The sequence below is a fragment of the Acinetobacter sp. ANC 3882 genome (assembly GCF_022549545.1).
Classification (GTDB): domain Bacteria; phylum Pseudomonadota; class Gammaproteobacteria; order Pseudomonadales; family Moraxellaceae; genus Acinetobacter.
In genome coordinates this window covers 461,372-510,093 of the sequence record NZ_JAKZGB010000002.1, presented here as the reverse complement: position 1 = coordinate 510,093, position 48,722 = coordinate 461,372, and the positions used below count along the sequence as shown (strand labels likewise).

The 48,722-nt window shown below is 40.7% G+C and carries 42 protein-coding genes (1 of these 42 cut by a window edge); 32 read left to right on the top strand and 10 right to left on the bottom strand.

Annotated elements, in window-relative coordinates:
- Positions 1-490 precede the first annotated feature (490 nt).
- From MMO42_RS07540 to MMO42_RS07530, 3 genes are read left to right on the top strand one after another with little or no spacing between them, the layout of a single operon-like run.
- Positions 491-964 (top strand): YfiR family protein, encoded by a 474-nt coding sequence (locus MMO42_RS07540; RefSeq protein ID WP_032863186.1) that lies wholly within the window; start codon positions 491-493, stop codon positions 962-964.
- Between the two features lie 5 nt (positions 965-969).
- Positions 970-2,193, top strand: coding sequence for a diguanylate cyclase (locus MMO42_RS07535; protein WP_005296947.1), 1,224 nt, complete (start codon positions 970-972; stop codon positions 2,191-2,193).
- A gap of 8 nt (positions 2,194-2,201) precedes the next feature.
- Positions 2,202-2,681, top strand: coding sequence for an OmpA family protein (locus MMO42_RS07530; RefSeq protein ID WP_241319912.1), 480 nt, complete (start codon positions 2,202-2,204; stop codon positions 2,679-2,681).
- A 51-nt stretch (positions 2,682-2,732) separates the two neighbouring features.
- Here the strand turns inward: MMO42_RS07530 and MMO42_RS07525 are convergent, their stop codons facing one another.
- Positions 2,733-3,743, bottom strand: a complete 1,011-nt coding sequence (locus MMO42_RS07525) for a metallophosphoesterase (protein WP_241319911.1) — start codon at positions 3,741-3,743, stop codon at positions 2,733-2,735.
- 169 nt (positions 3,744-3,912) lie between these two features.
- On the opposite strand from MMO42_RS07525, the gene MMO42_RS07520 reads away from it, so the two are divergent.
- Complete coding sequence (locus MMO42_RS07520; RefSeq protein WP_241319925.1) at positions 3,913-5,475, top strand: phospholipase D family protein; 1,563 nt, start codon at positions 3,913-3,915, stop codon at positions 5,473-5,475.
- Here MMO42_RS07520 and MMO42_RS07515 read toward each other — a convergent pair.
- Positions 5,468-6,298: a lysophospholipid acyltransferase family protein gene (locus MMO42_RS07515; RefSeq protein WP_241319910.1), complete on the bottom strand. Its 831-nt coding sequence runs from the start codon at positions 6,296-6,298 to the stop codon at positions 5,468-5,470. The two genes, MMO42_RS07520 and MMO42_RS07515, sit on opposite strands and share 8 nt — an antisense overlap.
- A 190-nt stretch (positions 6,299-6,488) precedes the next feature.
- Here MMO42_RS07515 and MMO42_RS07510 point away from each other — a divergent pair, with 190 nt between their 5' ends.
- The 7 genes from MMO42_RS07510 (at position 6,489) to MMO42_RS07480 (ending at position 10,985) form a co-directional block, all read left to right on the top strand.
- A complete protein-coding gene (locus MMO42_RS07510; protein WP_005146968.1) occupies positions 6,489-6,629 on the top strand; it encodes a hypothetical protein in 141 nt (46 codons plus the stop codon).
- A 74-nt stretch (positions 6,630-6,703) separates the two neighbouring features.
- Positions 6,704-8,047 (top strand): ribosome rescue GTPase HflX, encoded by a 1,344-nt coding sequence (hflX, locus tag MMO42_RS07505; protein WP_241319909.1) that lies wholly within the window; start codon positions 6,704-6,706, stop codon positions 8,045-8,047.
- A gap of 42 nt (positions 8,048-8,089) precedes the next feature.
- Positions 8,090-8,452 (top strand): hypothetical protein, encoded by a 363-nt coding sequence (locus tag MMO42_RS07500; protein ID WP_005296966.1) that lies wholly within the window; start codon positions 8,090-8,092, stop codon positions 8,450-8,452.
- Positions 8,453-8,463: 11 nt separating this feature from the next.
- Complete coding sequence (locus MMO42_RS07495; protein ID WP_241319908.1) at positions 8,464-9,132, top strand: LrgB family protein; 669 nt, start codon at positions 8,464-8,466, stop codon at positions 9,130-9,132.
- An 87-nt stretch (positions 9,133-9,219) separates the two neighbouring features.
- Entirely contained in the window at positions 9,220-9,663 is a 444-nt protein-coding gene (locus tag MMO42_RS07490) for a DUF2147 domain-containing protein (RefSeq protein ID WP_241319924.1), read from the top strand.
- 209 nt (positions 9,664-9,872) lie between these two features.
- Positions 9,873-10,319 carry a DUF2147 domain-containing protein gene (locus tag MMO42_RS07485; protein WP_241319907.1) on the top strand — a complete coding sequence of 149 codons (447 nt, stop codon included), beginning with the start codon at positions 9,873-9,875 and terminating at the stop codon, positions 10,317-10,319.
- A gap of 222 nt (positions 10,320-10,541) precedes the next feature.
- Positions 10,542-10,985, top strand: a complete 444-nt coding sequence (locus MMO42_RS07480) for a DUF2147 domain-containing protein (protein WP_241319906.1) — start codon at positions 10,542-10,544, stop codon at positions 10,983-10,985.
- A gap of 64 nt (positions 10,986-11,049) precedes the next feature.
- Here MMO42_RS07480 and MMO42_RS07475 read toward each other — a convergent pair whose 3' ends face one another.
- A complete protein-coding gene (locus tag MMO42_RS07475; protein ID WP_005146980.1) occupies positions 11,050-13,233 on the bottom strand; it encodes a carboxy terminal-processing peptidase in 2,184 nt (727 codons plus the stop codon).
- 249 nt (positions 13,234-13,482) lie between these two features.
- Here MMO42_RS07475 and nagZ point away from each other — a divergent pair, with 249 nt between their 5' ends.
- A complete protein-coding gene (gene nagZ, locus MMO42_RS07470) occupies positions 13,483-14,505 on the top strand; it encodes a beta-N-acetylhexosaminidase (RefSeq protein ID WP_241319905.1) in 1,023 nt (340 codons plus the stop codon).
- A gap of 285 nt (positions 14,506-14,790) precedes the next feature.
- Positions 14,791-15,633 (top strand): class I SAM-dependent methyltransferase, encoded by an 843-nt coding sequence (locus tag MMO42_RS07465; RefSeq protein ID WP_241319904.1) that lies wholly within the window; start codon positions 14,791-14,793, stop codon positions 15,631-15,633.
- A 59-nt stretch (positions 15,634-15,692) separates the two neighbouring features.
- Here the strand turns inward: MMO42_RS07465 and MMO42_RS07460 are convergent, their stop codons facing one another.
- A complete protein-coding gene (locus tag MMO42_RS07460) occupies positions 15,693-17,003 on the bottom strand; it encodes an alpha/beta hydrolase (protein ID WP_241319903.1) in 1,311 nt (436 codons plus the stop codon).
- A gap of 354 nt (positions 17,004-17,357) precedes the next feature.
- Here MMO42_RS07460 and MMO42_RS07455 point away from each other — a divergent pair, with 354 nt between their 5' ends.
- The 3 genes from MMO42_RS07455 (at position 17,358) to pta (ending at position 22,260) form a co-directional block, all read left to right on the top strand.
- Positions 17,358-18,623, top strand: a complete 1,266-nt coding sequence (locus MMO42_RS07455; RefSeq protein ID WP_241319902.1) for a glutamate-5-semialdehyde dehydrogenase — start codon at positions 17,358-17,360, stop codon at positions 18,621-18,623.
- Positions 18,624-18,919: 296 nt separating this feature from the next.
- Positions 18,920-20,095, top strand: a complete 1,176-nt coding sequence (locus tag MMO42_RS07450; RefSeq protein WP_241319901.1) for an acetate kinase — start codon at positions 18,920-18,922, stop codon at positions 20,093-20,095.
- 29 nt (positions 20,096-20,124) lie between these two features.
- Positions 20,125-22,260, top strand: a complete 2,136-nt coding sequence (gene pta / locus MMO42_RS07445; protein ID WP_241319900.1) for a phosphate acetyltransferase — start codon at positions 20,125-20,127, stop codon at positions 22,258-22,260.
- A gap of 54 nt (positions 22,261-22,314) precedes the next feature.
- Here pta and MMO42_RS07440 read toward each other — a convergent pair whose 3' ends face one another.
- A complete protein-coding gene (locus tag MMO42_RS07440) occupies positions 22,315-22,923 on the bottom strand; it encodes a class I SAM-dependent methyltransferase (RefSeq protein ID WP_241319899.1) in 609 nt (202 codons plus the stop codon).
- 56 nt (positions 22,924-22,979) lie between these two features.
- A complete protein-coding gene (locus MMO42_RS07435; RefSeq protein WP_241319923.1) occupies positions 22,980-23,894 on the bottom strand; it encodes an EamA family transporter in 915 nt (304 codons plus the stop codon).
- A 183-nt stretch (positions 23,895-24,077) separates the two neighbouring features.
- Here MMO42_RS07435 and MMO42_RS07430 point away from each other — a divergent pair, with 183 nt between their 5' ends.
- The 3 genes from MMO42_RS07430 to MMO42_RS07420 all read left to right on the top strand — a co-directional run bounded on the left by MMO42_RS07430 (position 24,078) and on the right by MMO42_RS07420 (position 27,263).
- Positions 24,078-24,938 carry an AraC family transcriptional regulator gene (locus MMO42_RS07430; RefSeq protein ID WP_241319898.1) on the top strand — a complete coding sequence of 287 codons (861 nt, stop codon included), beginning with the start codon at positions 24,078-24,080 and terminating at the stop codon, positions 24,936-24,938.
- A 148-nt stretch (positions 24,939-25,086) separates the two neighbouring features.
- On the top strand, positions 25,087-26,613 hold the full coding sequence (locus MMO42_RS07425) for a fumarate hydratase (RefSeq protein ID WP_241319897.1): 1,527 nt from the start codon (positions 25,087-25,089) through the stop codon (positions 26,611-26,613).
- 107 nt (positions 26,614-26,720) lie between these two features.
- A complete protein-coding gene (locus MMO42_RS07420; protein WP_241319896.1) occupies positions 26,721-27,263 on the top strand; it encodes a DUF2059 domain-containing protein in 543 nt (180 codons plus the stop codon).
- A gap of 14 nt (positions 27,264-27,277) precedes the next feature.
- Here the strand turns inward: MMO42_RS07420 and MMO42_RS07415 are convergent, their stop codons facing one another.
- From MMO42_RS07415 to tig, 4 genes are all read right to left on the bottom strand, one after another.
- Positions 27,278-27,994, bottom strand: coding sequence for a DUF2846 domain-containing protein (locus MMO42_RS07415; RefSeq protein WP_241319895.1), 717 nt, complete (start codon positions 27,992-27,994; stop codon positions 27,278-27,280).
- 153 nt (positions 27,995-28,147) lie between these two features.
- On the bottom strand, positions 28,148-29,458 hold the full coding sequence (clpX, locus tag MMO42_RS07410; RefSeq protein ID WP_241319894.1) for an ATP-dependent Clp protease ATP-binding subunit ClpX: 1,311 nt from the start codon (positions 29,456-29,458) through the stop codon (positions 28,148-28,150).
- Between the two features lie 41 nt (positions 29,459-29,499).
- Positions 29,500-30,105 (bottom strand): ATP-dependent Clp endopeptidase proteolytic subunit ClpP, encoded by a 606-nt coding sequence (gene clpP, locus MMO42_RS07405; protein WP_004775790.1) that lies wholly within the window; start codon positions 30,103-30,105, stop codon positions 29,500-29,502.
- A gap of 353 nt (positions 30,106-30,458) precedes the next feature.
- Positions 30,459-31,790 carry a trigger factor gene (gene tig, locus MMO42_RS07400; RefSeq protein ID WP_241319893.1) on the bottom strand — a complete coding sequence of 444 codons (1,332 nt, stop codon included), beginning with the start codon at positions 31,788-31,790 and terminating at the stop codon, positions 30,459-30,461.
- A 248-nt stretch (positions 31,791-32,038) separates the two neighbouring features.
- On the opposite strand from tig, the gene MMO42_RS07395 reads away from it, so the two are divergent.
- The 13 genes from MMO42_RS07395 to rdgB form a co-directional block, all read left to right on the top strand.
- On the top strand, positions 32,039-34,216 hold the full coding sequence (locus MMO42_RS07395) for a TonB-dependent receptor (RefSeq protein ID WP_241319892.1): 2,178 nt from the start codon (positions 32,039-32,041) through the stop codon (positions 34,214-34,216).
- A 423-nt stretch (positions 34,217-34,639) separates the two neighbouring features.
- Complete coding sequence (locus MMO42_RS07390; protein WP_241319891.1) at positions 34,640-36,904, top strand: catecholate siderophore receptor Fiu; 2,265 nt, start codon at positions 34,640-34,642, stop codon at positions 36,902-36,904.
- 97 nt (positions 36,905-37,001) lie between these two features.
- Positions 37,002-37,685 (top strand): Fe2+-dependent dioxygenase, encoded by a 684-nt coding sequence (locus tag MMO42_RS07385; RefSeq protein ID WP_241319890.1) that lies wholly within the window; start codon positions 37,002-37,004, stop codon positions 37,683-37,685.
- Positions 37,685-38,785 (top strand): alpha-hydroxy acid oxidase, encoded by a 1,101-nt coding sequence (locus MMO42_RS07380; protein WP_241319889.1) that lies wholly within the window; start codon positions 37,685-37,687, stop codon positions 38,783-38,785. Before MMO42_RS07385 ends, MMO42_RS07380 begins: the two co-directional genes overlap by 1 nt.
- 330 nt (positions 38,786-39,115) lie before the next feature.
- Complete coding sequence (locus MMO42_RS07375) at positions 39,116-41,356, top strand: TonB-dependent receptor (RefSeq protein WP_241319888.1); 2,241 nt, start codon at positions 39,116-39,118, stop codon at positions 41,354-41,356.
- A gap of 104 nt (positions 41,357-41,460) precedes the next feature.
- Positions 41,461-42,144, top strand: coding sequence for a Fe2+-dependent dioxygenase (locus MMO42_RS07370; protein WP_241319887.1), 684 nt, complete (start codon positions 41,461-41,463; stop codon positions 42,142-42,144).
- 458 nt (positions 42,145-42,602) lie between these two features.
- A complete protein-coding gene (gene leuA, locus MMO42_RS07365) occupies positions 42,603-44,300 on the top strand; it encodes a 2-isopropylmalate synthase (protein WP_241319886.1) in 1,698 nt (565 codons plus the stop codon).
- Between the two features lie 424 nt (positions 44,301-44,724).
- Positions 44,725-45,885 carry a homoserine O-acetyltransferase gene (locus MMO42_RS07360; RefSeq protein ID WP_241319885.1) on the top strand — a complete coding sequence of 387 codons (1,161 nt, stop codon included), beginning with the start codon at positions 44,725-44,727 and terminating at the stop codon, positions 45,883-45,885.
- Positions 45,885-46,478 (top strand): methionine biosynthesis protein MetW, encoded by a 594-nt coding sequence (metW, locus tag MMO42_RS07355; RefSeq protein WP_004804210.1) that lies wholly within the window; start codon positions 45,885-45,887, stop codon positions 46,476-46,478. The genes MMO42_RS07360 and metW overlap by 1 nt, the downstream gene beginning before the upstream one ends.
- On the top strand, positions 46,475-47,062 hold the full coding sequence (locus tag MMO42_RS07350; protein ID WP_005147015.1) for a tetratricopeptide repeat protein: 588 nt from the start codon (positions 46,475-46,477) through the stop codon (positions 47,060-47,062). The genes metW and MMO42_RS07350 overlap by 4 nt, the downstream gene beginning before the upstream one ends.
- A 156-nt stretch (positions 47,063-47,218) precedes the next feature.
- A complete protein-coding gene (locus tag MMO42_RS07345; RefSeq protein WP_241319884.1) occupies positions 47,219-47,800 on the top strand; it encodes a class I SAM-dependent methyltransferase in 582 nt (193 codons plus the stop codon).
- Between the two features lies 1 nt (position 47,801).
- Entirely contained in the window at positions 47,802-48,242 is a 441-nt protein-coding gene (locus tag MMO42_RS07340) for a hypothetical protein (protein WP_241319883.1), read from the top strand.
- A gap of 77 nt (positions 48,243-48,319) precedes the next feature.
- A protein-coding gene (rdgB, locus tag MMO42_RS07335; protein ID WP_241319882.1) for an RdgB/HAM1 family non-canonical purine NTP pyrophosphatase crosses the window boundary here: on the top strand, positions 48,320-48,722 show its 5' portion. 221 nt of this gene lie beyond the right edge of the window; 403 of the gene's 624 nt are visible here — the first part of the coding sequence; it begins with the start codon at positions 48,320-48,322; its stop codon lies off the right edge, out of view.

Here is a 48,722-nt window from a genome sequence, read left to right as displayed (position 1 = left end):
GAGAAATTTCTACCATTCAATCAATGAAATATTTTCGATTGATCAACCAGTAAAAATCCACACAAGTTGTTCTTCTATTCTCTTAATGATCTTCTCGATGATTCGTCATCATCAAGCTAGGTCGGCTATATTACTCTAAATTTCTTTAAAGTCAACAGGTAATTTAGATATTTTCAAAACTTATTCTCAAACCCAAAAATTTAACCCTTAAGCCAAATCCTTGTTTCTCAACAAGTTTTTATCTGCATCACCGCCGATGGATGTGCATTCTACAGCATTTCAGACCAGGCGCAACCCCATTTTTCAAATAATCTTAAATTATTAATCCAAGCGACTACTTTTTGAACTGATCAGTTACTTTTAATGCCTTTTCTTTGTGTCTGAGAACTTTTTTTAAACAATTAAGTCCAGTAGAATATGTCTCTTGCTTCACATTTTTTGGCACTTTTGATTGAAAATACGGTTTGGTGGTAAAAAAGCTCAACATTTGTTGCTTATCGCATTGTTTGCCGTAAGCCCGCTTTGTTATGCCATTTCAACGCATAACTTCTATGAGTTAGCTTTATCTATATTAAGTTATAGTAAATGGTCGAACACCAGTCGCCCAACAATTTGCGTGATTGATAATCAAGATGCAGCAAGTCAGTTTCAAGCCAATATTCGTCAGCTTGCTTATGAGTATCAAGTTCAAGCTGTGACTGCTAAAGACTTTCCGAAAACAGATTGTCATGTTGCCTATTTCACAGTAACGTCGCCACAACAACAACAAAATTTAATTCAGGCGTACCCATCTCGCTCATTGCTTTCACTAAGTACCAATAACCCAGCCTGTGAAGTTGGTAGTATTTTCTGTTTATACAATAAGAAGACCTTTTCTACTTTTAAAGTGAATTTGGATGCGTTGAGCTATTCCAAAGTACATATTGATCCTCGTGTTTTACTCTTAGCGAAGAATGCGGGGTAAGCATCGTGATTTCAAACTTATATCAGTCTACCTCCTTACACGCATTATTCCGTAAATCACAATTTGCGATCTTTGCGATTACCTTTGTCATTTGCTCTTTTACTTTTGCCACCATTTCTATGTTCACCATGGAAACCTATGCAAAACAGAATTTGCAGCTCTTGAGCCAAACTGTCTTGGAACGGGTACAACCTGCTGTCGTGTTTAAAGATAAAGGGGCAATTGATCAAATCCTAGATGATTACACGAGTGAACATGCGATCCGTAGCATCCATGTGTATGACCCTCAGCAAAAATTATTGGCTGAAAGTACCAAAAAAGTCGCGCATACCTCAGTGATGCAGGATTTAATGGATCGATGGTTTTTACATGATCCAATTAAATTAATGGTTGTTCACCACAAAAAGAAAGTTGGAGAATTGGTGCTCTATGGTAGTTCAGAGAATATTTTACATTTTCTAAAAACCATTATTATTGGTCTTGCGATTTCAATGTTTTTTATTGTCATTGCCTTACTTTGGTCAGTAAACATTACTTATCGCCAAATTATGCAAGCGATTAAACCCTTGACCCATATCGCGCAATTGGTCAGTGATCAAAAAGCCTATAATTTACGCTTCCCCAGTAATCACATCCATGAATTTCAAAACTTAAACACGGTATTCAACGAACTTTTAGAAGAAATTCAAATTTGGCATACGCATCTGCAAAAAGAAAATCGACAGCTTTCTTTCCAAGCGCATCATGATCAGCTCACCAGCTTGCCGAATCGTCATTATTTTTACCAAGAATTATTTAATATTTTTGAAAACCCACAATACCGTCACAGCTCAGCCTTATTATTTATCGACAATAATAAGTTTAAAGTGATTAATGATGAATATGGACATTTAGCAGGAGATGCCGTTTTAAAAGAAATGGCATCTCGTTTAAGGCTTTCTGTCCGCTATGAAGATTTTATTGCCCGTTTAGGCGGTGATGAATTTGCGATCATTTTGCATTCAATTCACCATACAGATCATTTAAGGACAATTGCTGAAGGCGTGCTCGCAAGTTGCGAACAACCTTTAGAGTTTAACGGACAAACAATTCATTTCGGCTTTAGCTTAGGGGTTGCTTTTTCCCAGTTTGCAGAGAATCCAGAGGATTTGATTATGCAAGCCGATCAAGCCATGTATAAAGCTAAGAGTTTAAATCCACATTGGTTTCTTTATAAACCAGAAATTTAGGACATGTTATGCGCGCTCACACCATTAAAATTTCATTTATTGCGTTACTCTGCCTAACATTGGCTGGCTGCTTGAGTTTTGGCCCGTTGAAATATCGTCAGGTCAAAATGCTGAAGAAGGAAGGCTTCGTTCTAACGGATGAAGGCTGGACGCTTGGTCTACCTGAACGCTTGTTATTTGATTTTAATAATGCAGAGATCAAACCTGAACATCAAAAAGAAATTGTTCGTTTGGCAACTCAATTGAACAAATATGACCTACAAAAATTAAAAATCGTAGGTCATACCGACGATATTGGTAATCCTGAATACAACCAAAAACTCTCTGAAGAACGTGCTCAAAGTGTTTCAACCATCTTTGTTGCTCAAGGTTTCAAGCAAAGTAATTTAACGGTGGTTGGGCGTGGTTCACATCAACCATTTGTTCCCAACACCTCTGATGAAAATCGTGCCAGCAACCGCCGCGTGAATGTCATCATCATTCCTTAATTTTTGTAAGCTCATAAAAAAAGCCGACTTCATTTAGTCGGCTTTTTTTATTTAAATCAATTCAATAATATCGATTGTCGGTGGAACACGAAAACGGAATGGCACACCAACCATCCCAGTCCCGACCGTGACAAAAACATCCGCATGTTCGTGTGTATAGAAACCTTTCTTGTGTCCCAAAATAGACACCCGTTTCATAATATAACTGGTAATCCATGGCAGCTCGATTTGCCCGCCATGGGTATGCCCCGAAAGCATCAAGGGACGCGTTGGTAATTCAGGTACCATATCTACTGTATCTGGGTTATGCGACAAAATCAGCCAAGGCTTGTCTTGAGGTAAATCTGGCATAAAGCGCATATTCGCCTTCCCTGCCCATAAATCTCCAATCCCAATCAAACGGAACTCATCAAAATCAACAATTTTCCCTTCAATATCTATCACGTTATTTTGTTCGAGTGCCTTACTCAACAAGGCCTGAATGGGAGGACCTGGATATTGTTCATCGTGATTGCCAGGTACCGAATAAACAGGTGCCTGAATTTGCTTTAAAATCTCAAGCTCCTGCACCAAACGGTTTTCAGGTTCATAGGTCCAATCACCAGCCACCACAACCAAATCTGGTTGTTCTTGATTGAGTTTCTTCACAATGCTTTTTAATTGGCGTTCATGTCCTGAAAACAATCCAACATGCATATCTGCAACCAAAGCGACTTTAACTGGCTGGGTAAATTCACGCTTAGGATCTAAACGATATTGATGATATTTAACATGAACTTGATGAGGTTCCACAAAACGAGCATAGATCAGTACACTACTGAGCAACCCAATAAATGCAGCTTGATGTAAGCTGTAATATCCAACCCAACCTGCAAAAATGCTAAAAAACCAAAGTGGCACTAATAAATAAGACAGATAAAACGCTAGCAAATGCACAAAGGCTTTAAAAGGATGAATGGTTTCGGTTCGTGCTTGATGAACCCAAGCTTGAATAAATGCCCAAAATGCCAGAACAGCAAAAATAAGGTAAAAACCAATAATGATATTATCTGAATTCGACATTACAGCCCTCTTTAACTTCACTTTAGGGACATACATCTCATCTTATATTTATCTTTTTCGATGAAATGGTATACTCGAGCCCAACTTTTAATCAGTAACGATTATGACGCAATTTTCTCATTTAAATAGCAAACATACAAAGATAAGTACAACCGCTTACAATAAAAATATGCTTGCGATTTATATCACGATTGCGCTCACGGCGACTGGTTGCAGTACCTTGCCTAAACATAGAATTGAACCTGTCATACAAACCACCACACAAATTGACACTTCACAAACCTCCTTAGCGCAAGTAATCAAACCTTTACAGGAACAACATCCTGACCTGACAGGCTATCATGTTTTATATGAGCCCTTAGAGGCGCTGGCAGCCCGCCTGCGCTTAATCGACAAAGCCGAAAAAACCTTAGATTTACAATACTATATTTGGGACAATGACAAAGTCGGTGCATTGGCATTGCATGCGTTAATTCGTGCAGCGGATCGTGGTGTTCGGGTTCGATTGCTGATTGATGATAACAATGCAAAACATACTGAAGGCATTTTCTTCGCTTTAGCTCAGCACCCAAATATCGAAGTGAAACTCTTTAATCCTTATCGCTTTCGTAAGTATCGTGCCATTGATATGATATTGGACTTAAAGCGAATCAACCGTCGTATGCACAATAAGAGTTTTATTGCCGATCATCAGGTCGCTTTGATCGGTGGTCGCAATATGACCAACCAATATTACAATGTCAGTGATACTTATCAATTTTCTGATGTCGATGTCATGCTGTTTGGCACCGCAGTCAATGATATCTCTCAATCATTTGATGATTACTGGAATCATGAATATGCCTATGACGTTAAAGAAGTCGTTAAAGAAAAATCTCATCGCTTAAGTTATGAAAGTTTAAAACAGCAGCTTGATGAGCACTATAAACGGGTTACGGTACAAAACTATTTAGATTTAACCAGTCGCTCCCAAGCTGTTGATGCTCTCATGGATCGTGATATTTCTCTCGATTGGGTCAAAGCAGAAGTAGTTAAGGACTCACCCGATAAAATTAAATCAAAAGCCAAAAAAGAAGAGCATCTTAACTTCCAGCTCATTAATCATTTGGAACAGCCTGAAAAGAATATCGATTTAATTTCTGCTTATTTTGTGCCTGAAAAGAAAGGGACAAAAATTTTAAGTGATTTGGCACAAGATGGTATCGAAGTCAGAGTGTTGACCAATTCATTCAAAGCCAATGATGTTGCCGTCGTGCATGCATTTTATGGTAAATATCGCCAAGAACTGCTTGAAAATGGCGTGCAACTTTATGAATTCTTACCTGCCTTAGATAAAAATGATTTAGATAAACATACCGAAGATTTGGCGAAAAAAGCCAAGGTCAACCTTAAGGGATTAAGCCGTTCAAGCCTGCACGCCAAACTGATGGCCTTAGATGAAAAACAGGTTTTCATTGGTTCATTTAACTTCGATCCACGCTCTGCCTATTTGAATACCGAAATTGGGGTACTACTCAACAGCCCTCCATTGGCACAAGCTGTACATACCACAATGGATCACAATCTAAAGACTTACGCCTATCGCTTGGTATTGGATGCCAACAAGAACATCACTTGGCAGCGTGAAACGCCCCAAGGTCCTTTGATCTATACCAAAGAACCGAAAATGAAATGGTGGCAAAGAGCTGGGATGAAAGTCATCTCATGGTTACCCATTGAAGGCTTTATGTAGTTTCAAGTGTTTCTGGCAATACCGTCAGTACTTTCCGTTGCAATTGTGCCAAACCTGCTCGCATCTGACGATCCACTTCTTTGGTTAAACTCTCAACCGTATGGCCTTCCACAGGAATGGCAGGCAATGTCATTAAATGTGCAGTCACTTGCGGCATTTCCAAAACACGTTGTACATGCTCTGCAAAGGTCATCTCGCCAATAAACGGTGCAACCAAATCCAGTTCACCCTGTTGATTGACATAGCAAATCACACAAATCTGTACCGGTCGTTGCGCTTCGATTGCAGCACCCAGTAACCGCCCATGTACTTTCTTGACTTTGCTACCATCAGTCGTGGTTGCTTCAGGAAAGAATAGAACTGGAATATCTTGTTTTAAAAACTCCGCAATTTGCTCACGAATTCGGATTGAATCACCAGAGCCACGCTTAATAAACAGAGTACCGCCACCTTTTGCCAAATTGCCTAAAATAGGCCACTTTTCCACTTCGGCTTTGGCCAAGAAAAAGATCCGTGCGCCCGACCCCAGAACTGCGACATCTAACCAAGAAATATGGTTACTGACCCATAATGCAGGTTCACGTGGAATCGTCCCATGAACCTGAACTTCAATATTGAATACTTCACATAAGCGACGACAGAAATACTGCACATAGCGTGTATTTACAGGATTATTCGGATCTTTATATAAACCATGACGGTAAATGAGATAAAAGCCTTCACCGATCGTCTCTAGACCAGAGGCTAATTTTTTACTGTATAAACTAAATTTCGAAAACAAACTTAATGGTGTGTTATTTACTGCTGTTGCTTGTTGAGTCATAAATTATTAAAACCGTACGCATATATGCACGAATGCATTGAATTCACCTGTTATATCATGACCATATCAGCTTGTAGAAGTTTCCACGATAACAAAAAACGAATGTGAGCATAATTTTTTTCAATTTTAAAAGATTTATTAGATCAAATATCATAAATAAATCGAATTAATAGATTAATAAGGTGATGTGATGAACCCACAAACCACGACATCTGAATCCCAAACAACGATTCCATATGGTTATGCTTTGAGAATGTTTTTGGGATGGTCAATTTTATACATGGGAACCTTGGTCGGATTCATAGAGCTTTTACGTCGTAATGTCATATAAGTCGAGTAAGTCTTTGCCCTTTGCTTGAAGTTTATTCTAGAATAAGACTTTAAGTATCAGGATTACAGAACAGCGTGGAAAATTTTGAGCAGCGTCAAAGTGGTGAACGGGCAATATTAGTCAGTGTGTCTGTTCAACTGCTCGATGATCTTGATGCTGAAGAGTTTCGATTGCTCGCTCAATCCGCGGGTGCTGAAATCCTTGAACATATTTCTGTGCAACGCAACAGGCCGGACCCTAAATTTTTTATTGGTTCAGGTAAAGTCGACGAGATTGCAGAGTTAGTCCAAGATCTCGAAGCAGAATTGGTTATTTTTGACCATTCCCTCTCCCCTGCTCAAGAACGAAATTTGGAACGCATCCTCAAGTGCCGTGTGATTGACCGTACGGGCTTAATTCTGGATATTTTCGCCTTACGTGCCCGAACCCATGAAGGTAAATTGCAAGTTGAATTAGCTCAGCTCAAACATTTATCAACTCGCTTAATTCGTGGCTTTACAGGCAACCTTGAACAACAAAAAGGGGGGATTGGGTTACGTGGTCCAGGTGAATCTCAACTGGAAACAGACCGCCGCTTGATTCGAGTGCGGATTACTCAACTCAAAGATAAACTGGTTAAAGTACAACAGACGCGTTTACAAGGACGCGCCGCGCGACAAAAAGCCGCCATTCCAACCATCTCGTTAGTCGGCTATACCAACGCTGGAAAATCAACTCTATTTAATATTTTAGCCAAAAGTGATGTCTATGCTGCCGATCAACTATTTGCGACGCTCGATCCAACCTTACGTCGTTTAGACTGGGATGGTGTCGGTACGGTAGTACTGGCAGATACTGTAGGCTTTGTGCGTAATTTACAACATGATCTAGTTGAATCTTTCAAAGCGACCTTAGAAGAAACCTTAGAAGCAACCTTGCTGTTACATGTGATTGATAGCAGTAGCCCCAACATGTCTGAACAGATTGAAGCTGTAGAATCTGTACTTAAAGAGATTGGTGCTGATGCACCTATTTTGCATGTCTACAATAAAATTGATCTCAGCGGTGATGCTGCCAAAATTATTTATAAGACAAAGGACTTACCTGATCGAGTCTATGTTTCAGCCCATGCTGAGCAAGGACTTGAACTGCTTAGCCAAGCGGTACAACAATGTCTAATGGGGCAGTTACAACAGTTTGACTTAGTGCTCAAACCTGCTTACGGTAAACTACGCACACAACTTTATACCCTGAATGTGATTCAGTCTGAACATTATGATGAGCAAGGCGACCTGCATTTATCGGTATATATTGCTCCACATAAATTAGAGCAACTCATTAAACAGGCACATTTGCCATTAGACGAAATTCTTGGAAAAAAAGCTTCCCAATTTCAGCGACCTTTGGAAGAATTTGAGATCGATCATCCAATACCTTAATTGCGATCAGCCATCGTTCGAATAGACGAGAGTAAAAAGAAAATGAAACATATTGATTGGACAGCTTGGTTTGCCACGATTTTATTAATCATTGTCTATCGTGAAGGGGCTGTCGCAATCACAAAAGCCTTGGGTCACCCTGAACTGGGTAATTTGGTTGGACTTATAGGCTTATTGCTCACCTTATTAATCTGGAGAAGATTCAGAAAAATCTCTAATCGTCTCATTGATACCAACAACAAAATTTTGAAAGAAAGTGCCTTTGCCTTTCTCCCCATTTGTGCCGGTTCATTAATTATGCTGGTACATATGGGCAAAGAAATTCCTGCATTTTTATTCATCTTAACGTTCAGTACATTATTGCCATTATGGATTTATGCCAAAATGGCGAAGCGTTGGTTATAAGGAGCTGATCTATGTCGATGGTTATCTATGGCTTCATCATTACCCTGATTAGTTACCTTATTGCCAAACCACTCAATCAAAAAATGCCTCAGGTTCCTCTGATTGTGTTCGGTATGTTTATTGTCATTGCCTTCTTGGCTGTTTTCGGTATTCCATATCAACAATACATGGATAACGTTAACGGGGTTTTCAATCATCTACTCGGCTATGTGACCGTTGCTTTGGCAATTCCTTTGGCTGCAATGCGCTATGATGACCTACCACTGAAATCAATGATTGGTATTCTTTGCTTTGCCAGCATCAGTGCGGTTGCTCTACCCATGGGACTGGCCTATTTGCTGCATATGTCTGAACCTACCATTATGGCTTTTGCAACCCGTGCCGTGACCACCCCGATCGCTTTAAACATTGCAACTCTGCTACATGCCCCATTAATGATGGTCACTCTGATTGTCATTTTATCAGGCGTGATTGGTGCCGCCTTCTCTCCATGGATTCTCAAACATATCCATGATGAGCGCGCTTCGGGTCTCGCGTTAGGTTTGGCCGCACATGCGATTGGCACAGCCCAAGCATGGCAACGTGGTCCTGTCACTGGTCGTTATGCAGCCTTTGGTATGGCAGTAAATGGTGTATTTACAGCCATTTGGCTACCGACCTTTATTCTATCTTTATCTTAATATTTGCCTCAAATATCACATAAAGATTGAACTAGTTGTCAGATATCCTCCATAATGTAAGCTTAAACGTTAAAAGGATTTTTAATGATGAGCAAACAATTATTAGGTGCGTTACTTTTATCTGCGGTGAGCAGTTTTACTTTTGCAGAGGATATTACGGGGCTCTGGCAAAGTATTGATGACAAGACGGGGGCGCCGAAAGCGTTAGTTGAAATTCGCAAAGAAGCAAATGGAACTTATGCAGGCAAAGTAGTTAAAATCACGCCACGTACAGGCTATACACCCAAAGAAACCTGTGTAGATTGCCCTGCACCCTATACCAACAAACCAATTATCGGTTTAGACGTGGTCACAGGGTTAAAATATAGCCAAGGCTTAAACTATACCAATGGTCGTATTTTAGATCCTAATACTGGCAAAATTTATAGTATGAAAGCCAAATTAAGTGCAAACGGCAAACGCTTACATTTACGTGGCTATTTAGGGGTATCTGCATTGGGTCGTAATCAGATCTGGATTCGCGCAGAGTAAATTGATTGCAGTGAACGTACGCGCTTTTCTTTGATCAATTTGATCTCGGTTCTGTCTAAAAGCCTCTTCATCCATTGAAGAGGTTTTTTAATTTCCATACATAATTTATTGAATTTTCAAGTATTAAGAAATGTACAACTGTAAAATAATGATTGAATATATTATTAGATAGACTACATAATAAAACTCAAACATAAAAAGAGCTTTTAATGATGGGTAAACAAATAATAGGTGGAATATTCTTATCAATAATGAGTAGTTTTACTTTTGCAGAAGATATTACGGGGCTCTGGCAAAGTATTGATGATAAAACAGCAGCACCAAAAGGCTTGGTTGAAATTCGCAAAGAAGCAAATGGAACCTATACGGGTAAAATTGTCAAAATTACCCCACGTGCGGGCTATACACCAAAAGAAACATGTGTGGATTGTCCTGCACCCTATACCAACAAACCAATTGTCGGTTTAGATGTGGTTACTGGTCTCAGATATAGTGAAGGTTTAAACTATACCAATGGCCGTATTTTAGATCCAAATACAGGTAAAATTTACAGCATGAAAGCAAAGTTAAGCGCAAACGGAAAACGCTTACACTTACGCGGCTACTTGGGTATCTCAGCATTAGGCCGTAATCAAATCTGGATTCGCACACAATAAATCTTACTGATAAATACGAATCATATTTTACCTTTTTAATTAAAATTCCAATGGAAAAGCCTCTTCACTATCATAAAAAATGAAGAGGCTTTTTTATTAAAATCTAAAAAAATTGTTGAATTTTCAAATATCAAAAATATACAACCGTAAAATAATGATTGAATCTGTGATTAGAAATCCGAAATAATAGGCCAATAATGATTGCAGCATGGATGCTTGAGCATGTCGACCAAACTAATTTCTTTTTTATTCTTAATTACCCTCAGCCATTTTACCTTTGCCCAAGACATTACAGGTATTTGGCAAAGTGTAGATGATGTGACTGGTGCACCGAAAGGTCAGGTTGAAATTAGCCAAGAAGCAGATGGTTCTTATACGGGTAAAATCATCAAAATTACCCCACGCACAGGCTATACACCCAAAGAATTTTGTACTGGTTGCCCTGCCCCTTATACCAATAAACCGATTTTAGGTCTAAATGCCATTACCAAACTGAAGCATAAAAAAGATCTGACTTATACAGGTGGGAAAATCTTGGATCCTAATAGTGGGCGTGTGTATAGCTTGACGGCAAAACTCAGTAGCAATGGACAACGTTTACACTTACGCGGTTATGTCGGTGTCTCTGTATTAGGACGCAGTCAAATCTGGATTCGCGCCAATTAGATTAAATCAAAAATAAAAAAGCCCTGAAATTCAGGGCTTTTTTATTGATTGAATGATGTAAGGCTTAACGACCTTGCAACTTCGAATAGTCTAACAGTACATTTGCCGCTTCATTAATGAAAGTCTCTTCTTCAGGCAATGGTGGACGCAAATGTGCTTTCATTTTGGCACGCGACTCAACCAAGGCATCAATAGAAGCTTGATAGCTTTCCCAGTTCGCATAAGGGGCTAAATTGGTTGCTATACGACGTTGGTTTTCAGCATTCAAGGTTTGCTTTTCGAGATCAATCAACTCGGCACGACGTTGATTAATATCCAACACCACTTTCTTCTGGTCAGAGGTTTTTTTCGCAATCGCTTTACGCGCTTCTAAATATTTAAATTGAGAATCTGCCGCAACACGTTGCTCAGAAGACTGAGACAATTTTGCTACATATGGCAGTACTGAACCTTCACGTTTAAATGGCGCGGTTGGAATGGTATCCCACTTCAAAGCATTCTTCGCTTTACGCTCACCAAACTCTTCATTGTAGATATCAACCAGCTTGATATCTGGAATCACACCTTTATTCTGTGTACTTCCACCGGTAATTCGATAGAACTTACGCTGTGTTAAAGTCGCTTGACCATAAGCTAGCGAATCTAACTGAACCTGTGCTGTCCCTTTACCTGTGGTGGTACTACCAATAATAATTCCGCGCTCATAATCCTGAATTGCCGCAGAGTAAATTTCACTTGCAGAAGCAGAGGCTAGATTGACCAACACTGCCATTGGACCTGCGTAGATTTGCTCGCCGCCATCGGTATCTTCGAACACATTGACATTGCCATTACCATCACGGATTTGTACCACTGGCCCAGACTTGATCACTTGACCAAGCATACGTGCCACTTCTTCCAAAGAACCACCTGGATCATTACGCAAGTCGACCAAGATCCCTTCTACTTTTTGTGCCTTGAGTGAATCTAAAGCTTTCGCTGTATCTTCAGAGACAGAGCGATACTCCGTTCCTGCACGACGTGAGCGATAGTCAAAATAGAAAGATGGGATTTCAAGCACACCAAATAGATGTTTTTTGCCATCACGCGTGATTTCAACCGTACGTGAACGCACCCCTGCATCTTCTTCTTGAATGATATCGCGGGTTAAAGTGACATTACGTGCTTGGCTCATTGATGCACCAGCACCCAATAAACGCACCACCACTTTAGTGCCACGTTTACCACGAATCAGTCCAACAATTTCCGAGCTCGGCCAACCAATCACATCCACCATTTTCTCGCCATCTTGAGCGACACCAATGATACGATCACCTGATTTTACCTGGCCAGATTTGCTTGCGGGTCCACCTTCAACGATGGTTTCAATCTTGGTGTAATCTTCATTGCCACGTTCTGGACGAATCGACACCCCAATTCCTTCCAATTGCAAAGTGGTTTGACGATTCAACTCCATCGCATCAATCGGTGGATAGTAGTTACTATGTGGATCATAGGTCGCCAACATCGCATTCAATGTTTTATCGAGTACATCATCACTTTTCACACGACCAATACGCTCTAACTGACGGGTATAACGTTTGGTTAAGGTTTGAACTGGGGTTAAATCTTCAGGCCCCGTTAAATCCTGTCCATTGGCAAGCGATGGATCTGCTTTTAACGCTTTTTGCTTCGCCTGCTCTTCTTCTTTGCTAATGGTTAAATTGATCAACTGCGACACCAGCATTTGCTGCCAATGTTTTTGTTGTTCCGCCTCAGTTTTGAAATATGGCGCTTTTTCACGATCGGTATCGAGATAGACATCTTTTTGGTTTAGGTTCTGCGGCTTTTTCAGCTCAGCCAACATAAATTCATAGAATTGTTTTAAACGGTCACGATATTGCCCATGGATCAAAAAAGGGCCTGTTAAATTACCCGCTTTTAATGAGCTACCAAAATTCGAACCATATTTCTTTTGATATTCTTCAACTTCACCACTGAGAAATAATGAATGGTCTGGATCAAGACTATCCAAATACATATTCAAAATACGGTTTGAAGTTGTTGCGTCTAGGCGCATATTTAAATAATGCTGGCGATCAACCAATGTGGCTAACTGACGTGCGACCAATGCCTGCTCTTGTGATGGTTTGATGACTGTTGAAACGACAGGTGCTTCCGTCGCCGCAAATGCCTCATTCATGGTATGAGAGAAAAATAAACCACCAGTCGCAATTGCAACTGCACACGCTATCATTTGAAGTTTCATAAAATTTTGGTACTTCCTTGGATATGGCAATTATTACACGCTGATACTGTCAATATGAACACATTTCATTCGATACTTTACCAACTTGTAGAACTCATTGGTCGTCATAAATAAATAACCAACAAGCACTTATCATCAATATCATGTAGTTTTATCATATTCTGTACTGACAAAATGTAGCAAATCATTGCACAATTTAGCTATCGTTTTTTTCATCAAATTTTTCATCAAAATTCAAACGGAATCCTTATGATCGGCGCATTGATGCTGGATATTGCTGGCACAGAACTTACTCAAGAAGATATTGAACTATTACAAGCTCCGCAAGTCGGTGGCATAATTTTATTTGCACGAAATATTGAATCCCCTCAACAAGTTCGCGCTTTAACCGACCATATGCGTCAAGTCCGTCCAGATATCCTGATTGCAGTGGATCAAGAAGGTGGCCGTGTACAACGTTTAAGACAAGGTTTTACCTTACTTCCAGCGATGGGACGTCTTGGCGAACATTACTTGACTCAGCCAGAACAAGCGATTGAATTGGCTGAACAATGTGGTTGGTTAATGGCAATCGAAGTTCTCGCAGTCGGCATTGATTTTAGCTTTGCCCCTGTTCTAGACCTCAATGATGTCAGCGATGTGATTGGTGATCGTGGCTTTGCTAAAAATATGCAGGACATCGTACCGCTTGCTGATGCCTTTATACGTGGCATGAAAAAAGCAGGCATGGCAACTACAGGTAAACATTTCCCTGGGCATGGTTCAGTCAAAGCCGATTCGCACGTTGCAGCAGCAATTGACAGCCGTTCATATCAAGAAATCTATAACAAAGATATGCAAAGCTTTATTAAGCTGATGCCTCAGCTTGATGCGCTGATGCCTGCTCATGTGATCTATGATCAAGTCGATCCAAATCCAGCAGGTTTCTCACCGTTCTGGTTACAAGAAATCTTACGTAAACAACTTAAATTTGACGGCGTACTATTCTCAGATGACTTGAGTATGCAAGCTGCGTGTGTTGCAGGTGGTGCGGATGCACGCATTCAAGCAGCTTTAAATGCGGGTTGTGATATGGGCTTAGTCTGCAATGACCGTGCAGCAGCATGTACTGCATTGGATGGAATCCAAACCTTGGCTTTACCAAACCAACAACGTTTAGAACGTATGCGCGGAAAAATTCCAAATATCCAAATCGGTACGACATTGACTTTAGACGATGAAAACTGGCACAACGTCAGAAAAGTCATTGAAGAATTTAAGAATTCATTCTAACTTTACCAAGATATTTTAATTGTTTTTTAACACAATGGAATCTTGCCGAGTGCTCACCTAATTGAAGGATTATGCCTTCGGTTCGACTTACTTTTCAGGGATGAAAAGTAAGCAAAAATCCTTTGTTAGGCTGAGGGTACATCCGTGTAACCCCAGCCCAACGGCGGCATCCATGCCGCCCCACGATAGTAAATAACAAGCCTAAATCCGGATTTAGTCAAAAATGCTCTATTATTAAAGAGATGCACTTTATGCCCAGATTAGGAAAAATAGAGTCTAGGACAGATGACACAACAACTTTCGAAACATCGCCATATTTCATTTACTGCACACTATACAGGTTACATCTGGTATCAAATGGGGATCTCACATCCAGCACTGGCAACAGCAAAAGGAAAAACGCTGGCAGCTTTAGTTCATCCAATTGAAAGTTGGGCAGAGAAATACGTTGGTGGCAGCATGCGTACCACACTAAAACAACGTCACAGCATGCTGGATAGCCACTTAAAAGAATTAATTGAGCAACATCCTGATTTACAAGTGCTTGAAATTGCATGTGGTCTATCGCCACGCGGTTGGTGGTTTAGACAACACTATCCAAGCATCACCTACCGTGAACTGGATTTACCTGATATGGCAGCCACCAAACAAGCTGCACTCCAACAAATCGAAAGTGATGTGGATGACGTTCTATCTGTCGATTTATTTACCGATGCTTTTGCAGCGGCATTTGAGGTATTTGACCCTCAACGTCCACTGGTGATTATAAGTGAAGGACTGATCAATTACTTTGAAAAACCCATGTTGCAGCAACTGATTCAAGCGATTGCCACCTATGGTCAAAACTTTAAAGAGCTGCATTATTTAACAGACATTTACCCTGAGCCCACTCAAAACAAATTGGCAACCATTATCTGGAACAGCAGCCGTTTACTAAAGTGGATGTCACGTAGTGCATTTAGCTTTCACTTTAAAACACCTGCCGAAGTCGAACATTTTTTCCATGATGCAGGCTTTAATCAAGTTGAAATCCTACAACCGAAGCAATTCTTTGAACACACCGCGTTAGAAAACAAACAGCAGCATTTAGGTGATTTAGTTTGGGTCATCCAAGCTACCAATAAGTAAGCTCAATAAAAAAGGGAAATGGCCAATAACCACTTCCCTTTTCAAATCTTCGATTCTGATTAAGCTTGTTTTTGACGCTCAATAAAACGTGTTAAACGATCAGCAATATCAAAGCTACCATGTTTAAACAAGATGCGCAGTCCTTGCTCAGTTGCATCAAAGGTTAAACATTCAATTTTAAACTCACCTTCTTCATCAGCTAAATGCAGAGCTAAATCACGTGGATGCTGGCTAACAAAATCAAGCTGTTCAAGGTTATTCAGTTTTAAATAAACACCAAAGAAAGTGATATCGACGACATTCACTGCCGCTTCAGTTGCTAAATGACGGTGGGTCAATTTAGTCTCTGGCTGCAAAACAGCAATACGTTCTTCACCACGACGCTCTATTTTCTGCATTTGCTCACGTGTCATCGGGATAATACCATCTAGATTGTCGATGGATTCCCCTTTTAAGAATGAGGTGAACAAATTCATGGTTTCTTTACGGCGCTGCAATTGTGGCACATGATCTGCGTTGGCAATCAAAGCAAACTGCATATCTTGGCATTGCAAAGCAAAATCGGCATTTTCGTGTGGCAATGTAAAGCTGTCATACTGCCCTGCAGCCACCAATGTTTTACATTGTGGTACTGGCACATCACTTAAACGCAATAAACGGTTGCAGTTAATCTCGTAACGCTCACGTTCAGTTGCACTAAATTCTGCCATTTGTTTGAAGAATAAACGCTTAGCTGTCGGTGACATGCGGGTTTTATCAAGCTTGGCATGATTGACTAAATACAAAATCACAGCTTGACCAAACTCATCCATGCGATCTTCACGCATTAAATGCAATGATTCTTCCAGCAGCATACGCCAACTTTTGCGTGTCTTCTGCATGACACCCATCAATACCATACGGTCAATCAATTCTGGGCGTTGGTGTGCAAATGAAGATGCAACTACCGAACCCAATGACATGCCCATCATTGAAACTTTATCCAGTCCAACAATATCCAGCCATTGACCAAGCATTTTAGATAATTCAGGGAGTTCCAGAATTCCAGCAGATTCACCAGTATCAACATTACGAATCTGTTGATTCGCCCCCATTGACGGTAAATCGATGAGAATAACGGGTCCGCTCTCAAAGAGTTGCTCAACACAATACTTATAAGAGTTAAAATTTTGAAATGCGCCCCCGACAATTACAATCGGCGTGTTGTAGATCGTTTTCGGATCTGCAATTGCCATATATTCAATTTTCCAACCATCGATCCACGTGGTACGCGCTGGCTGTTTAAAACTGTTTTTATTGTAAATGTCGAAAAAACCAAAGCCTGTGTAGGTATGATTTATATCCGAGTCCATTTGGATAATGGAATTCATGTCCTTCCTCCATCCTTGTTTATTTTTTTGTTGCAAGCATCTCATTTTCAGCGAATTCAACTTGCAAGTTAACAAATTTATAAAATTTGTATTACATTTATCCTATACTTTTTCATTCTATACATATGCACGTTTTATACGCAATCATTTCCTTAACCACTTATCTTGTTTAAAGCACTAATCTTTTGCAAAATATGTAATCTTGGCTTTATATTCAATATCTTCATCACACTAAAATAAAAACTTTTGTGCCAATTAACGCTTCATAATTTTTTGAATTGTCAGTTCAGCCTATTCATTGTTCAGCATTTGACTGTTACTATCTTTATAAATACATGCAAATATCAAAATGCTATGCAAGACTCTATTCAAGACTACATGCAACACGTTGGTACTCAAGCGCGTCAGGCGTCTCGTGTTTTAACGAGTGCGTCGACCCATTTGAAAAACCACGCCTTGTCTGCAATTTATACGGCTTTGGAAAATAATCAAGCACAAATTTTAGCAGCCAATCAAATTGATATGGACAATGGTCGTCAACGTCAACTCGATAGCGCTTTGCTCGATCGTTTAGAACTAACCCCAGCTCGCTTCAAAGGCATGCTCCAGGGTTTAAAAGACGTCATTGCATTAGTTGACCCGATTGGTGAGGTTACAGATCTTGCCTACCGTCCATCTGGCATTCAACTTGGAAAAATGCGTGTGCCTTTGGGTGTGATTGGGATGATCTATGAATCAAGACCGAACGTGACACTTGAAGCAGCATCATTGGCCTTAAAATCAGGGAATGCCATTATTTTACGTGGCGGTTCAGAAGCCCTTGAATCAAACAAAGCCATTGCCGTTGCCATTCAACATGGCTTACAAATTTCAGGCTTGCCTGAACATGCCGTTCAAGTAATTGATACCCCTGACCGTGCTGCGGTTGGTCATTTGATTACCATGACTGAATTTGTCGATGTGATTGTGCCGCGTGGCGGTAAAAGCTTGATCGAAAGAATCAGTAATGAAGCACGTATTCCTGTGATCAAACATTTAGATGGCAACTGCCATGTGTTTATTGAAGCACAAGCGGACTTACAAAAAGCGCTGCCGATCGCACTCAATTCAAAAACGCATCGCTATGGTGTCTGCAATGCCATGGAAACCTTATTGGTGGATGAAGCGATTGCGGAAGAGTTCTTGCCACGCATTGCTGAACTGTATGCTGAAAAACAGGTTGAACTACGTGGTTGTGCTGAAACACAGCGTATTTTAGGTGTCTCTGTGAAGACAGCGACGGAAGAAGACTGGTATACCGAATATCTCGGTCCAATTCTTGCCATTAAAGTGGTTACAGGTATGGATGAAGCGATTGAACACATCAATAAGTATGGTTCACATCACACCGATGCCATTATTACTGAAAACTTTAGTCTAGCACGTGAGTTCTTAGCGCGTGTGGATTCAAGTTCAGTGATGATCAATGCCTCAACCCGCTTTGCAGATGGTTTTGAATATGGTTTAGGTGCAGAAATCGGCATTTCAACCGATAAAATCCATGCGCGCGGCCCCGTTGGTCTTGAAGGCCTAACCTCACAAAAATGGATTGTTTTCGGTGATGGTCAAATCCGCCAATAACAAAAAAGCGAATTCTGACACAAGAACACGATAAAGTTCATTTATTTGATCTTTATCGTGTTTTTATATATTTACATACAAAAAATAATGACAAAAGCAACAGATCAATCAAAAGAACGACTCATTTCCAAACTATACTGAATAGATTGATTTATAAACGGGTTGTATAGGCTAAAGTCTATCTTCGCCAATACGAGATCCCATGTTAAAACATTGCGCTTGATTCCACTGCCTCATGCGTTGCAGCAAGATCAAAGTGTTCATCATAAAATTTAAAATCTGTTAGGTGTTCAAACGTGGCTATATCTGTATTAGTAATTAACTGTGGTTCATCATCAATCAAATACGCGCTCATTTCAGAACGTCGAGAAGACCGCATATATGGTTTGGCAGAAAATTTAGGGGCAGCCGACGCCCGCATTAAAGGCGTCACTCTTGGTGGTGAACCATTAGAGCTCTCAATTCCTTATGCAGATCATGCCAAAGCCCTTGAAACCTTGCTGGCACGTTTAGCCAATTACAATCCACAAGCGATTGGCCACCGCGTCGTACACGGCGGCAATATCACTAAAGCAGAGCTATTAACACCAGAACTGGTTGAGCGTATTGAAGCTGCGACGCCACTTGCTCCTCTACACAACCCAGCTCATTTGATTGGAATTGAAGCCACCATGCGCCTGTTCCCGCAATTGCCTCAAGTTGCTGTATTTGATACTGCCTTCCACCAAACCATGCCAGAACGCGCCTATCGCTATGCCCTGCCACAATATTTGTATACCGAACATCAAGTGCGTCGCTACGGTTTCCACGGTACCAGTCATGCATATGTGACTGAACGTGCCAGCGAACTTGCAGGCCATAAAAATCAGGGCGGCTGGCTCAGTGCACATTTAGGTAATGGTAGTTCAACCTGTGCCGTATGGAATGGTCATAGTGTCGATACCTCAATGGGCATGACGCCACTTGAAGGCGTCGTCATGGGAACCCGTAGTGGCGATGTCGACCCAAGCCTGCATTTATTCCTTGCCAGTAATTTAGGCTGGGATATTCAAAAAATCGACAGCATGTTAAATAAAGAAAGTGGCTTGTTGGGCTTATCAGGTTTATCTAATGATATGCGTACGCTGGTTGAAGCTTCTGAAAATGGCCATGAAGGCGCAACCCTAGCTATTGAAGTGTTCTGCTATCGCTTAGCCAAGTCTTTATCGGCTTTAAGTTGCGGTTTACCGCATCTTGATGGTTTAGTATTTACTGGTGGTATTGGCGAAAACTCAGCCTATGTCCGTGAAAAAACCTTGGGCTACCTCGCGCACTTTGGTTTGCAGTTCAGTAAAGAGAAAAATAATGCATTGCCGCGTGGCACGGAAGGTCGTATCGACAATGGTTCAGGTCCACAAATTTGGGTGATTCCGACCGATGAAGAAGGTCGTATTGCCAAAGAAACACGCCAAGTGCTTGAACACACGATTTAATCAAAATATTAGATAATTTTAAGGTCACTATGAATACGATTTTACTCATCCCGACAGGTGAAGGTGTTGGCTTGACTTCAGCCTGTCTAGGCATGATTTACGCGCTTGACTGTAAAGGCATCAATGCCGGTTTCTTAAAACCTTACTCTCAAATTGCAGATACCACTGTTGATCGTACCACGACGTTATATCGTCATTTATTTCAGCACTCATCCGCTGAACCCATTACCTACGAAAGGCTGACACAACTCATCGCGTTGGGCGAAACAGATGAACTCCTTGAGGAGGCGGTTGCGCTACATCGTCAAATTTCAGCGGATCATGATGTGATCATCGTTGAGGGATTGGTACCGAATGGACAAGATCATTTTGTCAGTGAAATCAATGCCGCACTCGCACAAGCACTCGATGCACAAGTGGTTTTGGTCAGCACAGCGGATTTAGCAGACCCGCGTAAAACAGCAGAAAGAGTTGATGCACATTTACGCCAGTTTGGCGGCGCAGCATCAGCACGCACTACAGGTGTCCTGTTTATGCGCACCAAGGGGCTACCAGAAGGTACTGCTGCAATTCCACTCACACTTGATCCAAGTCTACGTCTCGATCAGCAAATCGATGCATTTTCCTTGGAATTACAACGCTATAACCGCTTCATGGGAACTGATGAGTTACCGATTATTGGACTTGTTCCTTTCAGTAATACACTCAGCGTCCCGCGTAGTTTGGATATCGCATCCATTATCAAAGGCACTTGGTTACATCAAGGTGAAGCTAAACAACGTCGTATTTTACATACCAGTTTAATCGCTTCGAATATTGAATCTGAACTGCATAAATTCGTTGCAGGTGAGCTGATCATTAGTGCATCACAACGAACTGATGCGATCTTGGCTGCTAGTCTTGCCAGCAGTAATGGTACGCCCTTAGCGGGTTTAGTGCTGACTGAACAAGCAGCTCCAGCAAACAGTGTGCTTGAGTTCTGCCAAACTGCGATTAAACAAGGTTTACCGATCTTACATACGCCTTTAGATACCTTAGAAACAGCACAACTACTGCATCGCTTTGGTAATGAAATTCCAATTGATGATACTGAACGTGCCGAGCAAGTCACGCGATTTGTATCGAGTCATTTAGACAGCAATTGGCTGGATCAACATACCCAGAACAATCTGCACCCTCGCCTGTCACCTTCCGCATTCCGCTATGAGTTGGTACAAAAATCCATTGCTGCAAAAAAACGGATCGTCCTGCCTGAAGGTGATGAGCCTCGTACCGTACAAGCTGCTGTTATTTGTCAAACTCGTGGTATTGCACAATGTATTTTATTGGCGAAACCTGAATCGGTTGCCGAGGTTGCAAAAGCACGCGGTATTCAATTGCCAGCAGATTTACAAATCATTGATCCAGACACTATCCGTGATCAATATATCGAGCCAATGGTGGAGCTGCGTAAAGGTAAACTTGATGCGCTACAAGCCAAAGCACAACTGCAAGATACCGTAGTGCTTGGTACCATGATGTTGGCTTTGGATCAAGTCGATGGTCTCGTTTCTGGTGCAATCCATACCACCGCCAATACCGTGCGTCCTGCATTTCAGTTGATTAAAACTGCACCGAATTATTCACTGGTGTCATCAATCTTCTTTATGTTGTTGCCCGATGAAGTCTATGTCTATGGTGATTGTGCGATTAACCCAGACCCGAATGCCGAGCAACTTGCCGAAATTGCGATTCAATCTGCAGACTCAGCCAAAGCCTTTGGTCTAGACCCGCGTATTGCCATGATCAGTTATTCTACAGGTACTTCGGGTACAGGTGCTGATGTTGAGAAAGTGGCTGAAGCCACTAAAATTGCGCAACAGCGTCGTCCTGATTTACTGATTGATGGTCCATTGCAATATGACGCGGCTTCGGTTGAAAGCGTAGGTCGTCAAAAAGCACCTGATTCTCAAGTCGCTGGTCGTGCCAATGTGTTTATCTTCCCAGATCTGAATACAGGTAATACCACCTATAAAGCGGTACAACGTGCTGCCAATGTCGTGAGTGTTGGCCCGATGCTACAAGGCTTAAATAAACCTGTGAATGACTTGTCTCGTGGTGCATTGGTCGATGATATTGTGTTTACCATTGCTCTAACGGCGATTCAGGCCAAACAACAAGATTAAGTCTACTATCAATCGAAATTTTAAAAAGCCCTTTTGATTGAAAGGGCTTTTTGATTAGAGGTATTGAGCTAACCAGATGGTATGTCCCGTACATTCAACATCTTCAGCAATCATTTTAATCAGCTTAAACCCATTGTCTTGGAGCAACGTCTGATATTCCTCCGCTGAAAGACTAGCATGGTAAAGTGGCTCTCCAAATAGCGAGCCAATGGCCTCACCCTGCTCAGGGCCACTACTAAACATTAAAGCAGTTCCTGATTGTGCATATTCGGCAAAACGTTTAAACATCTTTCGCTGATCATCTTGGGTTAAATGGAAGAAACTATCCCAAGCAACAATCCCCTGAAATTTTTGTGCGGTGAGATACTCCCGAAAATCTTGCTGTACCCAGATCTGTTCAGGGAAAGACTGCCGTGCGGTCTCGATCATATGCTCGGAAGCATCTACACCTGTTATCTTGTAGCCTTGCGCAATAAAATAGGCAGCAATCGGCTGCCCTGAACCACAGCCCAAATCCAAAATATTGGCCGAGCTTGGTAACAAGCTTAGAAAACGATCGAGCCAAACTTTTTCAGATAGTCCCTTGCCTCGTAGTTCAATCCATTCCTGAGTATATTTTTGATAGAGTTCAATAATATTCTGCGCTAGATGTTCCTTTACCATTTTTATTGCCTCTATCGTGAATCATCAATTCCAGAACAATCAATCTATCAAAAAACTTAGCAAGACTCAGGCTTATTCAAGGTCTGGATTTTCTTCGCTTTCGGGCCTTTTACAAAGAAAATCGCATTACCACATAAAATTAATATCACTCCAATCACCGCATTGATTTGCCAGTGATAACCTTCCCATATCGTCGAAATCACTAAAGCAACCAATGGAAACAACAAGGTACTATAAGCGGCCTTACCTGCACCAATCCGTCCCACCAAATAGAAATAGGCAGTAAAACCAATCACCGAACCAAAGATGGCTAAATACAATAAAGCACTCACTGCACTGAATTGCATACTTGGAAAAAACTCATCCTGTCTTAACCATGAAATTACAGCCATCAACAACGAGCCATACAACATTGCATACGCATTGGTGGTGAAAATATCCAACCCATGTTTTTGATGGAGAGTACTGATCATATTCCCCAAAGAAAAACCATAGGTTCCTAAAATGCACAGTCCAATCCCAATCAATGTATTGCTATTTAAAGTGGTGCCCACCACGTCATGCCAAAATAAGGCAATAATGCCAAGTACACCGAGTAAAGCTGCTGGATAAAAACGTGTCGATACTTGCTGAGCAAAGAATAATTTAGCGTTAATGGTGTTAAAAATCACAGCCATGGAAAAGATCACGGCCTCCAAACCACTGCTAATATATTGCACAGCATAGTAGAAACAGACGAAGTTAAAACCAAAAATACAACAGGCCTGCAACATACAAAACAGATGGTCTTTACCAGCCAGTTTCTGTAACTTACGGCTCAAAACGACGAAAGCAAATAACACCATTGCAGAAATAAAAAAACGCCAGAACACCGCAACACTGGCCGAAATTCCACTTTGCTGTTGCAGCGTAATTGCAATCCATGTTGTTCCCCAGATCACCACAACCAAAGCATATAACAGCGCATTCATTTCTTCTAAACCAAACTTAATCACTACCAACGCTATTTTGCGAGATTTGATCACTTGAGTTCTTGCACAATCTTGCGGTGATTGTCATAGATTTGCGTTTTTCTAGGAACTTTTTGACCAGATGACAAAACTGGCCGAACGTTCTACACTAAACTGGATCATATTTGGCACTGCGTATAGAAGATGAAATATCAGATTCTAGATCAATTACAGCAATATAAAGCGCAATTGCTCGACTCGGTTGAACTGGGTTCGGGTATGCAGTTGGCCATGTGGCAAAATAACCAAGATCGTGTCAGTGTCTGTAGCAATCACCATACATTGAGTATGTATATTCAAGGCGGTTATGAAAGCTACCAAAAGACGCCGCAGGGCTGGCACAATGGTGGCGGCCCAGATCGGATGTGCCTGATGCCACAGGATTTTGAGTCGACTTGGGATCTACGTGATCCGCTCAGATTTGTGCATCTTTACTATACCGAACAGCACTTACAACGGGTGGCTGAACAAGTCTGGGATCGAGAACCTAGCCAAATTATTTTAAATCCGCAGATTTTTGTAGCAGATGCACAAATTTCCATGATCTATCGGCACTTCTTACTCAATGGTGCATGGCAAAACCGAGAGAATCATTTGCAGATGAGTACTGCGACCACGTTACTCCTCAATCACCTGATCAAAAATTATAGTCATGCACAATGGCAAGCACCTGAGGTCAAAGGTGGACTGTCCCCTTATGTGCTGAAGCAGTTATTAGAATGGATTGATCAACATCTCCATCTCAGCTTGACCTTATCTGACTTGGCTCAGCAGGCACAATTGAGTGAGTATCACTTTGCTCATATGTTTAAGCAATCGATGCAGATGCCACCGCATCAATATGTGATGCAACGCCGCCTAGAACTGGCACATCAAGCCCTTGAACAAAGCACCGTGAATCTGACCGAGATTGCAGTGCAATATGGCTTTAGTTCAAGCAGCCATTTTAGCCATCGCTTTAAGAAACAGTTTGGCTATCCTCCATCTCAGCTGAGAAAAAACTAAAATCCAAAAACGATCTCTTGTTGCTGTAATTTAGATCGAAGACTCGCTTTAGACCTTTAGCCAAATGTACGCTAAAACTCCCACATTCATTCCTTTTTGTCATATAATTTAGCCCGCCAGCTAATCGCCCGCTCAAGAGAAATTTGATATGACAACGATCATCAAACAAGATGACTTGATTACATCAATCAAGGATGCCCTGCAGTTTATTTCTTACTATCACCCACAAGACTTCATCCAAGCGATGAGCCGTGCGTATGACCGTGAAGAAAACCAAGCTGCAAAAGATGCTATTGCCCAAATCCTTATCAACTCACGTATGTGTGCTGAAGGTCACCGACCAATCTGTCAGGATACAGGGATCGTTAACGTTTTCCTTGAAGTCGGCTTAGATGTTAAATTTGATCTAACCCTGAGCTTGGATGATGCAATTAATGAAGGTGTACGCCAAGGTTACTTAGAGAACTCAAACGTACTGCGTGCTTCTGTTTTAGCAGATCCAGCTTTTGGTCGTAAGAATACCAAAGACAATACGCCTGCCGTGATTCACTACAAACTCGTTCCTGGTAATAAAGTTGATATTACCGTTGCAGCGAAGGGTGGCGGTTCAGAAAATAAATCTAAACTTGCAATGTTAAACCCATCTGATTCAATCGTGGATTGGGTACTTAAAACTGTTCCAACTATGGGTGCAGGTTGGTGTCCACCAGGCATGCTCGGTATTGGTATCGGTGGTACTGCTGAAAAAGCCATGATGCTTGCCAAAGAAGCACTTATGGAAGAAATCAACATGGACGAATTACTTCGTCGTGGCCCACAAAGCAAAATGGAAGAACTCCGTATCGAGATCTTCGAAAAAGTAAATGCATTGGGTATTGGTGCGCAAGGTCTTGGTGGTTTAACCACTGTTCTGGATATTAAAATCAAGGATTACCCATGCCACGCGGCAGGTAAGCCAGTCGGTATGATTCCGAACTGTGCTGCAACGCGTCATGCACACTTCCAGTTAGACGGTTCAGGTATTGCACATATTCAAGCACCAAAACTTGAAGACTACCCTTCTGTAACTTGGGATTCTTCAAAATCGAAACGTGTAAACCTCGATACCATTACTCAAGAAGAAATGAACGCTTGGCAACCAGGTGATACATTATTGTTGAACGGTACCATTTATACCGGTCGTGATGCTGCACACAAGCGCATGGTTGACATGTTAAATAACGGTGAAGAGCTTCCAGTCGACTTAAAAGGTAAATTTATTTACTACGTGGGTCCAGTCGATCCAGTCGGTGATGAAGTGGTTGGTCCTGCTGGTCCAACAACAGCAACCCGTATGGACAAATTTACCCGTCAAGTTTTAGAAGCAACTGGCTTGTTCGGTATGATCGGTAAAGCGGATCGTGGTCCAACTGCGATTGAAGCGATCAAAGACAACAAAGCGACATATCTCATGGCCGTTGGCGGTGCAGCTTATCTCGTTTCTAAAGCAGTACGTGAAGCGGAAGTGGTTGCTTTTGCTGACTTAGGTATGGAAGCAATCTACAAATTCGTGGTTGAAGATATGCCTGTCTCTGTTGCGGTTGATGTGAATGGAACATCGATTCATGCCACTGCACCAAAAATCTGGCAAGCGAAAATTGGTAAGATTCCAGTGGTTGACGCAGCTGCATCATAAATAATATTCATACAATTCAAATAGCCGAATCATCGTATTCGGCTATTTTTTTGCCTACTGCTTCTGCTAAATTATAAAAAAGACGAGAACAATAAGGCGGTCTATAGATGAATAAATACATGTTCAACATGATGATTGGACTTTGCCTTCTCGTCGGTATGCAAAATACCTTTGCATCCCCAGCTCAAAGTAAATCGGTCAAAGAACTGATCAGACTCAGTGACCTCGAACATGTTTTAAATACCTCATTGGATGAGATGCAACCCGCACTTGATCTCGAAGCAGAAAACATTCTATTGCGCGTTTTAGGAAAAGAAAAACTCACAACCACACAAGAACATCTCGCTGTGTTGGAATTAAGCCAATTATTAAAAGAAACCAGCTCAAAAGTCTTTGCTCGCCCAGAAACCGTTCGAGCAATAGAGAAAATTTATGCCGACAGTCTGAGCGAAGAAGAAATACAAGCCTATTTAAAATTTCTCAAAACGCCTGAAGGCAAATCGATTAACCAAAAAACACTGCAAATCAGCACCAATGTTTTTCAATATATGAATAATTTAAGTCAAAAAACCTTAAATGATCCAGCGCAAAGTTCACAATTGAAAGAGCAGTTCCTCACCATCATCAAACCTTTAATTCAAGACGAGTAACTGCTCAACCAAGACTACCAAGTCAATGGATTCCAAAGCTTAAATGGCTTCACCAAATGAACTTCAGACTTCTCATCATATTTGGCTGGTTTTAACTCTTGAGGTTTTGAGCGAACCTTGCCTGATGCATCTTGAGCGACAAAGTTATAGCTGGACGATTTTAATCGTGTGAAGGCAATTTCCTGATGTGCCACTTTGTCTGGTGTAATCATGAATGGGCCTGTGTGCTCACTGCGCGATATCTTATTTTCTTCATCGTATTTAATAAAATAAGTTTGTGCAGCATCGACCGTGAAGTCTAAATATTTTGGCTTTTGGAAATGTAATCCTGCCAAAGGACGGCTCACACTCAGGCGATAAGTCCCTGCTGGCAGCTCAACCCAATAATAGTGGTTGTGCAATAAGCTTGGAACTCGATGCCCATTGATAAATAAATTTGCTGCTGCAATTTCCTGACGGTTCCAACGCGTATCTGGACGATATAAATAGACCACCGCAGCCTGTTCATTTTGCGGTTTGATTGGTGCGTAATATTGGCCTAATTTTTGATTAACCCAACCGCCAACAGAGAAACCGCCGACATGATATTGATCAAATAGACCCGGTTCTTTTTCTGTATCCACAGCTGGTAAGGTTGCAGTCAGCGCGATTGGTTTTTCTTCAACTGTCTTATGACTTTGACAGCCCGCCAATACCCCTGCACAACATAATGACAATACTAAATAACGCATGACATCCCTCAAGGCGTTTTCTTGGATTTATTTTTAACAGCGCAAAACTATGCACATTTTTTCAATTTTTTAAGATTAACACCTCAACGCTTAATTGCAAATAAAAAAAGCATGAAAAGCCAAGCCTTTCATGCTTTTTTAGATGAATGAGAATTAGGCTGATTTAGAATCAATCACCTTCAAATCCTTCTTTTCAGTGACTTCTGACGTACCCACTTGTGGTAAGCGCTCTGCTTTAAACGTTGGTTTAGCCGTACCATTAATGACAGCTTCATTCAAAATAACGGTACCCACATCTGTACGACTTGGTAAGTCATACATTGTTTCAAGCAACACATTTTCCAAAATAGAACGTAAACCACGCGCACCCGTATTACGCTCAAGCGCTTTCTTCGCCACAGCACGTAACGCAGACTCATCAAAGACTAAGTCTACATTTTCCATGGTGAAGAGGTGTTGGTATTGGCGTGTTAATGCATTTTTCGGTTCTGTCAGAATCTGCATTAACGCTTCTTCATCCAGCTCTTCCAAAGTTGCAATAACCGGCAAACGACCAATAAATTCAGGAATCAAACCAAATTTAACCAAGTCAGTCGCTTCAACTTGACGGAACAATTCAGAGACTTTTTTACTGTCATCTTTGTTCTTCACATCCGCAGTAAAACCGATACCGCCTTTCTCTTGGCGCTGCTGTACGATTTTTTCCAAGCCAGAGAATGCACCGCCACAAATAAACAGGATATTGGCAGTATCAATCTGGATGAATTCTTGCTGTGGGTGCTTACGACCACCTTGTGGTGGAATAGAGGCAACCGTACCTTCAATCATTTTTAACAATGCTTGTTGTACGCCTTCACCAGACACATCACGGGTAATTGAAGGATTTTCAGATTTACGGGTAATCTTATCAATCTCATCAATATATATAATGCCCTTCTGCGCTTTTTCTACATCGTAATCGGCTTTTTGCAATAACTTTTGCACGATGTTTTCAACATCTTCACCCACATAACCTGCTTCGGTTAAGGTAGTTGCATCGGCCATTGCAAAAGGAACATCAAGTAAACGAGCCAAGGTTTGAGCAAGTAATGTTTTACCCGAACCTGTCGGTCCGATCAGCAAAATATTACTTTTTGCGATTTCAATGTCTTGATGCCCGTGAGTCGACTGGCCTACTTTTAAACGCTTATAGTGGTTATAGACCGCAACAGATAAGGTTTTCTTCGCAACATCTTGCCCAATCACATATTGGTCCAAGGCAGCACGTATTTCGTGTGGTTTTGGCAGGGCTTTGGTTGCCCAATCACCTGCTTCAACTTGTTGGCTGGTTTGAACGAGATCCAAGCAGACATCTACACACTCATTACAAATATATGCGTCCTCACCAGCAATCAATTTTCCAACTTCAGATTGCGTCTTACCACAAAATGAACAATGTTTTTGTCCTTGAGGATGTTCGGACATATTTACTCCACAACTTAAATCTTAAACTTAGGTCCTAAAAATCAGGGACGTTTGCTCAGCACTTCATCGACTAAACCATATTCTTTGGCTGCTTGTGCAGTCATGAAATTGTCACGATCTGTATCACGTGCAACGGTCTCATAATCTTGACCACTATGTTCAGCCATTAAGCGGTTTAAACGCTCTTTAATAAACAAAATTTCACGTGCGTGAATTTCGATGTCAGACGCTTGTCCACGGAAACCACCCAATGGTTGGTGAATCATGACACGTGCATTTTCAAGACAGTAACGTTTGCCTTTTGCACCTGCATTCAACAAGAATGCACCCATTGATGCCGCTTGTCCCATACAGTATGTCACAACATCTGGTTTGATAAACTGCATGGTATCGTAAATCGCCATACCTGCAGTCACCGAGCCGCCTGGTGAATTAATATAAAGGTGAATATCTTTTTCTGGATTTTCTGCTTCAAGAAATAACATCTGCGCAACGATTAAGTTCGCCATGTTATCTTCTACTTCACCCGTCAAGAAAATAACACGCTCACGTAATAGACGTGAAAAAATATCGAATGAACGCTCACCGCGAGATGATTGTTCAACGACAACAGGAACTAAAGCATTTTCAATTGTTGGAACATACATACGTTTACTTATTCCTAAATTATTGTGACTCGATCTATGCCAACAATATGAGGGATAATCAATGAAATTGCAAAAGGTTCAATCTGAAATATTCGATTTTTTAGACTAAAATCTGGCATTTTTTCGACAAATTAACACTTTGCTAACAGAGGGTTTGCAGACTTTACGTCGATACTTTCAACCATAGAGATTTTCTGATGATACGTAGCACAGCTTATGCGCTTTCACAGTTATGCTTAAAGCCCTGCAAGCCCAAGTCTTACGGTTTTAAATCATCATGAAATACAGCACTCAAAATGCCTAAAGAAAAAGGCGCATTAAGCGCCTTTTTATCTCATCAACTTTTTAAAAGATTAGCCACGGCGAGCTTGTTGTTCTTTTAATAAGTCTTCATAGCTGATCGCAACATCTTTTACTTTAGCAGCAGCTAAGATGTGATCAACCACTTGGTCTTCTAACACAACAGCTTCGATTTGAGCACGTTGTTGTTGGTCATTTTTGAAGTATTCAACAACTTCTGTTGGATCTTCATAAGAAGAAGCCATGTCATCGATGTAAGCATTAACACGTTCTTGGTCAACTTCAAGTTTAGCGTCAGCTAATACTTTGCTTACCAATACGCCAAGCTTCACTGATTTTTCAGCTTGCTCTTTGAACAATTCATCTGGAAGCATGCTGCTGTCAAATGCGCCTGCACCTTGAGCACCAAACTGCTGAGTAAACTGTTGGATCATTTGTTGACGTTGACGATCAACTTCTTGAGCAACCATTGAAGCAGGAACTTCGATTTCGTTTGCAGCAACAAGTGCATCAAATGCAGCTTGTTTAACTTGGTTACGAAGACCGTTGCGAACTTCACGTTCCATATTTTTACGAACGTCAGCTTTTAACTTGTCTAAGCCTTCTTCTTCAGTTAAACCAAAGATTTTTAAGAATTCAGCATCGATTTCTGGAAGTTTTGCTTTTTCAACTTGCTTCACAGTGATTTTGAACTGAGCTGCTTTACCAGCCAAGTTTTCCGCTTGGTAATCTTCTGGGAAAGTCACGTCAATAACTTTCTCTTCACCAGCTTTCATACCAACGATACCGTCTTCAAAGCCTGGGATCATACGACCAGAACCAAGAACAAGTTTAAAGTCTTCAGCAGCGCCGCCTTCAAACTTCTCACCGTCAACAGTACCTTCGAAGTCGAAAGTCACTTGCATGTCTTTCTTCGCCATACCTTTGGTCACAGCCCAAGTTTGACGTTGCTTTTGCAAGTTTTCGATCATTACATCAACGTCTTTATCGTTGATTTCTGATGCTTTACGTTCAACTTCCAAGTCAGAAAAAGCCTTCACTTCTACTTCTGGATAAACTTCAACAGTCGCTTCAAAAACTAAAGCATCATCTTTGTTTTCAACTTTCTCAATATTCGGCATACCGACCGCATTGATTTTTTCTTGTTGAATTGCTTCAAATACTGTGTCGCGAATGATGTCATTCACAACTTCTTGATAAATGCCCGCACCATATTCACGGCGAACAACATTCAAAGGCACTTTACCTGGACGGAAGCCGTTGATCTTCACAGTTTTGGCAGTGCGTTGTAAGCGAGCTTCAAACTGCTCGTTAACACGGCTCGTCGGTACAGAAACATTTAAACGACGGGCAACGCCCGAAACCGCTTCAGTCGTTACTTGCATGGCTTCCTCGATATTAGTTAGTAATAACAATTTTTAAAGTGCCACATTATATGACAACTTTCTGGATATACAAAATCGGATGCTAAAAAAGCAAATTTATTTCTCATTTTACCCAAAAACATAGTTTTCTTAAATGAAGCTTAAAAGAAACGTTACTTTTTGTTGTTAGTGATAAGTATTATCACTATACTTTGCATTCTTTTTGAACATTTGTTCTATTTTTCTCGTCCAGCTTTGGAACTCTAGTTATGAGTAAATTTAATTTGAATCCCCTTTCATTCGCATTACTTGGGGTAATGACCACGTCAGCTTTCGCAGATACAAGCACGACATCTGAACATTCAAATACGCACCAACTGGCCACAATTGTGGTATCGGCAGCTGGATTTGAACAAGATATTAAAAATGCACCCGCTTCTATTAGCGTTGTCACCAAAGAAGATATTGAAAAGAAATATGCAACCAGCATTGCCGATTTACTTGCAGATGTACCTGGTATCGATATCCGAGATGGTATTGGGAAAACATCTGGTTTAAATATTAAAATGCGTGGCTTAGGCAATGAATACAGCCTGATTCTGATTGATGGACGTCGTCAAACCACGTCTTCAGATGTCACACCCAATGGCTTTGGTGAGTCAGCAAATGGTTTCTTACCTCCACTGGCTTCAATTGAACGGATTGAAGTGATTCGTGGACCAATGGCAACACGCTATGGCTCAGAAGCAATGGGCGGTGTGATTAACATTATTACCAAGAAAATTAGCAATGAATGGAATGGTAATGTCACTGTTAGTGGCAATGTAATGGAACATGGTAGTGAAGCCGATTCATGGAAAACCAGCGTCGTCGTAAATGGTCCGATCATTCAGGATAAATTAGGCGTACAATTACGTGGCTCTTATTTAGATCGTCAGAAGTCTGAACGCATTCCAGGTACTTCTGGTCGTGACCCACGCCCAAGCGAAGCAGACATTTATGATATCGGTGGGAAATTATCATTTAAATTAAATGAGCAAAATAATTTTTGGGTTGATGGTTTCCACTCGAGCCAAACCTATAAAAATGATGATAACCGTTTAGGTACACTTGATACACCTGCTCGTGCCAATGGTTATAAAGACGAATTAGAGTTCAAACGTGATCAAATTGCTGTAGGCCATAATGGTGACTATCGTTTTGGTCAATGGAACTCTTATGTCAGCCAAACTAAAACAGAAACAATTGGCCGTACAATTCCTAGAAATACGTTCCCTGGTAATGCCGCTGGTGGTCAAGATCGTACGCTCAAAAATACTGATTTAGTTGCTGACTCGCATGTAGTTTTACCTATCGCTGATCATAAGTTAACGATTGGTGCCGAATATAAAGAAGCTAAAATTGCAGATGATATTGCTGGTCTTGGCGCAACATTCAAAAAAGATTCGTTCTCTGTTTATGCAGAAGATGAATGGCGCATCCTAGACAACCTTGGTTTTACGCTGGGTGGTCGTTATGAGGATCACTCAGGTTTCGGTGGTCAATTTAGCCCACGCGCATACCTCGTTTGGAATGCAAATGACGAACTTACATTTAAAGGTGGTGTCAGCACAGGTTATAAGGCTCCTTCGGCAAAAGCACTTCATGATGGTGTTATTAGCGTAAGTGCTCAAGGCGCTTCTTTTGGAATTGGCTCTCCTAATTTAAAACCAGAAGAATCAATCAACTATGAGCTAGGTTTCAATTATAACAACGGTAATTTAGACCTTACCACTACCACTTTCTTTACCAAGATTAAAAACCTAATTACCGAGGGTCCAGAATTACTAAACTGCTTCTATACAGCAAATCCAAATCGACCAGGTTGTGTAAATTACGGATCACATATCACTCAGGATAGTTTTTCCCAAAGCATTAATGCCGATGAAGCGGAAACCAAAGGTGTTGAACTCAGCTTGAAATATAGCATTATTCCAGAATGGGATATTAAAGCGGCATATACCTATATGGAAACCGAAATTACCAAAGGTAAAAATAAAGGTTCTTATCTAAATAATGTACCTAGAAATGCTCTAAACATGACCTCAACTTGGCATATTAATGATGCATTTGATTTATGGTTACAACATGAATATAAGTCAGAGCGTAAACGCTACAGTACAGCACAAACTGCTGGTGATGCTGCTCTTATTTACAATGCAACCAATAATAAGTTGAAGGGTTATAATTTATTCAACCTAGGCGCTAGCTATAGTGTGAATGATCAATTACGTTTTAATGGTTCAGTCAACAACCTACTTGACAAAGATTTTACCAACAATGGTTCATATATTGATGCAAATGGTAATCCTGCCTCTTATTATGACTATATGATGATCGGCTCAGGAATGTCAGGCACTTATCTTGCTGGTCGTAATTTCTGGTTATCGGTTTCTTATGATTTCTAAGTAGATTAATACTCAATGACTTTCAAAAACCCTGCTCATGCAGGGTTTTTTATTCATTTCTGCGAATAATCCTTAAAATTTACGAAGAAATTTTTAGAAGCAACTTCTCAGCAGAACCCATAAAAAATTAAAATAAAACATATATATCAAATAATTATATATAACCATCACTACATTATTATTTTGCACAATTATTCATCATTAATACCAATTCTAAAAAATATCCTTAAATTTCAAAACAATAAATATATACAGTTCTTTATACAGAAGCTAAAGCTATTGATAACGATAATAATTATCAATAGACTTCGCACATATTGTTACATAGATTAACAATTAATCTACTTTTACTCCTTTTTCTGTAAAAGTTTCATCAGGTTGAAAGTTCTGTCATTCACCACTTCAATTTCAGGGGTTCTCTCAATGGCAAAAATCAAAAGTCGTAAACACCTTCGTACCACACCTTTAGTTGCTCTAGCGGCAAGTTTACCTTTAGCAGTGCATGCCGCACCTAAAGAAGAAAGTGTGGCAAAGCTTCCAACAATTGAAGTGAATGCAGAAAATACCTATAAAGTAGATGCAGTAAGCTCTCCCAAATATACGCAACCCTTACTCGATACACCTCAAACTGTACAAGTCATCAAAAAAGAACTGTTACAGGAACAAGGTGCTGCTTCATTAGTTGAAGCATTGCGCAATACTCCAGGGATCACCCTACAAATGGGTGAGAATGGTAATACCAGCGCAGGTGACACCTTCCAAATGCGTGGTTTCTCGACCCAAACCTCTACCTATGTCGATGGTATTCGTGATCTGGGTGCGGTCAGCCGTGATGTATTTAACTTAGAACAAATTGAAGTTGTAAAAGGCCCTTCTGGCTCTGAAGCTGGCCGTGGTGCAGCATCTGGTTATATCAACTTAGTCACCAAATTACCAAAAGCTGAAAGCAGCCGAGAAGTTTCTGCTCGCTACAATACTGCTGAGAATGCACGCTTAACTGGGGACATTAACCAAGCCATTAACGAAAGCACAGCGATTCGTTTAAATGTGATGGGACAAGATGGTGGTGTTGAAGGCCGCGATGTTGTTGAGAACAATGGTTGGGCAATTGCTCCCTCGATTGCTTTCGGTCTAAATACAGATACACGTTTCTATCTATATTCTCAGCATGTTCGCCAAAATAATATTCCTGATGGAGGTATTCCAACCATTGGTATGAATGGCTTTTATAACGCAGATGCAGATTTAAATAAGGCAAAAAAGGTTGATCGCTCAAATTACTATGGCAGTGTCAATGACTATGAAGACGTTGACGCTGATATAGTTACCGCAAAAATTGAAAGTGATTTTGGCGATAAAATTAAATTTACCAATACCTCTCGTTACGGTAAGTCGCAAATGAATCGCGCATTAACAGGCATTAATGCATTAAATAAAAATGGATCAAACAATCCCGATGCATGGACGATTTCACGCTCACATCAAGGTGTTGATCAAGAAAATAAAATTCTCGCCAATACTTCATCTCTTAATGTGAACTTTAAAACTGGCGAAGTAGAACATGATCTGGTTACAGGCTTAGAATTCTTACAAGAACAGCAAATTTCTCGTACGTTATCAACCCAAGCACCAGGGCAAATTCCTGCTCCATCAACAAAATCGGCAAACCTATACAATCCAAATCATTATGATGTTATGCCTAAACTCGTTTATACAGGTGCATATACTGATGGCGAAACCAATACAGCCGCAGCTTATTTATTTGACACCATTAAATTATTAAACAACCGCTTGCAATTTAATGGTGGCGTCCGTGTAGATTACTACCATACAGACTATGAAGCACTAACAGTTGCAACCAACTCATCAACTGGCGTTGTAACGGAAACACCAACAGATTTAAAAGCACATGACACTCTAGTGAGCTGGAAATTGGGCAGCTTATTTAAACCAACAGAAAACAGTAGCATTTATGCATCTTATGCTAAATCGCTGACACCTCCAGGCAGTGCTAATTTTGGTTTATCTGCAGCTACATCAGGTACTCAAGCTGCCAATAATGCACGCTCAAAACCACAAGAAACTCACCACTATGAAGTAGGTGCAAAATGGGATGTGTTGAAAAATAAATTAGCATTAACTGGCGCAGTTTATCACACAGAAAACGAAAACCAGTTTACGCAAGATCCAATTACCAAAGAATCAATTCAAGAAGGTAAAACCCGAGTTAATGGTGTTGAGCTAGGAGTTGTGGGTCAAATTACCGATGCATGGAATATTTCTGCGGGCGTTGCCCACATGAAAGTGAAACAAAAAGAGCAAATTAGCTTCAATGATGCTGGAGAAAAAACCGTAACTGACTCTGTGCGCTGGTCACCTGATTGGACTGCTTCATTATGGACAACATATGACATCGCTGGCTTTAAAGTAGGCTTAGGTGCACGCTATGTAGATGAACAAAAACGTGTTATTACCGACAGCACTGCGCCTGCAAACATGCCAAAAGTACCCTCTTATGTAGTGTTTGATGCAATGGCCGGTTATAGCTTCAACAAAAATGCCTCACTGAACCTGAATGTCTACAACTTAGCAGATAAAGACTACATCAGCGCATTGAACAATGGCGGTAGCCGCTTTGTACTCGGCCAACCACGTTCAGCAGCATTAACATTCAACTACAAGTTCTAAATTATTCAATCAAAACTTAAGCTTGAATAGATGAACTCAGCCTGTCAGAAAAGGTATACTTTTTCTACAGGCTGTACTTTTTTGAAGGGTTTTAAATATGATGTTGCACATCCCTGAGCTGCTCAGTAAACAACAAGTGTTAGAACTACGCCAACAAATGCAACCAGCCTCGGCCTGGGTCAATGGTGCTCAAAGCGCAGGTGCACAAGCTCAGCAAACCAAAAATAATTTACAGATCGATACCCATAGTGATATCTATCAATCCATAAGTCAGTCTGTTCTAAATTCATTACAACGCAATCTACTGTTACGCTCAGCGGCCCTGCCCCAACATATTTTATCTCCAATGTTTAATTGCTATCAAAATCAGGGCAATTATGGCAACCACGTCGATAGTGCTGTTCAGGCTTCTTCACAAACAGGACAAATGATTCGCACCGATGTTTCTATTACGGTCTTTTTATCCGAACCCGATGAATACGAAGGGGGTGAACTGATTGTTGAAGACACCTATGGCAGCCACGAGGTTAAACTGGATGCGGGTGATGCAATTTTATATCCGTCAACAAGTCTGCATCGCGTTGAACCCGTCACTCAAGGCAGTCGAATTGCCGCTTTCACTTGGATTCAAAGCATGGTAAAAGATGACTGGCAACGTACCATGCTGTTTAATTTAGATATGACTATTCTAAAACTAAGACAGCAGCTTGGCGACACCGAGGAAGTGGTTGCCTTAACCAGTCATTATCACAACCTCTTAAGACAATGGGGAATCTTCTGATGTCTCAGCCCTTGCCTCTTCCCCCATTGACCACAATCCCAGCTCATTTACAAACCGTAGCGGATTATGAACGACAAGCTTCGCAACATTTGGCAGAAGCAACTTGGCATTATTTACAAGGGGGTGCCATGCATGAACTGAGCGTGCACGAGAATCAGCTTCAGTTTCAAGATGTTCGACTTGTTCCACGTCATTTAAATGATTTTTCGCAGGGCAATACTCAGCTCAACTTATTTGGCATGGATTACCCTCATCCAATTTTTCTTGCCCCCATTGGGCATCAGGCACTTTTCCACCCTCAAGCTGAACACGCTACTGCCCTAGCTGCCGAGTTGATGCAAAGTAATTTTGTACTCAGCACGCTGAGCAATATTGAGATGACGCAGCTCAATACGGATAATCCATACAAATGGTTTCAACTCTATTGGCAAGCGAGTCGAGAACAGTCTTTAACGCTCATACAGCTTGCAGAACAACACAACTATAAAGCGATCGTCATCACCATCGATGCGCCACATACAGGCATCCGAGATCGAGAACGTAAAATTTTCTTTCAATTGCCGAAGGACATGCCACACCCACATGCCTCAGCTAATGTAGAAATTGGCAATTTAGCAACTGGAGAACATCCTATTTTTCAAGGCCTCATGAAAAATGCCCCCCAATGGGAGGATATTGCATGGATCATTAAAAATACCCAGCTACCCGTCATCCTAAAAGGTGTACTTCATCCTGCTGATGCCAAAAAAGCTGTTGAATATGGTGTTTCAGGTCTGATCGTTTCCAATCATGGTGGTCGCGTACTCGATACCACGATTTCGCCATTAATTGCGCTGCAAAAAATCCGAGCTGTTGTTCCTGAAAACTATCCAGTTTTATTAGACGGCGGCATCCGTCGTGGTTCAGATGTATTCAAGGCCATTGCACTTGGTGCATCTACCGTACTAATCGGTCGTCCTTATATTTATGGTCTGGCAACGGCTGGTGCCCTGGGTGTGGCGCATGTGCTTAAAATCTTAAAGGAAGAATTCGAAATCACCATGGCCTTGATGGGAACAGCAACTTTAAAAGAGATTAACCCAGACTTTATTGATCAATAATCAGCTTTATCATATGGCTTTGATTTAACAAACTGAAATTCAAAATAACTTTCAGGATTTTAAAGACAAATCATATAAATAAAACTTCAGTAAAGTGACAGAAGTCATAACATTAAAATTTAAAGTTAATATTCAAAATACAATCGTTTTTTTAGATTAAATAAAAAAATCAACAGATTAACAACATTTTTAAACAATTAAGGGCAAAAATTAATTTAAGTTCCCACTGTAACAATTAGAAACAATTGAAAAATCCAATCCCAAACAAATGAATATAGAAATAACAATGATTATCCTTTGCATAAATTTTTACATCCTTAGGCCTGCCCTATGTCTTTTATTAAATCACGGAAGAAACTTGTTTCTTCTGCAATTGCATCATCACTTTCAGTCATTGCGATGCCAGCCATTGCTCAAGATCAAGCAGTTCAACTACCAACAATTCATGCACATGCAGCAAAAGAAGAATCTTTAAAAGTAGATCAGTCTGCAAATGCAAAATTTGTTGCTCCACTTAAAGACACACCAAAGTCAGTTTCTATTCTGTCGCAAAAACTACTTAAAGAATCTAACTCAAATACATTGCTTGAAGCACTCCGTTATGAGCCAGGCATTACTCTAGGCGCTGGTGAAGGTGGTACGCCTTATACGGATATGCCGATTATTCGTGGTTACAACAGCCAAAACTCTATTTATGTCGATGGCGTGCGCAATGCCACTTCACAAAGCCGTGATATGTTTGCGGTTGAACAAGTTGAAGTGATTAAAGGCTCTTCATCTGCACTAGGTGGTGGCGGTAGCATCGGTGGTAGTATCAATTTAGTGACTAAAGTTGCACATGAAGGTGACGTTTACCAAGGTAGTATTCAAGGTGGTACCGATAACTATCGTCATATTCAGCTTGATGCCAACAAAGATTTTGGTAATGGAACAGCAGGCCGTGTTGTGGTAATGGGGCATGAAAATGAAAAACCAGGTCAACACAATGGTGCCGAATATGCTCGCGTTGGTATTGCGCCGAGTATTAGCTTAGGCTTAGGTAGCCCAAACCGCGCAACGCTTAGCTATTATTTCTTAAAAAGTAATGATGAGCCAGATGCGGGTATTCCATTTAATAATTCAAATGTTCCAACCAATGCACCAGCTGGTACTGAAAAAGGTGATGGTCGACCTGTTCATGTGAAGCAAGGTACTTACTACGGCTGGAAAGCACGTGATTTTGATAAACGCGAAAATCATATTGGTACGTTAAAATTAGAACATGACTTTAATGAGAATTTAACGCTGAGTAACGTCGCGACCTATACTAAATCGAAAGCTGACTATGTCAACTCTATGCCTGATGACTCTAAAGGCAATATCTACAATGGTGAAGTATGGCGCCGCTCAAATGGCCACACTAGAGATACAGATGCCTTTAGCGATCAGTTATCTTTAAAAGGTAAATTCAACACAGGCATTCTTAAGCATAATTTTAATGTCGGTGCAGAATATGCTCGCCAAGAAACAGATAAAGCATCATATTTATTAACAGATATTGCAAATGCCAATAATGGTGATGCATTGAAAGGTGCATGTTCATTAGGTGTTGGGGCTGCATCAAATTACTGGTGTACTGATTTAAATAGCCCAAATCCAAATGACCCTTGGTTAGGTAAGATTGATATTAACCCAACCTCAATTAACACTGTAACCAGTAAAACTACATCTATCTATGTATTGGATAGTATTGAATTGCACCCTCAGTGGTTACTTGATCTTGGCGTTCGTTGGGATAAATTTGACACTGAGCAGGTTACAAAAGCAACCGGTGCAAAACTTGAAAGCGACACGGACTACTTCTCTTATCAAGCTGGTCTAGTTTATAAGCCAACAGAACAAGGCAGCATTTATGCTAGCTATGCAACTTCTGCTAGCCCAGTAGGTATCAGCCAAGGTGATGGTGAAAATGATCTTGGCACTGCTTATCTTGATTTAAAACCAGAAAAAGCCCGTACGATTGAATTAGGTACGAAGTGGGATCTATTTAACCAACGTGCTAACGTAACTGCCGCAATTTTCCGTACTGAAAAAACTGATTCTCGTGTAACAGATTCAGATGGTACAACTCGTAATATCGGTAATAGTAAAGTTGATGGCTTTGAACTTGGCCTCACTGGCAAAATTACAGATAAATGGGATATTGCTACAGGTTATAGCTACTTAGACAGTGAACTAACCAAAGGTAACCAAAACTCAGCAGGTCTATTAGCTCAAGGTAAGTCACTACCATTTGTTGCTAAAAACAGTGCGACTTTATGGTCAACGTACAAAGTCATCCCTAAACTTACTTTAGGTGCTGGCGTTCAATACCAAGATAAAGTATTCGCGAATACGACTGCACCAAAATTCCTACCGACCTATACCATCTATAATGCGATGGCAAAATATGACGTAGATAAGAATGTAAATGTACAACTGAATGTGAATAACATTGGTGATAAGCGTTACTTTACAGGTGCACATGCCGCTCATTATGCCAATGAAGGTAATGGTCGTAATGCTGTCTTAGCCATTAACTTTAAATACTAAGTCAAAACCATAATAACTTTATGGCATTCAGCTTAGTTCATATAAAATAGCCTCGTCATGAGGCTATTTTTACAACTGCAATAAATATTCAAAAGGTGTTCACCGTGATCCATCATATCCCCAATGTATTAAGCAAAGAACAAGTTGCAGAGTTTCGCCAATTAATGGCAGATGCAAATTGGGTGGGTGGAAAAATCACTGCGGGGACCCTCTCCGCTTCAGTCAAGAAAAATCAGCAGCTCTCAGAACAAGATCCGCTGACTCATGCGCTCAGTGATATGGTAATTAAAGCGATTTGGCAAAATCCACTTTTTCAAGCCGCAGCATTACCGCATAAAATCATCCCACCACTGTTTAACCGTTATGATGAATCTGAAAGCTTTGGCTTCCATGTCGACAACTCGATTCGCCTGATTCGTGGCACATCTGAACAAATCCGCACCGATTTATCATGCACCTTATTTTTAAGCGAACCAAAAGAATATGAAGGTGGTGAACTGGTCATTGAAGACACTTATGGCTACCATGAGATTAAACTTCCTGCTGGCGATGTCGTACTTTACCCATCAACCAGTTTGCATGAAGTCAGCAGTATTAGCACAGGAACCCGTTTCGCCTCATTTTTTTGGGTACAAAGCCTGATTCGAGATGATAGTAAGCGCCACCTGTTATTTACTTTAGATGAAAGTATTCGTGAATTACGGAAAACCCATGGCGATGCTTATCCAGAAGTGATGAAACTCACCAACATTTACCATAACCTGATTCGCATGTGGTCTGAGTTATAGTTCACACACTTTTCAAAGCTCAGAGATAAAATCAACTTTTTTATCTCTAATTTACAAAATTACGGGAAATTTTTCCTATTAAAATTTAAATAGCGCAAAAAACAGGGAAATATTTTCCATTTATTCTTATTAAAATGTTTTATAGAGCTTTGCAGTCGTCTGTATTTTCACCTAGACTGATTACGGTTAGATGATTAAGATAACTGCAAAATTAAATAACCCATATGAATGGTAGATGATGAAAACAAATCGCGGCTTTACCCACCCGTCTCATACAACACATCTCACTGCACTTCTCCTGATGCTGCGCCTCGCGCGCGTATAAATTTTTTCGCCTACATTTTTAGGCGTTCGATCCCCAAATTCGCTTTAAATTAATTCTTATAGACACCATATATATTTGTAGCACGTTGCCTTTTATTTGACTCAGCAACCATGCTACGACAAGGAGTTATCTCATGATGTTGGCTGACCCAAGCAAAAAATACCGCCGTATGTACCAGCGAGTGGATTTACCAGATCGCCAATGGCCGAATAATGAAATCAATCAAGCACCAATTTGGATGAGTACCGACCTTCGTGACGGTAACCAAGCGATTTTTGAACCAATGGATATGGATCAAAAATTAAAAATGTTCCATATGTTGGTCAAAATCGGCTTTAAACATATTGAAATTGGTTTTCCATCAGCTTCCCAAATCGACTTCGACTTTGCGCGCAAATTGATTGAAGAAGATTTGATTCCTGAAGATGTGTATATCGAAGTTTTGGTTCAAGCACGTGATCATTTGATTGAGCGTACCTTTGAAGCCTTAGTCGGTGTGGAACGTGCCATTGTACATATCTATAATTCAAATTCTCCAACTTTCCGTAAGAAAGTCTTGAATGTAGATGCCAATGGTTCTAAACAGCTTGCGATTAATGCGGCTACCAAAGTCAAAGAATATGCAGCGCAATACCCTACAACAGACTGGATTTTCCAATATAGCCCAGAATGTTTCTCTGCAACAGAATTAGACGTCGCTAAAGATGTCTGTGATGCCGTGACTGAAATTTGGGAAGCATCTCCGACGAACAAGGTGATCTTAAACTTACCTGCAACCGTTGAAGTTTCAACACCAAATGTCTATGCCGATCAAATCGAATGGATGCACCGTAACTTGGCGCGTCGTGATGGCGTGATTATCTCTGTGCATTGTCACAATGACCGTGGTTGTGGTATCGCAGCCTCTGAATTGGCAATCATGGCAGGTGCTGACCGCGTTGAAGGCTGTGTGTTTGGTAATGGTGAACGTACTGGTAACGTTGACGTTGCTGCAATTGCCTTGAACATGTATACCCAAGGTGTTGCGCCAAACTTAGACTTCTCCAATATCAATGAAATCATTGCAACTGTTGAAGAATGTACAGGTTTACCTGTGCATCCTCGTCATCCATATGCAGGTGATTTAGTCTTTACTGCATTCTCTGGTTCACACCAAGATGCAATTAAAAAAGGCTTCGAATTCCAGAAAAACGAAGACATCTGGGATATGCCATACTTACCAATCGATCCAAAAGATTTGGGCCGTGACTACGATGCGGTGATTCGTGTGAATAGCCAATCAGGTAAAGGCGGTATCGCTTACTTATTAGAATCGAATTACAACGTTGCATTGCCACGCCGCGTACAAATTGAATTCAGTCAGATCGTACAGCAACATACCGATGAAAATGGCACAGAAATCAGTGCACATGAGATCTGGAATTTATTCGAAAATACCTATGTGGATGTGAAAAATAGCCATTATCAAACCAAACATTATCAATTGTCAGATATCAATGGTACACAAATCATCGAATTAGACATTGAAATTGAAGGTGAAATCCAACGTCTACGCGGTGAAGGTAACGGCCCGATCTCAGCCATGTTGAATGCTTTACAACTCCCAATTGATGTTGTCAGCTATGAAGAGCGTAGTATCAGCTCAGGTGCCAATGCCAAAGCCCTTGCCTTGATTGAGCTTCAAGTGAAAGGTACAGGTAAGAGTGCATTTGGTGCGGGTGTACATGACAACATCGTGACCTCATCAATTGAAGCCATTATTGCCTGTACTAACCGCTTGATTGAGCAAGGTGTCTTGACCACGGATCAAGTGGCTGCTGCAGCCGTTTAGATAAGTGAAATATCACATAATCGTCAGTAAAGCTGAGTTGTAATATCAGAAAAAATGACTTTTGAAAGGATACCTGAATTGGTATCCTTTTAGTCTGATTGAGATTGAATATAATTTCTCGTTTAAACTCAGATACTCGGAAATGTCATCCACAACCTGCGTGATGCTTGTAAGATGCTCTTTCTGCGATAGAATGAGCAAAATGCAAGAAATGAACAGGTTTTGTGGTGAGCTGCGGTTATAGCAGCGCAAGAGGCCTTTGCTTACTTTGGGCAAAACCAAAGTAAGTGTAACTGAAAGTTTATCCTAGAACTGGATAACAACTCGGCAGGACTCCGTTATTAAAACCAATGATTTCAAGTAACGAGAGATTCAATTGAACTCTGTTTATTGATTCAAACTTTATATAAGGCGAACGATTCCAGTGTCTTTTCCATCGGATTCAGTGGGTTTAGTCACACCACAAAAGTTTCAATTTGAACAACCTTTAGAACTTGAATGTGGACGAGTTTTACCTCGTTTTGATTTAATGGTTGAAACCTATGGAACACTCAATGCAGATCAATCGAATGCCATCCTAATTTGCCATGCACTTTCAGGACATCACCATGCGGCAGGCTATCATCATGCAGATGACAAAAAAGCAGGCTGGTGGGACAGCTGTATTGGTCCAGGAAAAGCAATTGATACCAATCACTTTTTTGTTGTTTCCTTAAATAATATCGGCGGTTGTAGTGGTTCTACAGGTCCAACCTCACCGAATCCTGAAAATGAAAATCGTCCCTATGGTCCAGACTTTCCATTGGTTACAGTACGTGACTGGGTCAAAACCCAAGCGATGCTGTCCGATCGTCTTGGAGTAAAGGTTTGGTACGCTGTTATTGGCGGCTCTCTGGGTGGCATGCAAGCGTTACAATGGTCGTTGGACTATCCAGACCGATTGCAAAAATGCGCCATCATCGCCAGCGCGCCAAAGTTATCAGCCCAAAATATTGCCTTCAACGAAGTTGCACGCCAATCCATTCTTTCCGATCCTGATTTCCATCATGGTCGTTATTTAGAAAATGATAGCTATCCAAAACGTGGTTTGATTTTGGCACGCATGGTCGGTCATATCACCTACTTGTCTGAAGAAGCCATGAAACAAAAATTTGGTCGTGATTTGAAATCAGGCAAATTTATGTATGGTTTTGATGTCGAATTCCAAGTTGAAAGTTATTTGCGTTACCAAGGTGAACAATTTAGCCGCAATTTCGATGCAAATACTTACTTGATTATGACTAAGGCTTTGGATTATTTTGACCCTTCTCGTGAATATGAGCACTCTTTAACAAAGGCAATGAGTCAACCAAAATGCAAGTTTCTGGTCATTTCATTTACCACAGACTGGCGTTTTAGTCCAAGTCGTTCACAGGAATTGGTCGATGCTTTGATTGATAATCATAAGCCTGTCAGCTACTTAGATATTGATGCTGAACAAGGTCATGACTCTTTCTTATTTCCAATTCCACTGTATGTGAAAACCCTACGAGCATTTTTAGGTGGAGAACAACAGTTGCAATCGACACCGCAGGAGCAACACTAATGCGTATAGATCAACGACTCGCCGAAAAATGGATTAACCCGAACTCTAGCGTGTTAGACTTAGGCTGTGGTGATGGTGAATTGCTGGCTCATATGAGCAAACAGCACAATATTCGTGCCTATGGTCTAGAAATTGATCAAGAAAAGATTGCAATTGCCATCAGTCGGGGGTTAAATATTATCCAACAGGACTTAAACCTTGGTTTAAGCCGTTTTGCCGACCAGTCTTTTGACTCTGTGGTTATGGCACAAGCTTTGCAAGCTGTAGATGCACCCGATGTATTACTTCGTGATATGGTGCGTGTCGGCAAACAGGCCATTATTACTTTTCCAAACTTTGCATATTGGAAGACACGTTCTTTTCTTGCATTGAAAGGGAAAATGCCTGTTTCGGAAGCTTTACCTTATATGTGGTATAACACCCCGAATATTCATTTATGTACTTTCCGTGACTTTGAAGCCTTGTGTGCTGAGAACCGGATTAAAATTATTAATCGACTTGCCGTTAATGGTGACCAACAAGGTAGTGTGCTCAGTAAGCATATGCCGAACCTATTTGGTGAAGTCGCAATTTATCGAGTGAGCGCTCTATGAAAAAGACATTAATCAGCACATTTTTATTTGGTCTGATCAGTATACAAGCGCACGCTGACTATGTTGCTCAACCCCAATCGGTTGCAACACAAGCAGCGCGATATTCAGTAATGGGTATCAATGAGTTACAAAGCGCAGCAAAAGCGGGTCAAGCAGGTGCACAGTTTTACTTAGCAACACGTTATCAATATGGTAAAGACGTTGCCAAAGATGAGAAACAAGCGTTCTCTCTTTTTAAAGCAGCAGCCGATCAAGGCTTATCTGCCGCACAGTTAAATGTGGGCCGTATGTATGCAGATGGCATGGGCACGAAAAAAGATGATGCTTTAGCACGTAAATACTTTGAGAAAGCAGCAAGTAACGGCGATAACCGTGCTAGCTTTAATCTCGCGATGATGGAAGAGCAAAAGAAAAACTTTGTCGGTGCTTATCAGTGGTATGAGCTTTCAACTCGTGACGGTATGCTCGATACTAAAGTGATCAGTCTTTCTGAAGGTAAGAAAACAGCCTTGGCTGCGAACTTAACCCAAGAACAGATTCGTACTGCACGTGACCGTGCTGATAGATGGATTCAAGCACAATAATCTGATTTAGATCTATTGAGTGATTTAAAAACCGACTTGTGAGAGTCGGTTTTTTATTACTTTTATTCTAAATTGATTTAAATGCAGCCTAATTTCTACTTTTACAAAAAGGACTTAAACTGCTATTTATATTACATTCTTCATTTTTTAGCACTCATGTCCCAGATATTTGCTGAACTCACCCAAGACCAGCCCCATCGTCCGATCTTGGAATATGCACTCCAGTATGTTGATGCAACTCTCCCTCGTGTTGTCATAGATTGTGGGTGTGGTGCAGGCAATGAGGCTGCCTTCTTACTCCAGCATGATTATCTGGTTCACGCTTTTGATCCATCCGAAGCAGCACAACAGGCGTGTCAACATCGATTTAAAAATCATCCTAAATTCTTTTTCTCGAATCATATTTTTGAAGACTATCCATTTCCTTCAGCCAGTATTATCGTTGCCCTATTCAGTCTATTTTTTTGTGCGCCTAAACAAATTGATCATGTACTTGCAAAGATGAAACATGCCTTGCCTCAAGGAGGGATCTTATTAATACAATTTTTAGGTCAAGATGATGCTTGGTTATTACAACAGCCCCAGACCATGCAAGGATTTAATCGCCAGCAAATTGAACAACTGCTCATTGAAGATTATGAAATTTTATTGAATCAAGAAACTAGAAAAGATCATCAAAATGCTCACGGAAAAATTAAATTCTGGAATTTCCACACACTGATTTTGAAAAAAATTTAACATGAAATTTTCTTTTACAGTTACGCCCTATTCAGATGGAATTTATGCGGGCCTTAATATGCAAATCATTCCCTACAATTTGCAACGAAATCCAAATTGTGACCATTCAATTGTCATTGATGAAATCGCATTTTCTTTAGTAGAACACTTGTTTTCTGTGGATGAAAAGCCTTGGTCACACTGGGGAAATACATATCTTGATGCAGGAGAAATAGCACAAGTTATTGCAAAACTTGATGCATATAAAATTTACTTAGAAGCTAAAAAATATTTATGCTATAACGATAATGTGCGTCTTTTATTTAAGCAAGAAACTAAAATTTTTAAGAAAAAATATCCAAAATATAAAGTGGACGTGATCAAAATGATGGATGATCTTATACGTTTCTTAAACAAGCTATTAGAACAAGATGTTGATGGACTTACACTTATTGGCGTTTAATTATAAAGACAGACAACCGACTTAGATCACCAAATCGAGTACAATTCATCTGATTTGAAATATTGAGATTTTTCAGCATGTCTACCCAACCATGGCTCAACCAAGGCAGCCTTGTCCTTGCAAGTAACAACAAAGGTAAAGTTGTTGAATTTGAACATCTCTTTCAACAACTCAACCTTCCTGTCGAGATCATTCCTCAAGGCAAACTGGATATTGAAGATGCGATCGAAGACGGTCTCAGCTTTGTTGAAAATGCGATTATCAAAGCGCGTCATGCCTCTAAACTTTCAGGCAAACCAGCCCTCGCAGATGACTCTGGACTTTGTGTTCCAATTTTAGGTGGTGCACCAGGAATCTACTCAGCACGCTATGCGGGTGAACACGGTAATGATGCTGCCAATAATCAAAAACTGTTGGCTGATCTTGCGCCTTTCCGTAAACAAGGTGAAGCGATTGAAGGCATGTTTGTCTGCGTATTGG

What these genes read in the sequence shown, in the direction of transcription:
- pta (WP_241319900.1), top strand. Translation starts at nt 20,125, where the DNA reads ATGAATACGATTTTACTCATCCCGACAGGTGAAGGTGTTGGCTTGACT.
- MMO42_RS07460 (WP_241319903.1), bottom strand. Translation starts at nt 17,003, where the DNA reads ATGAATTCCATTATCCAAATGGACTCGGATATAAATCATACCTACACA.
- MMO42_RS07380 (WP_241319889.1), top strand. Translation starts at nt 37,685, where the DNA reads ATGTCTCAGCCCTTGCCTCTTCCCCCATTGACCACAATCCCAGCTCAT.
- MMO42_RS07440 (WP_241319899.1), bottom strand. Translation starts at nt 22,923, where the DNA reads ATGGTAAAGGAACATCTAGCGCAGAATATTATTGAACTCTATCAAAAA.
- MMO42_RS07430 (WP_241319898.1), top strand. Translation starts at nt 24,078, where the DNA reads ATGAAATATCAGATTCTAGATCAATTACAGCAATATAAAGCGCAATTG.
- clpP (WP_004775790.1), bottom strand. Translation starts at nt 30,105, where the DNA reads ATGTATGTTCCAACAATTGAAAATGCTTTAGTTCCTGTTGTCGTTGAA.
- leuA (WP_241319886.1), top strand. Translation starts at nt 42,603, where the DNA reads ATGATGTTGGCTGACCCAAGCAAAAAATACCGCCGTATGTACCAGCGA.
- MMO42_RS07500 (WP_005296966.1), top strand. Translation starts at nt 8,090, where the DNA reads ATGAAACATATTGATTGGACAGCTTGGTTTGCCACGATTTTATTAATC.
- MMO42_RS07525 (WP_241319911.1), bottom strand. Translation starts at nt 3,743, where the DNA reads ATGTCGAATTCAGATAATATCATTATTGGTTTTTACCTTATTTTTGCT.
- MMO42_RS07475 (WP_005146980.1), bottom strand. Translation starts at nt 13,233, where the DNA reads ATGAAACTTCAAATGATAGCGTGTGCAGTTGCAATTGCGACTGGTGGT.
- MMO42_RS07495 (WP_241319908.1), top strand. Translation starts at nt 8,464, where the DNA reads ATGTCGATGGTTATCTATGGCTTCATCATTACCCTGATTAGTTACCTT.
- MMO42_RS07480 (WP_241319906.1), top strand. Translation starts at nt 10,542, where the DNA reads ATGTCGACCAAACTAATTTCTTTTTTATTCTTAATTACCCTCAGCCAT.
- MMO42_RS07385 (WP_241319890.1), top strand. Translation starts at nt 37,002, where the DNA reads ATGATGTTGCACATCCCTGAGCTGCTCAGTAAACAACAAGTGTTAGAA.
- MMO42_RS07420 (WP_241319896.1), top strand. Translation starts at nt 26,721, where the DNA reads ATGAATAAATACATGTTCAACATGATGATTGGACTTTGCCTTCTCGTC.
- MMO42_RS07390 (WP_241319891.1), top strand. Translation starts at nt 34,640, where the DNA reads ATGGCAAAAATCAAAAGTCGTAAACACCTTCGTACCACACCTTTAGTT.
- MMO42_RS07350 (WP_005147015.1), top strand. Translation starts at nt 46,475, where the DNA reads ATGAAAAAGACATTAATCAGCACATTTTTATTTGGTCTGATCAGTATA.
- MMO42_RS07465 (WP_241319904.1), top strand. Translation starts at nt 14,791, where the DNA reads ATGACACAACAACTTTCGAAACATCGCCATATTTCATTTACTGCACAC.
- MMO42_RS07415 (WP_241319895.1), bottom strand. Translation starts at nt 27,994, where the DNA reads ATGCGTTATTTAGTATTGTCATTATGTTGTGCAGGGGTATTGGCGGGC.
- MMO42_RS07345 (WP_241319884.1), top strand. Translation starts at nt 47,219, where the DNA reads ATGTCCCAGATATTTGCTGAACTCACCCAAGACCAGCCCCATCGTCCG.
- MMO42_RS07435 (WP_241319923.1), bottom strand. Translation starts at nt 23,894, where the DNA reads ATGAATGCGCTGTTATATGCTTTGGTTGTGGTGATCTGGGGAACAACA.
- MMO42_RS07510 (WP_005146968.1), top strand. Translation starts at nt 6,489, where the DNA reads ATGAACCCACAAACCACGACATCTGAATCCCAAACAACGATTCCATAT.
- MMO42_RS07425 (WP_241319897.1), top strand. Translation starts at nt 25,087, where the DNA reads ATGACAACGATCATCAAACAAGATGACTTGATTACATCAATCAAGGAT.
- MMO42_RS07455 (WP_241319902.1), top strand. Translation starts at nt 17,358, where the DNA reads ATGCAAGACTCTATTCAAGACTACATGCAACACGTTGGTACTCAAGCG.
- MMO42_RS07530 (WP_241319912.1), top strand. Translation starts at nt 2,202, where the DNA reads ATGCGCGCTCACACCATTAAAATTTCATTTATTGCGTTACTCTGCCTA.
- nagZ (WP_241319905.1), top strand. Translation starts at nt 13,483, where the DNA reads ATGATCGGCGCATTGATGCTGGATATTGCTGGCACAGAACTTACTCAA.
- metW (WP_004804210.1), top strand. Translation starts at nt 45,885, where the DNA reads ATGCGTATAGATCAACGACTCGCCGAAAAATGGATTAACCCGAACTCT.
- MMO42_RS07375 (WP_241319888.1), top strand. Translation starts at nt 39,116, where the DNA reads ATGTCTTTTATTAAATCACGGAAGAAACTTGTTTCTTCTGCAATTGCA.
- MMO42_RS07515 (WP_241319910.1), bottom strand. Translation starts at nt 6,298, where the DNA reads ATGACTCAACAAGCAACAGCAGTAAATAACACACCATTAAGTTTGTTT.
- tig (WP_241319893.1), bottom strand. Translation starts at nt 31,790, where the DNA reads ATGCAAGTAACGACTGAAGCGGTTTCGGGCGTTGCCCGTCGTTTAAAT.
- MMO42_RS07485 (WP_241319907.1), top strand. Translation starts at nt 9,873, where the DNA reads ATGATGGGTAAACAAATAATAGGTGGAATATTCTTATCAATAATGAGT.
- MMO42_RS07340 (WP_241319883.1), top strand. Translation starts at nt 47,802, where the DNA reads ATGAAATTTTCTTTTACAGTTACGCCCTATTCAGATGGAATTTATGCG.
- MMO42_RS07520 (WP_241319925.1), top strand. Translation starts at nt 3,913, where the DNA reads ATGCTTGCGATTTATATCACGATTGCGCTCACGGCGACTGGTTGCAGT.
- clpX (WP_241319894.1), bottom strand. Translation starts at nt 29,458, where the DNA reads ATGTCCGAACATCCTCAAGGACAAAAACATTGTTCATTTTGTGGTAAG.
- MMO42_RS07395 (WP_241319892.1), top strand. Translation starts at nt 32,039, where the DNA reads ATGAGTAAATTTAATTTGAATCCCCTTTCATTCGCATTACTTGGGGTA.
- MMO42_RS07490 (WP_241319924.1), top strand. Translation starts at nt 9,220, where the DNA reads ATGAGCAAACAATTATTAGGTGCGTTACTTTTATCTGCGGTGAGCAGT.